This is a genomic window from Bradyrhizobium sp. SZCCHNR1053 (genome assembly GCF_032381235.1).
Lineage (GTDB): Bacteria > Pseudomonadota > Alphaproteobacteria > Rhizobiales > Xanthobacteraceae > Bradyrhizobium.
Window position 1 is genome coordinate 512,331 of sequence record NZ_JAUHJM010000002.1, and the last position, 57,671, is coordinate 570,001.

Annotated in this window: 48 protein-coding genes and 1 pseudogene (2 of these 49 cut by a window edge); 29 read left to right on the forward strand and 20 right to left on the reverse strand. The window is 66.6% G+C overall.

Going from position 1 to position 57,671, the window contains the following annotated elements:
* The 4 genes from QX051_RS07280 to QX051_RS07295 all read right to left on the reverse strand — a co-directional run.
* Nucleotides 1–34, reverse strand: partial view of a phosphomannomutase/phosphoglucomutase gene (locus QX051_RS07280; RefSeq protein WP_315775613.1) — the 5' end (the start) only. 1,466 nt of this gene lie to the left of the window's left edge; 34 of the gene's 1,500 nt are visible here — the first part of the coding sequence; the start codon lies at nucleotides 32–34; the stop codon falls past the left edge of the window.
* 224 nt (nucleotides 35–258) lie between these two features.
* Complete coding sequence (locus QX051_RS07285; protein ID WP_315775852.1) at nucleotides 259–759, reverse strand: TIGR02281 family clan AA aspartic protease; 501 nt, start codon at nucleotides 757–759, stop codon at nucleotides 259–261.
* Between the two features lie 161 nt (nucleotides 760–920).
* The gene (gene hrpB / locus QX051_RS07290; RefSeq protein WP_315775614.1) at nucleotides 921–3,395 is read right to left on the reverse strand and encodes an ATP-dependent helicase HrpB; all 2,475 of its coding nucleotides are present in this window, start codon (nucleotides 3,393–3,395) and stop codon (nucleotides 921–923) included.
* A 129-nt stretch (nucleotides 3,396–3,524) separates the two neighbouring features.
* A complete protein-coding gene (locus tag QX051_RS07295; RefSeq protein WP_315773616.1) occupies nucleotides 3,525–4,844 on the reverse strand; it encodes a UDP-glucose/GDP-mannose dehydrogenase family protein in 1,320 nt (439 codons plus the stop codon).
* Nucleotides 4,845–4,995: 151 nt separating this feature from the next.
* Here QX051_RS07295 and QX051_RS07300 point away from each other — a divergent pair, with 151 nt between their 5' ends.
* Nucleotides 4,996–6,048 (forward strand): acyltransferase family protein, encoded by a 1,053-nt coding sequence (locus QX051_RS07300; protein WP_315775615.1) that lies wholly within the window; start codon nucleotides 4,996–4,998, stop codon nucleotides 6,046–6,048.
* Between the two features lie 8 nt (nucleotides 6,049–6,056).
* Here the strand turns inward: QX051_RS07300 and QX051_RS07305 are convergent, their stop codons facing one another.
* Nucleotides 6,057–7,025: a quinone oxidoreductase gene (locus QX051_RS07305; RefSeq protein ID WP_315775616.1), complete on the reverse strand. Its 969-nt coding sequence runs from the start codon at nucleotides 7,023–7,025 to the stop codon at nucleotides 6,057–6,059.
* Nucleotides 7,026–7,124: 99 nt separating this feature from the next.
* On the opposite strand from QX051_RS07305, the gene QX051_RS07310 reads away from it, so the two are divergent.
* The 4 genes from QX051_RS07310 (at nucleotide 7,125) to QX051_RS07325 (ending at nucleotide 13,910) form a co-directional block, all read left to right on the forward strand.
* Complete coding sequence (locus QX051_RS07310) at nucleotides 7,125–7,976, forward strand: LysR family transcriptional regulator (RefSeq protein WP_315775617.1); 852 nt, start codon at nucleotides 7,125–7,127, stop codon at nucleotides 7,974–7,976.
* A gap of 72 nt (nucleotides 7,977–8,048) precedes the next feature.
* Nucleotides 8,049–11,114, forward strand: coding sequence for a DNA polymerase I (polA, locus tag QX051_RS07315; protein ID WP_315775618.1), 3,066 nt, complete (start codon nucleotides 8,049–8,051; stop codon nucleotides 11,112–11,114).
* Nucleotides 11,115–11,990: 876 nt separating this feature from the next.
* On the forward strand, nucleotides 11,991–13,190 hold the full coding sequence (locus QX051_RS07320; RefSeq protein WP_315775619.1) for a glycosyltransferase family 87 protein: 1,200 nt from the start codon (nucleotides 11,991–11,993) through the stop codon (nucleotides 13,188–13,190).
* 84 nt (nucleotides 13,191–13,274) lie between these two features.
* On the forward strand, nucleotides 13,275–13,910 hold the full coding sequence (locus QX051_RS07325; RefSeq protein WP_315775620.1) for a LysE family translocator: 636 nt from the start codon (nucleotides 13,275–13,277) through the stop codon (nucleotides 13,908–13,910).
* 129 nt (nucleotides 13,911–14,039) lie between these two features.
* On the opposite strand, the gene QX051_RS07330 is transcribed toward QX051_RS07325, so the two are convergent.
* Nucleotides 14,040–14,666, reverse strand: coding sequence for a glutathione S-transferase family protein (locus QX051_RS07330; RefSeq protein WP_315775621.1), 627 nt, complete (start codon nucleotides 14,664–14,666; stop codon nucleotides 14,040–14,042).
* 169 nt (nucleotides 14,667–14,835) lie between these two features.
* Between QX051_RS07330 and pyrE the strand changes: the two genes are divergently transcribed.
* The gene (pyrE, locus tag QX051_RS07335) at nucleotides 14,836–15,393 is read left to right on the forward strand and encodes an orotate phosphoribosyltransferase (RefSeq protein WP_315734978.1); all 558 of its coding nucleotides are present in this window, start codon (nucleotides 14,836–14,838) and stop codon (nucleotides 15,391–15,393) included.
* Between the two features lie 188 nt (nucleotides 15,394–15,581).
* The gene (locus QX051_RS07340; RefSeq protein WP_315773612.1) at nucleotides 15,582–16,400 is read left to right on the forward strand and encodes a DUF2865 domain-containing protein; all 819 of its coding nucleotides are present in this window, start codon (nucleotides 15,582–15,584) and stop codon (nucleotides 16,398–16,400) included.
* Between the two features lie 105 nt (nucleotides 16,401–16,505).
* On the opposite strand, the gene QX051_RS07345 is transcribed toward QX051_RS07340, so the two are convergent.
* Entirely contained in the window at nucleotides 16,506–16,937 is a 432-nt protein-coding gene (locus QX051_RS07345) for a hypothetical protein (protein ID WP_315753838.1), read from the reverse strand.
* 190 nt (nucleotides 16,938–17,127) lie between these two features.
* On the opposite strand from QX051_RS07345, the pseudogene QX051_RS07350 reads away from it, so the two are divergent.
* From QX051_RS07350 to QX051_RS07360, 3 genes and pseudogenes are all read left to right on the forward strand, one after another.
* Nucleotides 17,128–17,431 (forward strand): annotated as a pseudogene (locus tag QX051_RS07350) (GIY-YIG nuclease family protein).
* 221 nt (nucleotides 17,432–17,652) lie between these two features.
* Nucleotides 17,653–20,160: a glycogen/starch/alpha-glucan phosphorylase gene (locus tag QX051_RS07355; RefSeq protein ID WP_315753840.1), complete on the forward strand. Its 2,508-nt coding sequence runs from the start codon at nucleotides 17,653–17,655 to the stop codon at nucleotides 20,158–20,160.
* A 106-nt stretch (nucleotides 20,161–20,266) separates the two neighbouring features.
* Complete coding sequence (locus tag QX051_RS07360) at nucleotides 20,267–21,085, forward strand: thioesterase family protein (RefSeq protein ID WP_315775622.1); 819 nt, start codon at nucleotides 20,267–20,269, stop codon at nucleotides 21,083–21,085.
* Between the two features lie 161 nt (nucleotides 21,086–21,246).
* Here the strand turns inward: QX051_RS07360 and QX051_RS07365 are convergent, their stop codons facing one another.
* Together QX051_RS07365 and QX051_RS07370 are read right to left on the reverse strand one after the other, a co-directional pair.
* Complete coding sequence (locus tag QX051_RS07365) at nucleotides 21,247–22,860, reverse strand: phosphoenolpyruvate carboxykinase (RefSeq protein WP_315734988.1); 1,614 nt, start codon at nucleotides 22,858–22,860, stop codon at nucleotides 21,247–21,249.
* 728 nt (nucleotides 22,861–23,588) lie between these two features.
* The gene (locus QX051_RS07370; protein WP_315775853.1) at nucleotides 23,589–24,314 is read right to left on the reverse strand and encodes a HugZ family protein; all 726 of its coding nucleotides are present in this window, start codon (nucleotides 24,312–24,314) and stop codon (nucleotides 23,589–23,591) included.
* 214 nt (nucleotides 24,315–24,528) lie between these two features.
* Here QX051_RS07370 and QX051_RS07375 point away from each other — a divergent pair, with 214 nt between their 5' ends.
* The 6 genes from QX051_RS07375 to QX051_RS29465 all read left to right on the forward strand — a co-directional run bounded on the left by QX051_RS07375 (nucleotide 24,529) and on the right by QX051_RS29465 (nucleotide 29,280).
* The gene (locus tag QX051_RS07375; protein WP_006611449.1) at nucleotides 24,529–25,230 is read left to right on the forward strand and encodes a response regulator transcription factor; all 702 of its coding nucleotides are present in this window, start codon (nucleotides 24,529–24,531) and stop codon (nucleotides 25,228–25,230) included.
* Between the two features lie 242 nt (nucleotides 25,231–25,472).
* Nucleotides 25,473–27,278 carry a sensor histidine kinase gene (locus tag QX051_RS07380; RefSeq protein WP_315734990.1) on the forward strand — a complete coding sequence of 602 codons (1,806 nt, stop codon included), beginning with the start codon at nucleotides 25,473–25,475 and terminating at the stop codon, nucleotides 27,276–27,278.
* A complete protein-coding gene (locus QX051_RS07385; protein ID WP_315734992.1) occupies nucleotides 27,275–27,736 on the forward strand; it encodes an HPr kinase/phosphatase C-terminal domain-containing protein in 462 nt (153 codons plus the stop codon). Before QX051_RS07380 ends, QX051_RS07385 begins: the two co-directional genes overlap by 4 nt.
* A gap of 195 nt (nucleotides 27,737–27,931) precedes the next feature.
* Nucleotides 27,932–28,333 (forward strand): PTS sugar transporter subunit IIA, encoded by a 402-nt coding sequence (locus QX051_RS07390; RefSeq protein WP_315734995.1) that lies wholly within the window; start codon nucleotides 27,932–27,934, stop codon nucleotides 28,331–28,333.
* Nucleotides 28,330–28,659 (forward strand): HPr family phosphocarrier protein, encoded by a 330-nt coding sequence (locus tag QX051_RS07395; RefSeq protein WP_315734997.1) that lies wholly within the window; start codon nucleotides 28,330–28,332, stop codon nucleotides 28,657–28,659. Before QX051_RS07390 ends, QX051_RS07395 begins: the two co-directional genes overlap by 4 nt.
* An 87-nt stretch (nucleotides 28,660–28,746) precedes the next feature.
* Nucleotides 28,747–29,280, forward strand: coding sequence for a putative immunity protein (locus QX051_RS29465; protein ID WP_409998072.1), 534 nt, complete (start codon nucleotides 28,747–28,749; stop codon nucleotides 29,278–29,280).
* Nucleotides 29,281–29,327: 47 nt separating this feature from the next.
* On the opposite strand, the gene QX051_RS07400 is transcribed toward QX051_RS29465, so the two are convergent.
* Complete coding sequence (locus QX051_RS07400; protein ID WP_315775623.1) at nucleotides 29,328–30,932, reverse strand: glycosyltransferase family 39 protein; 1,605 nt, start codon at nucleotides 30,930–30,932, stop codon at nucleotides 29,328–29,330.
* A gap of 116 nt (nucleotides 30,933–31,048) precedes the next feature.
* Here QX051_RS07400 and lepA point away from each other — a divergent pair, with 116 nt between their 5' ends.
* Together lepA and QX051_RS07410 are read left to right on the forward strand one after the other, a co-directional pair.
* Entirely contained in the window at nucleotides 31,049–32,860 is a 1,812-nt protein-coding gene (gene lepA, locus QX051_RS07405) for a translation elongation factor 4 (protein ID WP_315775624.1), read from the forward strand.
* A 149-nt stretch (nucleotides 32,861–33,009) separates the two neighbouring features.
* Nucleotides 33,010–34,977, forward strand: a complete 1,968-nt coding sequence (locus QX051_RS07410; RefSeq protein WP_315775625.1) for a methyl-accepting chemotaxis protein — start codon at nucleotides 33,010–33,012, stop codon at nucleotides 34,975–34,977.
* A gap of 18 nt (nucleotides 34,978–34,995) precedes the next feature.
* Here QX051_RS07410 and QX051_RS07415 read toward each other — a convergent pair whose 3' ends face one another.
* A complete protein-coding gene (locus QX051_RS07415; RefSeq protein WP_315775626.1) occupies nucleotides 34,996–35,394 on the reverse strand; it encodes a rhodanese-like domain-containing protein in 399 nt (132 codons plus the stop codon).
* Nucleotides 35,395–35,491: 97 nt separating this feature from the next.
* On the opposite strand from QX051_RS07415, the gene ftrA reads away from it, so the two are divergent.
* On the forward strand, nucleotides 35,492–36,523 hold the full coding sequence (ftrA, locus tag QX051_RS07420) for a transcriptional regulator FtrA (protein WP_315735007.1): 1,032 nt from the start codon (nucleotides 35,492–35,494) through the stop codon (nucleotides 36,521–36,523).
* Here the strand turns inward: ftrA and QX051_RS07425 are convergent.
* Nucleotides 36,497–38,716 (reverse strand): putative bifunctional diguanylate cyclase/phosphodiesterase, encoded by a 2,220-nt coding sequence (locus QX051_RS07425; RefSeq protein WP_315775627.1) that lies wholly within the window; start codon nucleotides 38,714–38,716, stop codon nucleotides 36,497–36,499. The two genes, ftrA and QX051_RS07425, sit on opposite strands and share 27 nt — an antisense overlap.
* A gap of 393 nt (nucleotides 38,717–39,109) precedes the next feature.
* Between QX051_RS07425 and mepA the strand changes: the two genes are divergently transcribed.
* Both mepA and QX051_RS07435 read left to right on the forward strand, forming a co-directional pair.
* Complete coding sequence (gene mepA / locus QX051_RS07430) at nucleotides 39,110–40,051, forward strand: penicillin-insensitive murein endopeptidase (protein WP_315775628.1); 942 nt, start codon at nucleotides 39,110–39,112, stop codon at nucleotides 40,049–40,051.
* Between the two features lie 175 nt (nucleotides 40,052–40,226).
* Entirely contained in the window at nucleotides 40,227–40,745 is a 519-nt protein-coding gene (locus QX051_RS07435) for a hypothetical protein (RefSeq protein ID WP_315775629.1), read from the forward strand.
* A gap of 3 nt (nucleotides 40,746–40,748) precedes the next feature.
* On the opposite strand, the gene QX051_RS07440 is transcribed toward QX051_RS07435, so the two are convergent.
* Nucleotides 40,749–42,542, reverse strand: a complete 1,794-nt coding sequence (locus tag QX051_RS07440) for a potassium/proton antiporter (RefSeq protein ID WP_315775630.1) — start codon at nucleotides 42,540–42,542, stop codon at nucleotides 40,749–40,751.
* A 209-nt stretch (nucleotides 42,543–42,751) separates the two neighbouring features.
* Here QX051_RS07440 and QX051_RS07445 point away from each other — a divergent pair, with 209 nt between their 5' ends.
* The 3 genes from QX051_RS07445 to QX051_RS07455 all read left to right on the forward strand — a co-directional run bounded on the left by QX051_RS07445 (nucleotide 42,752) and on the right by QX051_RS07455 (nucleotide 45,894).
* The gene (locus tag QX051_RS07445) at nucleotides 42,752–44,071 is read left to right on the forward strand and encodes a mechanosensitive ion channel family protein (RefSeq protein WP_315735015.1); all 1,320 of its coding nucleotides are present in this window, start codon (nucleotides 42,752–42,754) and stop codon (nucleotides 44,069–44,071) included.
* Between the two features lie 97 nt (nucleotides 44,072–44,168).
* Nucleotides 44,169–44,993 carry a type I methionyl aminopeptidase gene (map, locus tag QX051_RS07450; RefSeq protein ID WP_315773590.1) on the forward strand — a complete coding sequence of 275 codons (825 nt, stop codon included), beginning with the start codon at nucleotides 44,169–44,171 and terminating at the stop codon, nucleotides 44,991–44,993.
* A 97-nt stretch (nucleotides 44,994–45,090) separates the two neighbouring features.
* Nucleotides 45,091–45,894, forward strand: coding sequence for an intradiol ring-cleavage dioxygenase (locus tag QX051_RS07455; RefSeq protein WP_315775854.1), 804 nt, complete (start codon nucleotides 45,091–45,093; stop codon nucleotides 45,892–45,894).
* Here the strand turns inward: QX051_RS07455 and QX051_RS07460 are convergent, their stop codons facing one another.
* Both QX051_RS07460 and mddA read right to left on the reverse strand, forming a co-directional pair.
* Entirely contained in the window at nucleotides 45,895–47,085 is a 1,191-nt protein-coding gene (locus QX051_RS07460) for an MFS transporter (protein ID WP_315775631.1), read from the reverse strand. It abuts the gene before it with no gap.
* 185 nt (nucleotides 47,086–47,270) lie between these two features.
* Nucleotides 47,271–48,050: a methanethiol S-methyltransferase gene (gene mddA / locus QX051_RS07465; RefSeq protein ID WP_315775632.1), complete on the reverse strand. Its 780-nt coding sequence runs from the start codon at nucleotides 48,048–48,050 to the stop codon at nucleotides 47,271–47,273.
* A gap of 146 nt (nucleotides 48,051–48,196) precedes the next feature.
* Here mddA and QX051_RS07470 point away from each other — a divergent pair, with 146 nt between their 5' ends.
* From QX051_RS07470 to QX051_RS07485, 4 genes are all read left to right on the forward strand, one after another.
* Nucleotides 48,197–49,747 (forward strand): alpha/beta fold hydrolase, encoded by a 1,551-nt coding sequence (locus QX051_RS07470; protein WP_315775633.1) that lies wholly within the window; start codon nucleotides 48,197–48,199, stop codon nucleotides 49,745–49,747.
* A 36-nt stretch (nucleotides 49,748–49,783) separates the two neighbouring features.
* The gene (locus QX051_RS07475; RefSeq protein ID WP_315775634.1) at nucleotides 49,784–49,951 is read left to right on the forward strand and encodes a hypothetical protein; all 168 of its coding nucleotides are present in this window, start codon (nucleotides 49,784–49,786) and stop codon (nucleotides 49,949–49,951) included.
* 70 nt (nucleotides 49,952–50,021) lie between these two features.
* A complete protein-coding gene (gene radC / locus QX051_RS07480; RefSeq protein WP_315775855.1) occupies nucleotides 50,022–50,735 on the forward strand; it encodes a RadC family protein in 714 nt (237 codons plus the stop codon).
* A 149-nt stretch (nucleotides 50,736–50,884) separates the two neighbouring features.
* On the forward strand, nucleotides 50,885–51,598 hold the full coding sequence (locus tag QX051_RS07485) for a hypothetical protein (RefSeq protein WP_315735028.1): 714 nt from the start codon (nucleotides 50,885–50,887) through the stop codon (nucleotides 51,596–51,598).
* Nucleotides 51,599–51,609: 11 nt separating this feature from the next.
* Here QX051_RS07485 and QX051_RS07490 read toward each other — a convergent pair whose 3' ends face one another.
* Nucleotides 51,610–52,470, reverse strand: coding sequence for a DMT family transporter (locus QX051_RS07490; RefSeq protein WP_315775635.1), 861 nt, complete (start codon nucleotides 52,468–52,470; stop codon nucleotides 51,610–51,612).
* A gap of 155 nt (nucleotides 52,471–52,625) precedes the next feature.
* Here QX051_RS07490 and QX051_RS07495 point away from each other — a divergent pair, with 155 nt between their 5' ends.
* Entirely contained in the window at nucleotides 52,626–54,032 is a 1,407-nt protein-coding gene (locus QX051_RS07495; protein WP_315775636.1) for a PLP-dependent aminotransferase family protein, read from the forward strand.
* A 3-nt stretch (nucleotides 54,033–54,035) separates the two neighbouring features.
* Here QX051_RS07495 and QX051_RS07500 read toward each other — a convergent pair whose 3' ends face one another.
* The 4 genes from QX051_RS07500 to QX051_RS07515 form a co-directional block, all read right to left on the reverse strand.
* On the reverse strand, nucleotides 54,036–54,365 hold the full coding sequence (locus QX051_RS07500) for a hypothetical protein (protein ID WP_315715302.1): 330 nt from the start codon (nucleotides 54,363–54,365) through the stop codon (nucleotides 54,036–54,038).
* A 107-nt stretch (nucleotides 54,366–54,472) separates the two neighbouring features.
* The gene (locus QX051_RS07505) at nucleotides 54,473–56,125 is read right to left on the reverse strand and encodes a PAS-domain containing protein (protein ID WP_315774061.1); all 1,653 of its coding nucleotides are present in this window, start codon (nucleotides 56,123–56,125) and stop codon (nucleotides 54,473–54,475) included.
* A 159-nt stretch (nucleotides 56,126–56,284) separates the two neighbouring features.
* Nucleotides 56,285–56,881 (reverse strand): AprI/Inh family metalloprotease inhibitor, encoded by a 597-nt coding sequence (locus QX051_RS07510; RefSeq protein WP_315735724.1) that lies wholly within the window; start codon nucleotides 56,879–56,881, stop codon nucleotides 56,285–56,287.
* Nucleotides 56,882–56,973: 92 nt separating this feature from the next.
* Nucleotides 56,974–57,671, reverse strand: the 3' portion of a protein-coding gene (locus QX051_RS07515) for a 2-hydroxyacid dehydrogenase (RefSeq protein WP_315775637.1). 286 nt of this gene lie beyond the right edge of the window; only the last 698 of its 984 coding nucleotides appear in the window; its start codon lies beyond the right edge, outside the window — the gene reads right to left on this strand; its stop codon occupies nucleotides 56,974–56,976.

A 57,671-nucleotide genomic window follows, 5' to 3' on the forward strand; every position in this document is an offset into this window, starting at 1 on the left:
TGGGAACCAGGACGGGCTTGGGTTTCGGAAACATCAGGAGACGGCCTCGGCAATATCACATCAATGGAAGAAGGCGTTCATGCTTAGCACGACGTCAGACAACAGTGTCAGAAGGCAGAGGAATGCAGGCAACAATCGGGCAGGACCGCTCGAGCAGGCCACCCGACGAACTATTCAATGACTGCGACTCGGGATCGGCCTGCCTGCCGGTATATGGGGGCCGGTGACGCGCGAAACAACATTCCGCTTCGGTGCAGCCTACTGCTCCAGCACCATCTGGCCGTTGGCGTAGGCGAAACGCTTCAGCTTGGACAGGAACGACAGGCCAAGCAGATTCTCCGACAGCGCCGTATCGGGCAGCACCAGGGCATCGACGTCACGCACGGTGAGCTCGCCGAGCTCGACCATCGCAAGCTTGGCCCGGGCGGCCTTCACGGTGCCGTTGGCCGTGGTCACGGTGGCGGTGTAGTCGCCGCGCGCCGGACGCAGGCCGAAACGGGCGGCCGAGCTCTCGTTCAGCGCGACCATCGAGGCGCCGGTATCGACCATGAAGCTGATGCGCTGGCCGTCGATGCGGCCGTCGGCGCGGAAGTGACCGCGGCGGTCGGTCGGAATGCTCAGGCTGCGCTGGCCCGCGGCAGACGGTTCCACCGCGGCAACCCGCGCGGACGGCGTCGCGGATGCCGACGCGGGGGTCAGGCGATCGGCCAGTTGCGCCATGAAGGTGCCGAGACCGACGAGAACGGCCGCAAAGATCATTATGTTACGCATGACGCAAACGCCCGACTTTACCCCGCAACCGATTTGACCATCAAAGCCGCTGACGGGCGACTGCGAGCGACCGGCTGCCGCCGCCATTTTGGCGAAAACGATGAGTGAAGCGTTAACGACAACGATAGCGGCGGTACAATTTGCATGAGCTACGTCCCCCGCGGCTTGGCCCGCCGGGTCGGCTCGGCATGGGCCGGATCATCAGGCCAGGGATGGCGCGGATAGCGGCCGCGCAGATCGGTGCGGACGGCCGCATAGGAGCCGCGCCAGAAGCCGGGCAGATCGCGCGTCACCTGCACCGGCCGCTGCGCCGGCGACAGCAGCTCCAGCACCAGCGGCACCGCGCCTCTGGCAATCGAGGGGTGGACGTTGAGCCCAAACAGCTCTTGTAGCCGGACGGCGATGGTGGGCCCCTGCTCGGCCTCGTAGTCGATCGCCAGCATGGTGCCGGTCGGCGCCTCGAAATGCGTCGGCGCCTCCCGGTCGAGCCGGGCCCGCAGATCCCAGGGGAGCAGTGCCATGACGGCATCCGAGACGTCGCCGGGCGAGACATCCTTGAGCGAGGTCTTGTCGGCCAGCAGCGGCACCAGCCAGTCCTCGCGCCGCTCGGCGAGGCCCGCATCCGACAGGTCCGGCCAACTGTCGCCTTCCGCCTTGCGCAGGAAGGTGACGCGGTCACGCCACTGCTTGGCGGCCTTCGACCACGGCAGCCGGTCGAGCCCGGCCGCGCAGATCCCTTCCGCGAAGATGCGCGCGGTCTCCTCCGACGGCGTCAGCGCGACCGGCGCATCGGCCATGGTGATCGCATGCAGCTTGCGCCGGCGGCGCGCCCGCAACGCCATCGCGTCTTGATCGAAGCTGACCTCGTCTCTCGCTTCGATATGCGCAGCAAAATGCCGCTCGATATCCTCGATCGCCAGCGGCGCCGCCAGCAGGATGCGGCCGCTGGCCGCCGTTCCCGTCAGCTCACCGACCGCGATATAGGGTACGCGCGCCAGCGACGAGGTCGGCTCGACGGCGGCGCCACGGCCATTGGCGAGCACGAAGCTGGCATTGCCGCGGTTGCGCGCGACCCGGTCCGGAAAGGCAAAGGCGAGCATCAAGCCGGTGCTGAGCTGCCCTTGCACTTGCGGGGAGGAAGCCGCCCCGACCTGCTGCGCCCAGCGCCGTGCCATGTCACGCGCACTCTGCGCCCGTTGCGAGCGGTCGCGACGGAACTGATCGAGCCTAACCTCGAGATCAACGCTGTCGCCGCCGAGCCCGCGCTCGGTCAGGATGGCGGCGATGTCGGCGGCCTGCGCGGCGGCGCCATAATCAGCGGCGTCGACGATCATGCGGGCCAGCCGCGGCGGCAGCGCCAGCGCCCGCAGGCGGCGGCCCTCGTCGGTGAGGCGACCTTCTTCGTCGAGAGCGTCGATCTCGCGCAGCAAATCACGCGCCTCCTTCCAGGCCGGTTGCGGCGGCGGATCGAGGAAGCTCAGCGCGGAGGGGTCACTGACACCCCATTGCGCCAGATCGAGCACCAGCGAGGACAGGTCGGCGCTGAGAATTTCCGGCTGCGTATAGGCCGCCAGCGAGGCCGTCTGCGGCTCGTCCCATAGCCGGTAGCAGACGCCAGGCTCGGTGCGGCCGGCGCGGCCACGGCGCTGATCGACAGCGGCGCGCGAAGCCCGCACCGTCTCTAGCCGGGTCAGGCCGATGTCCGGCTCGTAGCGCGGCACCCGGGCGAGCCCGGAATCGACCACGATGCGGACGCCTTCGATGGTCAGCGAAGTCTCGGCAATCGAGGTCGCCAGCACCACCTTGCGCTGCCCTTTTGGGGCGGGCGAGATGGCGCGGTCCTGGACCGCGGCATCGAGCGCACCGAACAGCGGCACGATCTCAACGCTGGCATCGTGGACGCGCTCGGCGAGCATGGTCTGGGTGCGCCGGATTTCGGCGGCGCCCGGCAGGAAGGCGAGCACGGAGCCGGCATCGGCGCGCAAAGCGGTCGCGATGGTCTCGGCCATCTGGCGCTCGACCGGCGCATCCGGCTTGCGGCCGACATAGCGCGTCTCCACGGGATAGGCCCGCCCCTCGCTTTCGACCACCGGTGCATTGCCAAGCAGTTTGGCGACTCTGGCGCCGTCGAGCGTCGCCGACATCACGAGAATGCGGAGATCCTCGCGCAGCCCCTGCTGCGCGTCGCGCGCCAAAGCGAGGCCGAGATCAGCATCGAGCGAGCGCTCGTGGAATTCGTCGAACAGCACGGCGGCGACGCCGGTCAGCTCGGAATCATCCAGGATCTGCCGGGTGAAGATGCCCTCGGTGACGACCTCGATGCGGGTCGCGCGCGAGATCTTCGAGCCGAACCGCACGCGGTAGCCGACGGTGTCTCCTACGCGCTCGCCGAGCGACTTCGCCATCCGCTCGGCGCTGGCGCGGGCCGCGATCCGGCGGGGCTCCAGCACGATGATCTTCTTAGTTCCGACCCACGGCGCATCACGCAAGGCCAGCGGCACCCGCGTGGTCTTGCCGGCGCCGGGCGGCGCCACCAGAACGGCGGTGTTGCTGCGTTCGAGCGTGCCGGACAGTTCGTCCAGCACGGCATCGATGGGCAGCGGCGTGTCGAAGCGAAGAGGCAATCGTTGAACCCGTCATTGCCCGCGAAGGCGGGCAATCCAGTAGACGCAGATCTCGCGGATGACGAAGATCGAGGCTACTAGATACCCCGCCTGCGCGGGGTATGACAACGCCATGTCACGCTCCTCGCATCACGCGCCCTTCACCGACGGCCTGCCCACGCTCTCGTAGACGAAGCCGTGAGCGGCCATCTCGTCGGGGCGGTAGACGTTGCGCAGGTCGACGACGACCGGATGGGCCATCACCTCCTTGAGGCGATCGAGATCCATGGCGCGGTACTGCACCCATTCGGTCACCAGCACGATCGCATCGGCGCCCGTCGCGCACTCATAGGGATCGTCGAAATAGGCGATCTCCGGCAGCTCCTTCTTGGCCTGCTCGATGCCGACCGGATCATGCGCGCGCACCTTGGCGCCCATGTCGAGCAGCCCGGTCACCAGCGGGATCGACGGCGCCTCGCGCATGTCGTCGGTCTCCGGCTTGAAGGTGAGGCCGAGCACCGCCACCGTCTTGCCGCGCAGATTGCCGCCGACCGCATGCGCCACCTTGCGCGCCATCGCGCGCTTGCGGTTGTCGTTGACGGCCAGCACCGATTCGACGATGCGCAGCTGCGTGTCGTAGTCCTGCGCGATCTTGATCAGCGCGCGCGTATCCTTCGGAAAGCACGAGCCGCCGAAGCCCGGACCGGCATGCAGGAACTTGGAGCCGATGCGGTTGTCGAGACCGATGCCGCGCGCCACCTCCTGCACGTCGGCGCCGACCTTCTCGGCGAGATCGGCGACCTCGTTGATGAAGGTGATCTTGGTGGCGAGGAACGCGTTGGCGGCGTACTTGATCAGCTCGGCGGTGCGGCGCTCGGTGTACATCATCGGCGCCTGGTTCAACGACAGCGGACGATAGATGTCGCCGAGCACCTTGCGGCCGCGCTCGTCCGCGGTGCCGACGACGATGCGATCCGGCCATTTGAAATCGCGGATCGCGGCACCTTCGCGCAGGAATTCCGGGTTGGAGGCAACGACGACATCGGCCGCCGGATTGGTCTCGCGGATGATGCGCTCGACCTCGTCGCCGGTGCCGACCGGCACCGTCGACTTCGTCACGACCACGGTGAAGCCGGTGAGGGAGGCTGCGATCTCGCGCGCTGCGGCATAGACGTAGGTGAGGTCGGCGTGACCGTCGCCGCGCCGCGACGGCGTACCAACCGCGATGAACACGGCATCGGCCTCCGCGACCGGCTGCTTGAGGTCCGTGGTGAAATCGAGCCGCTTGGCCTTTACGTTGGCCGCGACCAGCGCATCCAGGCCGGGCTCGAAGATCGGGATTTCTCCGCGATGCAGCGCGGCGATCTTGCTCTCGTCCTTGTCCACGCAGGTCACCTGGTGGCCGAAATCGGCGAAGCAGGCACCGGACACCAGCCCCACATAGCCCGTGCCGATCATCGCAATTCGCATCGAAACCCATCCTTCAAGGTTAATACTTTCGCGTCTTAAACCATTTGCGGTTCAAGGGGAATTTAGAAAACGGCATGACGTTTGGATGACAAGGAGGAGTATTAACGGCTCTGCCCGACAATGCGGCAGCTCCGCGCCAAAGAGGGACAGCATGACCGCAAATGGTACGCCGAAATCGGCCGGAACCGAGGCGCGCATCGACTGGGTCGACTACGCCAAGGGTATCTGCATCATCATGGTCGTGATGATGCACTCGGTGCTCGGCGTCGAGCTGGCCGCCGGCGAGACCGGCTTCATGCACGCCGTCGTCGCATTCGCCAAGCCGTTCCGGATGCCCGACTTCTTCCTGATTTCCGGCCTGTTCCTGCCGCTGGTGATCGACCGGGATTGGCGCACCTATATCGACCGCAAGGTCGTGCATTTCGCCTATTTCTACGTGCTGTGGGTGACCATCCAGTTCGGCTTCAAGGCGCCCGGCTTCGCCGCCGCGTCTGGCTGGCAGCATGCCGGCTATCTGTATCTCGAATCCTTCGTCGAGCCGTTCGGCACGCTGTGGTTCATCTATCTGCTGCCGATCTTCTTCGTCGTCATCAAACTGACACGAAAGCTGCCGGCGCCGGTGATCTGGGGCATCGCGGCCGGCCTGGAAATGTCGCATATCGTCACTGGCTGGACCGTGATCGACGAATTCTGCGCCCGCTTCGTCTACATCTATTCCGGCTATCTGTTCGCGACCACCATCTTCGCGCTGTCGGACCGCGCGCGGGCGCAGCCGATGCTCGCCATCGTCGGCCTGCTCGCCTGGGCTGTCATCAACCAGTCGCTGGTGAACCTCGGCGTCGGCGAATGGCCGGCGGTGTCGCTCATCCTCGGCTATGCCGGCGCGGTCGCCATCATCATCGCCGGCACGCTGCTGGCGCGCGCGCAACTCCTCAATGCGCTGCGCTTCTGTGGCGAGCATTCGATCGTGATCTACCTCGCCTTCTTCCTGCCCATGGCAGCCACACGCACAGTCCTGCTGAAGACCGGGGTGATCGGGGACATCGGAACGATCTCGCTGCTGGTCACGATCGCCGGCGTGCTCGGCGCGCTCCTGATCTGGCGCCTCGCGCTCCGCGTCGGCGCCCGCTTCCTGTTCGAACGCCCGATCGCGTTCTGGATCGCGCCGCCGAAGCCGAAAGCCGTGTTGCAGCCGGCGGAGTAGCCTCACCGTCAGGGCACCAGAAGCAGCGCGCCACGGCTGCGGCCGCTCTCCAGATCGATATGGGCCTCGACGACCCGCGCCAGCGGATACGCGGTGCCGTGGCCGACGAGATCGCCATCGGCGAGCGCGGCGAGAACCGTCGCTGCATCCCTGCGATAGTCGGCGACATCGTTGACATGGGCCATCACGCTCGGCCGTGCCAGCGACAGGCTGCGGCGCGGCCCCAGCTCCTCGACGGCAAGGCTTGGAATTGGACCGCCGGACTGACCGATGCTGGCGACCGTCCCGAACGGCCTGACGCAGGCGAGCGTCCGCGCAAGCGTCTTGCCGCCGACGCCATCATAGGCGACGTCGACGCCGCGCCCGTCGGTCAATCGCTTCACGGCATCGACAAAGTCAGCATCCCGGCCGACGATCAGATGGCGCGCGCCAGCGGCACGCGCGAGCTCCGCCTTGGCCTCCGAGCTCACCGTGCCGATGACGGTCGCGCCGCGCAGCCGAGCCAGTCGCGTCAGCACCTGGCCGAGCCCGCCGGCGGCACTGTGCACCAACAACGTCGTTCCGGCTCCGACGGCATAGGTACGATTGAGCAGCATCGCCGCGGTGATGCCTTTCAGCAGGGTCGACGCAGCGCTCGCTTCAGACACGGCGTCGGGCAGCGGCACCGCGCGCCAGGCGGGCAGATTTCGCTCCGAGGCATAGGCGCCGACCGGGGCGCCGGCATAGGCGACGCGGTCGCCGACGGACAACCCTGTCACGTCCGCGCCTTTCGCCGTCACGATCCCCGCCCCTTCGACGCCAGGAACTCCATCGGGCAGCGGATAGAGGCCGCTGCGCTGATAGATATCGATGAAGTTCACGCCGATCGCGGTGTGGCGCAGCCGGATCTCGTTGGCGCCCGGCGCCGGCAGCTCAACATTCTCCAGCACCAGATTCTCCGCGCCACCCGGTGCCTTCAGTCGAACGATAGCAACCATGCCCGTCTCCGCACATCTTGCCTTGATCCGGACAGTGTGGTCAGCGTTGGCATTCTGCGGAATTGCCCAATTTGGCTCCCCTATTGTGAATATTCGAACATGCGGATCGACTGGACCGACCTTCACCACTTCGTGACCCTGGCCCGCGAGGGCACGCTGTCGGCCGCCGCACGTGGTCTCGGCGTCGATCATGTCACGGTGGCCCGCCGGATCGCGGCCCTGGAACGGGCCACCGGGCTGAAGCTGGTCGACCGCCGAGCGCGGGCCTATGAGCTGACCGAGGACGGCCGCCGCCTCGCTGCGGCCGCCGGCCCGATGGAGCAGGCCGCGTTCGCGATCGAGCGCGCCGTGGTCGCATCGCGTCCCGGTCTGGCCGGTGAGGTCTCGGTCAGCGCGCCGCCGACGCTCGCCAACAGGCTGATCGCGCCACGGCTGGTCGAGCTGCACCGACGGCATCCCGCCATCATCATCAAGCTGATCGGCGAGAAGCGCAGCGCCTCGCTCAACCGACGGGAAGCCGACATCGCTCTGCGACTGTCGCGTCCCGACGAGCCCGGCCTGATCGCACGCAAGATCGGCAGCTTCGGCTTCAACCTCTACGGCGCGCCGCACTATCTCAAGGAGACGCCGCAGCATGCGCTCGGATTCATCGCCTATGATGCCAGCATGGACTCGGCACCCCAGCAGCAATGGCTGAACGCGGTCGCCGGGCAGCGCACGATCGTGTTTCGGAGCAGCGATCTCGAGAGCCAGGCCGCAGCGGCGCGCGCAGGGCTGGGGCTCGCCGCCCTGCCGCATTTTCTCGGCGATCATGATCCCGACCTCACCCGCTTCGAAGCCGGCGCGGCCATCAGCAGGGACATCTGGCTCATCGTTCATCGCGACCTCAGGCGCACGCCCCTCATTCGCGCCGTCATGGAGTTCCTGACCCGCTGCGTCCGACCGGACTGAGGGGCGGAAAAATCCGGTGCGCATGGCGTCGTCACGGCTGTCAATGCGAGCGAAAATCCCTACATTGCGGCCATGCCCAAAGCTCCCCAGAAAGCCGCCGCCACGCCCGCCGCTCCCGCGCCTGCCGCCGCCAAGGGCGCGGCCAAAGGCGACCATGTGTTCCTGGTCGACGGCTCGTCCTACATCTTCCGCGCCTATCACGCGCTGCCGCCACTCAACCGCAAGTCCGACGGGCTGCAGGTCAATGCCGTGCTCGGCTTCTGCAACATGCTGTGGAAGCTCTTGCGCGACATGCCCGAGACCGACCGTCCCACGCATCTGGCCATCGTGTTCGACAAGTCCGAGGTCACGTTCCGCAACAAGATCTATGCCGACTACAAGGCGCACCGGCCGCCGGCGCCCGACGATCTGATCCCCCAATTCGCGCTGATCCGCGAGGCGGTCCGCGCCTTCGAGCTGCCCTGCCTGGAGCAGGCCGGCTACGAGGCCGACGATTTGATCGCGACCTATGCGCGGCTTGCCTGCGAGCGCGGCGCCACCACCACCATCGTGTCCTCCGACAAGGATTTGATGCAGCTCGTCAACGACTGCGTCACGATGTACGACACGATGAAAGACCGCCGCATCGGCATCGCCGAGGTCATCGAGAAGTTCGGCGTGCCGCCGGAGAAGGTGGTCGAGGTGCAGGCGCTGGCCGGCGATTCCACCGACAACGTACCGGGCGTGCCCGGCATCGGCATCAAGACCGCCGCGCAGCTGATCACCGACTATGGCGATCTCGAACGGCTGCTGACGCGCGCGGGCGAGATCAAGCAGCCGAAGCGGCGCGAGGCTCTGATCGAGAACGCCGAGAAGGCGCGGATCTCGCGCCAACTGGTGCTGCTCGACGACAAGGTCGCGCTCGAGGTGCCGCTCGACGACCTCGCGGTGCACGAGCCGGATCCGCGCAAGCTGATCGCGTTCCTGAAGGCGATGGAGTTCACGACGCTGACGCGCCGCGTCGCAGAGTATTCGCACATCGATCCCGCCGACGTGTCGGCGGATGAGCAGTTGAAGAGTGGTGCGGGCACTGCTGCCTCCGTTCCCTCCCCCCTTGTGGGGGAGGGTCAGGGAGGGGGGCACCCCACCAACGGTGCCTCCGCAGCACCCCTCTCCCCAGCCCTCCCCCACAAGGGGGGAGGGAGCCCTCGCACCGGTGATCCGCGTACCGACAAGTCGGCGATGAGCAAGGGCACGCCGGCGAGCCTCGCGGAATCCAGGGCGGAGGCGGCGAAGAGCGGGCGGATCGATCGCGACAAGTACCAGACGCTGCGTAGCCTCCCAGAGTTGAACACCTGGCTCGCGCGCATCCATGACTTCGGCCGCGTCACTCTCGAGGTCAAGGCCAGCTCGATCGATCCGATGCAGGCTAGCTTGTGCGGCATCGCCCTGGCACTTGCGCCGAATGAGGCCTGCTACATCCCGCTGGCGCATCGCCAGGCCGGCGATGGCGGCGGCCTGTTCGATGCCGGGCTCGCGCCGGACCAAATCAAGGAGAGCGATGCGCTCGCCGCGCTGAAGCCGGTCCTCGAATCCACAGGGCTGCTCAAGATCGGCTACAACATCAAGTTCATCGCCGTGCTGCTGGCGCAGCACGGCATCACGCTGGCGAATGTCGACGACATCCAGCTGATGAGCTACGCGCTCGATGCCGGGCGCGGCTCGCACAAGCTCGAGTCTCTGGCCGAGCACGTGCTCGGCCACGCCGTGCTCGGCGAAAGCGAGCTGATCGGCAGCGGCAAGAACAAGCTGACGTTCGAGCAGGTCGCGATCGACCGGGCCGCGGCGCATTCGGCCGAAGCGGCCGATGTCATTCATCGCGTCTGGCGCGTGCTGAAGCCGCGCCTCACGGCCGAGCGCATGACCGCCGTCTACGAGACCTTGGAGCGGCCGCTGGTGCCGGTGCTCGCGCGCATGGAGCGGCGCGGCATCTCGATCGACCGCCAGGTGCTGTCGCGTCTGTCCGGCGATTTCGCCCAGACTGCCGCTAGGGTCGAGGCCGAGCTGCAGGAGCTGGCCGGCGAGCCGATCAATGTCGGCAGCCCCAAGCAGATCGGCGACATCCTGTTCGGCAAGATGGGCCTTTCGGGTGGCACCAAGACCAAGACCGGCGCCTGGTCGACGTCCGCATCGATTCTCGACGACCTCGCCGAGCAAGGCAACGAGTTCGCGCGCAAGATCCTGGAATGGCGCCAGGTCTCGAAGCTGAAATCGACCTATACCGATGCGCTGCCGACCTATGTCAACCCGCAGACGCATCGCGTGCACACCACCTACGCGCTGGCGGCGACCACGACGGGGCGGCTGTCGTCGAACGAGCCGAACCTGCAGAACATCCCAGTCCGGACCGAAGATGGCCGCAAGATCCGCCGCGCCTTCATCGCGACGCCGGGCCATAAGCTGGTGTCGGCCGACTACTCGCAGATCGAGTTGCGGCTGTTGGCGGAGATCGCGGACATCCCGGTGCTGAAGCAGGCGTTCAAGGACGGGCTCGACATTCACGCGATGACGGCGTCCGAAATGTTCGGCGTGCCGATCAAGGACATGCCGAGCGAAGTCCGCCGCCGCGCCAAGGCGATCAATTTCGGCATCATCTACGGCATCTCCGCGTTCGGCCTCGCCAACCAGCTCGGCATCGCCCGCGAGGAGGCCTCGGCCTACATCAAGCGCTATTTCGAGCGCTTCCCCGGCATTCGCGACTACATGGACGCGACCAAGGAGTTCTGCCGCAAGCACGGCTATGTCGTCACGCTGTTCGGCCGCAAGTGCCATTACCCGGAGATCAAGGCATCGAACGCCTCGGTGCGCGCCTTCAACGAGCGCGCCGCGATCAACGCGCGGCTGCAGGGCACCGCAGCCGACATCATCCGGCGCGCCATGACCCGCGTCGAGGAGGCCCTGGCGCAAAAGAAGCTGTCGGCTCAGATGCTGCTGCAGGTGCATGACGAACTGATCTTCGAGGTGCCGGACGACGAGGTCGCCGCGACCTTGCCGGTGGTGCAGCACGTCATGCAGGACGCCCCCTTCCCCGCCGTGCTGCTCTCGGTGCCGCTGCACGTCGATGCGCGGGCCGCCGACAATTGGGACGAGGCGCATTGAGCTGATCGCGGTGATCTCTGCTTCGTCATCGCGAGCGCCGAAATCCGTCCACGAGCGAGATGCCACCCTCCCCTGGAGGGGGAGGGTGGGCAGTGTGCCTCGCAACGCAGCCCTCATACGCATCCGTTTGATGCTCCCCGATACGATGATCATTGGCTACAACGCGAGGCGTAGACATGCCTCAGCCTTCTCGCAGCATGATTTGCTCGAGGGATGCATGTCGTTCGCCCTCTGAATTTTGCAAAGGGCGCAGGGAAGGCCGGGCCTCGGCTGAGGCCCGTGGCCCGCCTGCTCAAAAGAATGCAGGCGGCAGGTACCACAGGTCCAGCCGGACAGACCCGGCCCTCCCTGCGCGATGGGCTTAACGTCTGCTCCGAGCTCTCCCCGGGGACCGGCTTGTTTGCCCCCGTCACCAGCGCGACACGTGATGTCACGCAGGCTTGGCGCCAGCTTCGGGGCGCCAGGACCACACGGCTTGAACGTCCGCGAGCTGCCAATCGTCCAGTGCATCAGCACCTGACAGGCCCGCGGCCACCGCTCCCCGCCTCAACGTATCGTGACGACGCGTACGCCCCTCTGCATGAAGACGGGATGCGCTGAATAGAGCACAACTTCGGAAAAATAGCAATATAAATCTTGACGAGCGCGTTGCCCGATGCGGAGCGATGACCCGGTCCCCTGTCCACGGTCACTCGGAAGGCGGCGATTTTACCCCTCGTTAGGCACGATGAGATCGCGCCCGGCCGGATGGACGGACGGTAACACGGCGTGCAGCGCACCCTGGCAAGGTTGGAGAGGCACCGCACGCGAGCGATCGCTGACAGCTCCGATCATCCCCATGCCACGACTGCGCCGAGGGCGCGAACGAAGAGCTCCATGACCGCGACCTCATCCGCAGCTCACCCCAAGACGCGCGACCGGCGCGCGGTGCTGATCCTGCTGGTCGCGATGGCGCTCTACAACGGCGCCTATCTCGTCGGCTGGGCGCTGTCGTCGCCGCAGCCGGCGTTTGGCGACTTCTTCGGGCTATGGTCGTTCGGCAGATTTGCCGCGCTGTCCGGCGCCAGCATCTACGATCCGGTTGCGCTCGCGCGCTATCAGCAGGCGCTGGATCCGACGCTGGGTGGCGGCGGCTTTCCCTATCCCTATCCGCCGACCTTCCTGCTGGTGCTGATACCCCTGGGCATGCTGGCGCTGCCGGTGGCCTATGCCTGCTGGATCTCGGTCACCTTCGCGCTTTATGGCCTGGCGACGCTGGGGCGCGATTGGCGCTCGTTAACCTCTCTGGCGCTGCTCGCGGCGCCGACGACGCTGATCAACGCGATCACCGGCCAGAACGGCTTTCTCTCGGCGGCCTTGCTGATCGGCGGACTGCGGCTGCTCGCGAGCCATCCCATCATTGCCGGCGCCCTGCTCGGCCTGCTCGGCTACAAGCCGCAATTCGTGCTGCTGATGCCGGTCGTGCTGCTGGCGTCACGCAACTGGCGCGCCATCCTCTCGGCCATCGCCACGACCGTGATCGTCGCGGTCGTCACCAGCGCTGCACTCGATCCGTGGATCTGGCTCGAATGGATCGTGAAGTTTCCGAGCTATCAGGCGCAATTGCAGGCCAACCAGGCCAGCCTCGATCACATGATGCCGACGGTCATCGCTGGCTTGCACGCGCTCGGCGCGCCGCCGCCGATCGGCTATCTGGTTCAGCTCCTGTTGTCCTGCTCCATCGTCGTGATGGTCTGGGACGCCTGGCGGCGCGGCATGACGGAGCAGGCGATCGCGCTGATCGCGGTCGGCAGCGTCATCGCCACGCCCTACGCGATGATCTACGACATGCCGATGGTGGCGGCGGGGATCGCGATCCACTGGAAGGCGCGGAGCGACGCCGGCGAGCCGATCGCGCCGCTGGAGATCGGCCTCGTGATCGCGCTCGGAGCCTGCCTGCTCGCCATGATCGGGCACTCCGTGCCGCTCGCGGCGGCCATTCTGCTGGTCCTGCTGGCGTTGAGCATCGCCGGTGTGTTCGACCGCTCCGGCAGACCGCTGCCTGCGCTGGACGTCGCGCCGCCGGCGGCGGGCTGATTGCTCTCGGTGCAATTGACCGGATGACGATGCGTGATCGTCCGCGCTAAAGCAGCGGCAGAGATCCCGATCATCGAACCAGTCATGCCGCACACATCCTCCCTGCTCGCTTTCGCCCTCGTCTCGCTCGGCATGGTGCTGACACCAGGGCCGAACATGATCTATCTGATCTCGCGCTCGATCACGCAGGGCCACGCCGCCGGCCTGGTCTCGCTCGGCGGCGTTGCCGTCGGCTTTCTGGTCTACATGCTGGCGGCGGCGTTCGGCATCACGGCGCTGCTGTTTGCCGTGCCGTTCGCCTATGACGCGCTGCGCCTCGCCGGCGCGGCCTACCTGCTCTATCTGGCGTGGCAGGCGGTGAAGCCGGGCGGACGCTCGCCCTTCCAGGTGAGGAAGCTCGCCATCGACAGCCCGCGCCGGCTGTTCCTGATGGGGCTCGCCACCAACCTGCTGAACCCGAAGATCGCGATGCTGTATCTGGCGCTGCTGCCGCAGTTCATCGATCCCGCTGTTGGCGGCGTGCTGACGCAGTCGGTGGTGCTCGGCGCGATCCAGATCGTGATCAGCGTCAGCGTCAACGCCATGATCGCCATGGCGGCGGGATCGATTGCCCTGTTCCTGGCGACACGGCCGAGTTGGGCGCTGGTGCAGCGCTATCTGATGGGCACGGTGCTCGCGGGACTTGCGGTGCGCATGGCGCTGGAGGCGCGGCGGGGGTGATTTCCATCGGCTCCCCCACCTTGTCCGCCGAAGCCTCCCGGCAAAGGCGGACGAGAGCGGGAGAGGGGGCACCGCGCGTGCGGCAAGATCTCGGAAATCATCGTCGGCAAAGAACGGCCGATGAGCTTCTCAGTCCAGCTTCGCCTCCATGCCGCGCTCCACGGCGGGGCGGGCCATCAGGGTATCGTACCAGCGCTCGACGTGGGGAAAGTCGGCCAGATCGACCTTGTGGCGCGGGTGGCGCCAGGCCCAGCCGAGGATGGCGAAGTCGGCGATCGAGAGCGCGCCGGCGACGAACTCTTGCTGCGCCAGCCGGCGGTCGAGCACGCCATAGAGCCGGACCGTCTCGGCCATGTAGCGCTTGAGGCCGTAGGCGCGGTCCTGCTCGTTGGTCAGCGCGATGAAATGGTGCACCTGGCCGGGCATCGGGCCGAAGCCGCCCATCTGCCACATCAGCCATTCATAGACCGGAATCCGCTCGGCGAGGGATCTCGGCAGGAACTGCCCGGTCTTCTCAGCCAGATAGAGCAGGATGGCGCCGGATTCGAATACGCTGACCGGCTTGCCGTCGGGGCCGTCCGGATCCACGATGGCGGGAATCTTGTTGTTGGGGCTGATCGCCAGGAACTCCGGCGCCATCTGGGCGCCCTTGGTGATGTCGACCGGAACGACGCGGTATGGCAGCCCCATCTCCTCCAGCGCGACCGAGATTTTGCGCCCGTTTGGGGTGTTCCAGGTGTACAGCTCGATCGTCATGCGGGGCATCCTTCCCAATCGTCCGTGCTTGGTCGCGGGCTCCCATTAGCTCGAAACTGCATCCGGCTTCAAACGTACCGTTGTTGATGGGACATCGTGGCGGCTGGTCTCCGCCGCCCGCCCCCGATAGATTGCGCCACCCAAGAATCCACCCTCAGGGGAAAACGCCGTGTCCAAATCCGCCTCCCGCGCCCGCCTCCTCGAGATCATCCGCAGGCGCTCGTTCGGCCGTGGCGAGGTCACGCTGGCCTCCGGCCGCAAGAGCGATTTCTATTTCAACCTGAAGCCGACCATGATGGACCCGGAGGGCGCCACCTTGCTCGCCGAGCTCACCTATGAGGCGCTGAAGGACGAGGGCTTCGATTATATCGGCGGCCTGGAGATGGGCGCGGTGCCGCTCGCCGGCGCGATCGCCCAGATCTCCTGGATCAAGGGCCATCCGATCGCGGCCTTCTTCGTCCGCAAGAAGCCGAAGGAGCATGGCGCCAGGCTCGCGATCGAGGGCCTGACCCGCGACGAGACCCTGGCCGGCAAGCGCATCGTCGTAGTCGAGGACGTCACCACCACCGGCGGCTCGGCGATGAAGGCCGTGGAAACCCTGCGCGAGGCCGGCGCCGAGGTGACGCTGGTGTTCACGATGGTCGACCGCGAGGAAGGCGCCGCCGAGACCTTCGCCCAGGCCGGCCTGCCGTTCCAGGCGCTCTTCAAGGCGCACGAATTCCTCTGAGGCGCTTGGCGCGCGGCGCAATTCGCCGCCCGCGCATACCGCTCATTTACCAACGCCCGTTAAGGTTACCGCAAAGCTGATGGCGCCATGCCTTGGGCAAGGCGCGTTCGATCGCACATGATCGAGCGACGCGGGTTGCCGCGTCACGGCGTGGCTTTGCGGTGAAGATCCTGGCGATGGAGCGGGCGTTGCGTAGCGTGTTGTCGTTTCGGCGGAGGTCCCGCCACGTCGCTGTCGCGGCGACGGTCGGCCTCGTCGCGGCCGGCGCGCTGGCGCCGCGGATGGCGTCGGCCCAGGGCCTGTTCGACTTCCTGTTCGGCGGCTTCAACAAGCCGCAATCACAGCGGCCGGCGGCGCAAGGCGGCCTCTTCGCCGATCCGTTCGGCACCAACCCGCAGGCCCCCGCCCAGCCGCGCGCCGCGAGCGGCGGATCGGGGGCAGCGTTCTGCGTGCGCACCTGCGACGGCCGCTATTTTCCGCTGGCGCGCGGCCTCGCCTCGCCGGCGCAGATGTGCCAGGCGTTCTGCCCGGCCAGTGCGACCAAGATCTATTTCGGCTCCAACATCGACTACGCCACGGCGGCGAACGGGGAACGCTATGCCGACAGCGAGAACGCATTCGCCTATCGCCAGGCGCTGCGCGCCGACTGCACCTGCAACGGCCGCGATCCGGCCGGGCTGGCGCCGGTCGATCTGTCGCTCGACACCTCGCTGCGCCAGGGGGACGTCGTCGCCACGGCCGACGGGCTGGTGGCCTATTCCGGCGCGCGCGGCAGCGGCGGCCAGCCGGCCGACTTCAAGCCGGTCGCGTCCTATCCCGGGCTCAACTCGGACATGCGGGCCAAGCTGAGCGAGATGAAGGTCGCGCCGGTGCGCGCCGACATGGTCGGCGCAGACGCGCAGGCCATGGCTCTGCCGGCGGACGTCAATGTCAGCGCCGCACCGCCGCCCCTGAGCATCGCGCCAAAGCCCGCCGCAAGCCGGCTGAAGCAGGCGGATGTGAATTGAACACGCGCTGCGCCAAGGCGCAGCGCCGGCGTCGGTGCAGGCCGGCTCGGCACAGCGACCTCTGGAGCTTGAGCGCGCACTGTCCGCCGGGACTGACGGCCAGGGCTAGCGCGCGACGATCACGCCGATGACGTTCGGCGCTTCCAGATATTTCTCCTCGATCGCCGCGCGGGCGGCGGCGCGGTTGTCCGGCGTCAGCAGGCCGCGCTTCTCGGCCAGGATCATCCAGCAGAAGCCCCACCAATCGGTCAGCATGCCCTCGTCGTCGACCAGGTCATAGCCCTGCTCCGCGGCGAAGATGCGCGCTCGCGCCTCGTCGAGGCCATCGAGGAAGGTGTGGTCGGTGGCCGAGAACAGGTCGTCGGAAATGTCGTCGGTGGTGTAGCCCCAGACCGACATGCACACCGCGTTGAAAGCGCGGTCGATCTGGTCGTCGTCGACGGCCCGCCGCCGCGCCGTCTTGTGCAGCCGCGTCAGGCTGCGCGCGAAATCGGCAATGCGGGTCAGGGCCAGGGGATCGAAGGCGATATGGGACATGGGTGTCCTCGCGGGATGCACTGATGCCGGTTTGTCTGGGGCGGATCGAATCGCAATCAGGATAATCGATCGCCTGCTGAATTGTTCTTAATTTGTTCTTGCGAAAAAAGGAAGTGCTGATTTATCGTCGTCCCGGCCCCCGAGCCGGGACCCAGAGCCACCGCAGCAGCCCTTTGGTTTGCACGGACCGATGAGCACCCAGGCCGCATGGACGGTCTACATTCTTGCCAGCGGGCATCATGGCACGCTGTACATCGGCATCACCAATGATGTCAGAAGGCGCCTCGAAGACCACCGTGCCGAGCGAGGGCTCCAAGTTCGTCAGCAGGTACAAGGTTTTTCGCCTGGTTCACGTCGAGAGCTTTCCAACTCCGATCGAGGCGATCGCTCGCGAGAAGCAGCTCAAGAACTGGCACCGCGACTGGAAGGTCGAGCTGATTGAAAGGGACAACCCCGATTGGAGTGACTTGTCGGGCCTCATCTTCGGCCGGTGAGTCTGGATCCCGGCTTTCGCCGGGATGACGATGTGGAGAGTCCTTTCAACATCACCGCATATGCAACCAGCCGCCAGCGTGTTCCGCCCCCGGAACTCCGGCCCCGTTTTTGCATCATTTTCCATCACCTAGCTGTGCGGACCAGCCTTTCCCCGGGTTTCGGACCGCGCGCAACCATCGTATGCTTTTACCGGTTCCTCGTAGCATCACAGGTTTCCAAGGTGACAGATCAGCCGTCCCAGCGCAGCTTCGTAAGCATCGGCCAGCCCGTCGACGAATTGGCGGTCGCGGAGATCAAGAGCGACATCCTGGCCAAGCTTCGCCTCGCCATCGGCAAGGAAGCGAGCCAGGCGACGCAGCAGGACTGGTACCACGCCGCGGCGCTGACCTTGCGCGACCGCATCGTGCATCGCTGGCTGACCGCGGACAAGGAGAGCTACGACGCCGGGCGCAAGCGCGTCTACTATCTCAGCCTCGAATTCCTGATCGGCCGCCTGTTCACCGACGCGCTCAACAACATGGGCCTGATGAAGGTGTTCGAGACCGCGCTCGGCGATCTCGGCGTCGGCCTGATGGACCTGCGCAAATGCGAGCCGGACGCCGCGCTCGGCAATGGCGGCCTCGGCCGCCTCGCGGCCTGCTTCATGGAGAGCATGGCGACCTTGCAGATCCCGGCGATCGGCTACGGCATCCGCTATGATTTCGGCCTGTTCCGCCAGGTGATCGTCGACGGCTGGCAGCACGAATATCCCGACGTCTGGCTGTCGTTCGGCAATCCCTGGGAATTCCAGCGCCCAGAGGTGGTCTATCACGTCCATTTCGGCGGCGGCGTCGAGCATGTCGACGACAAGGGCCGCGACCGCGCGATCTGGCACCCCGGCGAGACCGTGCAGGCGGTCGCCTATGACACCCCGATCGTCGGCTGGCGCGGCCAGCATGTGAATGCGCTCAGGCTGTGGTCGGCTCGCTCGCCAGACCCGCTGAAGCTCGACGTCTTCAACTCCGGCGACTATCTCGGCGCCTCAGCAGAAGAAGCGCGCGCCGAGGCGATCTGCAAGTTCCTCTATCCGAACGACGAGAGCCCGGCAGGACGCGAGCTGCGGCTGCGCCAGGAATATTTCTTCGTCTCGGCCTCGCTGCAGGATCTCGTCAAGCGCCATCTCGGCTCCGACGGCCAGCTGCGCAGCCTGGCGCAGAAGGCCGCGGTGCAGCTCAACGACACGCATCCTTCGCTCGCCGTGGCCGAGCTGATGCGGATCCTGGTCGACCTGCACAATTTCCGCTGGGACGAGGCCTGGAAGATCACCATCGCGACCTTGTCCTACACCAACCACACGCTGCTGCCGGAGGCGCTCGAGACCTGGCCGGTCGAGCTGTTCGAGCGGCTGCTGCCGCGGCATCTCGAGATCATCTACCACATCAATGCGCAGCATCTCGCGCTCGCCGAGCAGCGCGCACCGGGTGACATCGACTACCGCGCCTCGGTGTCCCTGATCGACGAGAAGAGCGGCCGTCGCGTGCGCATGGGCCAGCTCGCCTTCGTCGGCTCGCACCGCATCAACGGCGTCTCGGCGATGCATTCCGACCTGATGAAGGAGACCGTGTTCCACGATCTCAACCATCTCTATCCCGGCCGCATCACCAACAAGACCAACGGCATCACCTTCCGCCGCTGGCTGACCCTGGCCAATCCCAAGCTGACGAACCTCTTGCGCGAGGCCTGCGGCGACGCCGTCGTCGACGATCCGACGCTGCTGTCGAGCCTCGAGAGCTACGTTGCCGACGCCAGCTTCCACCAGAAGTTCCGCGCGGTGAAGCATCACAACAAGGTGCTGCTGACGCGTCTGATCGTCGAGCGCATGAACGTGCGTCTCGATCCGGGCGCGCTGTTCGACGTGCAGATCAAGCGCATTCACGAATACAAGCGCCAGCTCTTGAACATCCTCGAAGCCGTCGCGCTATATCAGGACATGAAGGACGACCCGCAACGCGACTGGGTGCCGCGGGTGAAAATCTTTGCCGGCAAGGCGGCGGCGAGCTACCGCTACGCCAAGCTGATCATCAAGCTGATCAACGACGTCGCCGACACCGTCAACAACGATCCCGCGATCGGCGGCAAGCTGAAGGTCGTGTTCATGGCCGACTACAATGTCAGCCTGGCGGAAACGATCATTCCCGCGGCCGACCTGTCCGAGCAGATCTCGACCGCCGGCATGGAGGCCTCCGGCACCGGCAACATGAAGCTGGCGCTGAACGGCGCCCTTACCATCGGCACGCTGGACGGCGCCAATATCGAGATCCGCGACAATGTCGGCGCCGACAACATCGCGATCTTCGGCATGGAGGCCGACGAGGTCATGCTCCGCCGCAAGCAGGGGCTGGACGCGTCCGACGTGATCCACCGGTCACCGCGGCTGGCGCGCGCGATCGATGCGATCGCGACCGGCGCGTTCTCGCCGGACGAGCCCGGCCGGTTCGAGCCGATCGCGCATGCGCTGCGCCATCTCGACCACTACATGGTCTCGGCCGATTTCGATTCCTACTACGAGGCCCAGCGCGGCATCGATGCACGCTGGCAGACCGTGCCGGCCTGGACCCGCGCCTCGATCCTGAACGTCGCGCGCATGGCGTGGTTCTCCTCCGACCGCACCATCCGCGAATATGCCGACGACATCTGGAACGTGCCGGTCGGCCCGGTGATGGCGCCGGTGCAAGCGCAGCGGGCGTGAAGGGCCCTTCCCTCCCGCCTTCAGCAATGACCCATGACGTCATTGCAAAGGCCTTCGATTGCTTTTCACCTGACGGCCATCATACGATGACCGTCGGGAGGAATGCATGACCGAACCGCCAGTTCACTTGTTCGACGAGGCGACCCGCGTCACCGCCGGCGACAGCCGCTGGCAGGGCCGGACCAGCCCGGACTACTGGGCCTTCGTCGGGCCGTTCGGCGGCGTCACCGCGGCGACCGTGTTGCACGCGTTGATCCAACATCCGCAAATCCAGGGCGATCCGCTGGCGGTGACGGTGAACTATTGCGCGCCGATCGCGGAAGGGCCGTTCGATCTCGACGTGCGGTTGGTGAAAGCGAACCGCTCCTCGCAACATTGGTGCGTCGAGCTGAGTCAGGGCGACTCTGACGCGGCGACGCTCGCCACCGTCGTGTTCGCCGAGCGCCGGCCGTCCTGGTCGCACCAGCCGGCCACAAAGCCCGAGGCGCCGCCGTTCGACCAGGTCAAGCGTCATCCCGACACGAACATGTCCTGGACCAAGCAGTACGATTTCCGCTTCATCGAGGGCCGTCCGGCATTTGGCGCATCGTCGTCGGGTGAGCCGCACAGCAGCTATTCCCGGCTCTGGATCTCCGACCGCAAGCCGCGCAAGCTCGACTGCCTGTCGCTGCTGTCGATGTCGGACGCCTTCTTCGGCCGCGTCTTCCACGCCCGCGGCGAGCTGGTGCCGTTCGGCACGGTGTCGCTGACGACCTATTTCCACGTCAGCCGGGACGAGCTCGCGGCCGAGGACATCACGCACGTGCTCGCAACGGCCGATGCCAAGATCTTCAACCGCAGCTATCAGGACCAGCATGGCGAGCTGTGGTCACCCTCCGGCCGCCTGCTCGCGACGACGACGCAGATCGCGTATTTCAAGGCGTGAAAGCCGGGACGCAAGCCAAGAAAACGGCGTCGTCCCGGCCTTGAGCCGGGACGACAGCTGTGGGTATGGCTTGAGCCCGCGCCTCTCGTGCATTGAACGGGGCGGAGCGGGAAGATGTGGGGTCAGCCGCAACGCGACCGCCCCCTTTGACGTTTGCAGCCCTACTCCGCCGCCAGCTTCAGATCCGGCGCGGCGTTACGGACCTCGGCGTCGACCTGGGCTTCGAACTTGGCGAAGTTCTTCTGGAACATGCCGACCAGGGCGCGCGCAGTCTTGTCGAACTCGGCCTTGTCCTTCCAGGTGTTGACCGGGTCGAGGATCTCGGTCGGCACGCCCGGTAGCGCGGTCGGCACCGCGAAGCCGAAATATTTGTCGGTGCGGAACTCGACGTTGCGCAAGCTGCCGTCGAGCGCCGCCGTCAGCAGCGCACGCGTCACCTTGATCGGCATGCGCGAGCCCGTGCCGTACTTGCCGCCGGTCCAGCCGGTGTTGACCAGCCAGCAGTCGACATTGTGGTCGGCGATCAGTTGCCGCAGCATGTTGCCGTAGACGGACGGATCGAGCGGCAGGAACGGCGAGCCGAAGCAGGTCGAGAATTCCGGCTGCGGCTCGGAGCCCAAGCCGCGCTCGGTGCCCGCGACCTTGGCGGTGTAGCCGGACAGGAAGTGGTACATCGCCTGCGCCGGCGAGAGCTTTGCGATCGGCGGCAGCACGCCGAAGGCGTCGGCGGCGAGCATCACGACGTTCTTCGGATGCGGCGCGCGGCCGGTGCGCGAGGCGTTCGGGATGTAGTCGAGCGGATAGGCCGAGCGGGTGTTCTCGGTCTTGGAGCCGTCGTCGAAATCGGGAACGCGCGTATCCTCATCGAGCACGACGTTCTCGAGCACGGCGCCGAAGCGGGTCGACGCCGCGAAGATCTGCGGCTCGGCTTCCTTCGACAGCTTGATGCACTTCGCATAGCAGCCGCCCTCGAAGTTGAACACGCCGGACGGGCCCCAACCATGCTCGTCGTCGCCGATCAGGGTGCGGTTCGGATCGGCCGACAGCGTGGTCTTGCCGGTGCCGGACAGGCCGAAGAAGACCGCGGTGTCGCCCTTCGGCCCGACATTGGCCGAGCAGTGCATCGGCATCACGCCGCGCTCGGGCAGATAGTAGTTGAGCGTCGTGAACACGCTCTTCTTCATCTCGCCGGCATAATAAGACCCGCCGATCAGGACGATCTTGCGGGTGAAATCGATCGCGACGACGTTCTGCGAGCGCACGCCATGACGTTTCGGATCGGCACGGAAGCTCGGCATGTCGATGATGGTGAGCTCCGGCACGAAGGTGTCGAGCTCGATGGTCTCGGGGCGGATCAGAAGGGTGCGGATGAACAGCGAGTGCCAGGCGAGCTCGGTGAAGACGCGCGTCTTGATGCGGAACGTGGGATCGGCGCCACCATAGAGGTCCTGCGCGTACAGGGTCTTGCCTTCGGCGTGCTTGATGAAGTCCTGATGTAGCGCCTCGAACTGCTCGGGCGTGATCGCCTGGTTGCCCGCCCACCACATCTTTTCGGTGGAGGCGTCGCGCACCGTGAACTTGTCCTTCGGGCTGCGACCGGTGAACTCGCCAGTATCCGCGCACAGCGCCCCATCGGCCGACAGCACAGCCTCGCCCGCCGCCAGCGAATACTGATAGAGCTGAGGAGCGCCGAGATTCCAGTGCACCTGCTTGAGGTTCTTTAAGCCGAACTTGTCGGCACCGAAGGCGCCGTTGCGAATACCCGTCTCTTGCACGAAGATCCCTCCTGAGAGCCCGCATCTGTTGCGCGCAGTCGCGCGCGTTGCGCGGTGACCGTTGCCGTTACATCGCCTTATCGAAGCGCGGTCGCCGACCTAATACTGATCAACGCTGGTCTTGCCAAGACGATCCGGCCCAATTGGTTATTGGCAAGCCGTGATGCACGTAGCTCATGTTTTGCCGCGTCATGCACATTCCAGCGGCAGCCGCCTGCGCTCCGCCGAGATGCTGCAACGCAACAGATATATCAGCGCGGTTGGATTTCACGAGAGGGACGGACGATACTCGAATCGATAGATTCGCGCCGGCAAGCGAAGACCAAGCATCCAGCAACGCCTGTCGCAGCGCCTCGCTGCAACCAATCACGGGACGCCGCCAGAGCCGACGGAACGTGTCGGTGATCAGCCGTGTCGTCGCCACGCGCGATCAGCCGGCTTCCACTCACGATTTTCTCGCGCTTGCAGGATCACGTGATTCGATTCTCCCAGCCGGGACGATGGTCCCAGCGTTGGTCCATGGCACTCAACGCCGCACGCGTTCACCCCAGCCGCGACGTCAACGAGCTGACTAGCGCCCACGCCGTGGAGTTCGCGCGGCGCTCACCCTCCGCTGGACAGGCAGCGTGCACATCGAGCATCACTACAAACTGCGCTCATGGGTGAACTTCACGGTCTTTCATCACGAGACGATGAGCGCAGCCATCAAAGGGCGCTCGAACTACACCTCACTTCGCGCGTGCCTCGTCAGCAAGCCTCACCAGCATCTTGCGCAATGCCCCGGGCGTGGTCACGCGCTCGGGAAACTCCAGCCGCAGCGTCCTGCCGTCGGCCATCAGATCCAATCCCTCCGGGTCACAGCCGCTACACCGCCACTCCGCGGCTTCGGCGCCGAGCAGCGTCGTCGCGTAGAGGGCGAGCGCCTCGCGATGATCTTCGTTCATGTGATCGACGGCGCCCTGCTCTGCCAGAATCAGTTCGTCAGCATCGGATATATCCGTGAGAAACTGCTCGGGCTTGAGATCGACGATGCGGCCGAATCCGGCGACGAGATGTGTGCCTGACGGGCGAATCACGAAGAACGAGAAGTCGGCGAAATCCGCGTAGTCCGCAGCAGACGGATGCGCATTGAGATACCGACGGCGCAGCATCTCGCGATTGTCGTCGCTGGCCTGCTCGGCTTTTCCCGACAGCATGATGCGCGAACCTTCGAGCGGATCGCCGGGCGCGCGTTCGTCGAGCATCAGCGACACGCGCGAATCGGCAAGTACATTCCTGGTGTGCACGGCTAATCGCGAGATCAGGATGATCGGAGCACCATCGGACGCAGTGGCGACATTGACCAGCGAGCAGTAGGGATCGCCCGAGCCAACCATCAAGGTTGCAAGTGCGCCCTGCCGGCTCCGGCGCAGCAGGGAATCCGTCACGCGGTTAGGGTTAAAGCTCGCAGACATCATCTTTCCCTCGTCCAAGCAGTTGCACTGAAGGCCTTTTTTCGGCTAAACGGACCACAAACTTGGGCGGGGCACAAACTTTGCCATGCTATTTGTGGAACTCGGTCACACTTCAGCCCAGCTTGCATTGCTCGTTGACCATGTTCGAAGCCCAGTTATGCGGCCCTTAGCTCGATTCTCGTGTCTCGGCTAACCAGACTCTGAAAGCAGGCTCATGCCCACAATCGCCTTGGTCGATGACGACCGCAACATTCTGACATCCGTCTCGATCGCGCTCGAGGCCGAAGGCTATCGCATCATGACCTATACCGATGGTGCATCGGCGCTCGACGGATTCCGGACCAGCCAACCCGACCTTGCCATCCTCGACATCAAGATGCCGCGCATGGACGGCATGGAGACGTTGCGGCGGCTGCGGCAGAAGTCCGACCTGCCCGTGATCTTCCTCACCTCCAAGGACGAGGAGATCGACGAGCTGTTCGGCCTGAAGATGGGTGCGGATGACTTCATCCGCAAACCGTTCTCGCAGCGCCTGCTGGTCGAGCGCGTCAAGGCCGTGCTGCGTCGCTCGCAGCCGAAGGATCCGACGGCGCTGCCGAAGGAGAACGACGCCAAGGCGCTCGATCGCGGCCTGCTGCGCATGGATCCGGAGCGTCACACCTGCACCTGGAAGAACGAGCCGGTCACGCTGACCGTCACCGAGTTCCTGATCCTGCAGGCGCTGGCGCAGCGTCCGGGCGTGGTCAAGAGCCGCAATGCGCTCATGGACGCGGCCTATGACGACCAGGTCTATGTCGACGACCGCACCATCGACAGCCACATCAAGCGGCTGCGCAAGAAGTTCAAGATGGTCGATGAGGAGTTCGAGATGATCGAGACCCTCTACGGCGTCGGCTATCGCTTCAAGGAAACCTGAAACGATAGCTCTGAAGCCCTGGCCCTGAAGCAAGGGACCTGAAGCATTGCCTTGCGCGACGTCATGCGAAATTGCGCGCTGACGTCGCGGTCTCGATTGGATAGGCTACGCCTCCTGCGCGTTTGTCCGAGCGCAGATGCCGGAACGGGGCCATTGTTGCGGCGAATTCGGGTGCGGCAAGTCGATTTCTCACGGGAATTCGCCGCACGACCCCTACGAAATTCGGAATCGGAGCACTCACATTGCTCGATCGCACGCAGCTTGACCCAGCCGTGAATGCCCACGACGCCGCGGCGACGATCGCGTCCGAGGCGGCGGACGAGACCCCGCAGGTCTCCGGCTGGCAGCGTCCGCTGAGCTGGCTGCGCCGCGCCGGACAGTTCCTGTTCGCGCTGTCGTTCTCGAGCCTCACCCGCCGCATCGTTTCGCTGAACATCGCCGGCCTGCTCGCACTGGTTGCAAGCATTCTGTACCTGTCGCAGTTCCGCGCCGGACTGATCGATGCGCGCGCGCAGAGCCTTCTGGTGCAGGCCGAGATCATCGCCGGCGCCATCGCCGCCTCGGCCACGGTGCAGACCAACACCATCACCATCGATCCCGAGCGCCTGCTCGATCTCAAGCCCGGCGAGAGCTACGGCGCGCCGGACGAATATTCGCCGCTCGACTTCCCGATCAATCCGGAACGCGTCGCGCCGGTGCTGCGCACGCTGATCTCGCCGACCAAGACCCGCGCACGCATCTATGACCCGAATGGCGGCCTGTTGCTCGATAGCCGCAATCTCGAGAACGTGCTGCGCTTCGACCTGCCACCGCCGTCGAGCGAGAAGCCCGGCTTCGTCGAGCGCGCGCTGATCTCGGTACGCACCTGGCTCAATCGCGGCGACCTGCCGCTGTACCGCGAATATGGCCCCGAGAACGGCAACGGCTACGAGGAAGTCGCCGACGCGCTGAAGGGCCAGAAGCGCAGCATGGTCCGGGTCAATTCGCGCGGCGAGGTCATCGTCTCGGTCGCGGTGTCGGTGCAGCGCTCGCGCACCATCCACGGCGCCTTGATGCTGTCGACGCAGGGCGACGACATCGATCAGATGGTCACCGCCGAGCGTCTCGCCATTCTGAAGGTCGGCGGCGTTGCCTCCGCGGTCATGATCGTGCTGTCGCTCTTGCTCGCCAGCACCATCGCCGGGCCGGTGCGCCGGCTCGCCGACAGTGCCGAGCGGGTCCGCCGCCGCATCAAGACCCGCGTCGAGATTCCCGATTTCACCCGCCGCCGCGACGAGATCGGCCATCTCTCCGGCGCGCTGCGCGACATGACGGACGCGCTCTACAACCGCATCGAGGCGATCGAGATGTTCGCCGCCGACGTCGCCCACGAACTCAAGAACCCGCTGACCTCGCTGCGCTCGGCGGTCGAGACCCTGCCGCTGGCGCGCAACGACAACAGCCGCGCCCGCCTGCTCGCCGTGATCGAGCACGACGTGAAGCGGCTCGACCGGCTGATCTCCGACATTTCCGACGCCAGCCGGCTCGATGCCGAGCTGCAGCGCCAGGACATGACCCTGGTCGATCTGCGCCGCCTCCTGAACACGCTGACCTCGGTCGCCAACGAGACCAAGCTCGGCACCGACGTCGCCGTCGAGGTCCGGTTCGAGGGCCGCGGCGCCAACGACACGTTCTCGGTGCCCGGTCATGATTCGCGGCTCGGCCAGGTGATCTCCAACCTGCTGTCGAATGCGCAGTCGTTCTCCGCCGCCGGCGGCAAGGTACGCATCACCTGCCGGCGCGTGCGCTCGGAGATCGAGATCACGGTCGATGATGACGGTCCCGGCATTCGCGAGGACGCCCTGCAGCGCATCTTCGAGCGGTTCTATACCGACCGGCCGCACCAAGGCTTTGGCCAGAATTCCGGCCTGGGCCTATCGATCTCCAAGCAGATCATCGACGCCCATGGCGGGCGGATCTGGGCCGAGAACCGGCCCGGCCCTGTCGACGCCGACGGACATCCGACCTCGGCCGGGGCCCGCTTCATCGTCCGGCTGCCGGCGTCGTGACGAACGAAGCGGCGAGCATCCATGCGTCTGCCGTCCAGGTGGGGGAACTGGCCGTCCTGATCCGGGGTCCCTCCGGGTCCGGCAAATCCCGTCTCGCCTTCGATCTGATGCTCGCCGGACGCGCGGGACAGCTGCCGCCGACGGTTCTGGTGGGCGACGACCGTGTTCATCTCGCCACACGCGGCGGGGAAATGTGGGTAAGTCCCGCACCCGCTCTGGCCGGACTGATCGAGATCCGCGGCCTTGGAATCCGCGCCTGCGACCATGTGTCGGAGGCGAAACTGGGGCTGGTGGTCGACCTGATGGCCGAGGATGCCGCCCGCCTGCCGAACGCCGAATCGCTTCGCATTCATCTCAACGGTATCAAATTGCCACGCATACCGGTTGGGCCGGGTTTTCCACCCCTCCCTTTGGTTGTAGCGGAGCTTATTACCACTCCGACTTTCATGTTCCGGTAATCTTTCGGCCGATTGTGTGGAGCAAATTGGTAACCATATCAGCCCCACTATCGCGACCGATTAGACCGCCGCCAGCTCCCATTCTGTATGCCAGAATCCGGGAGGCTCGCGAATATGCCCTCTTGCGCGGGGGCTCCGGATGGTCAAAGTGGCGCGTTCGTGCGGTGCACCCAAGGCGCCCGCGAGGAGTATCCGATGATTGGCCTGGTACTGGTGACCCATGGGCGCCTCGCCGACGAGTTCAAGGCGGCGCTGGAACACGTCATGGGCCCTCAAAAACAAATCGAAGCGGTCACGATTGGCGCCGACGATGATTCCGATCTCTGTCGCAGCGACATCATCGAAGCCGTGAACCGCGTCGACACCGGCGACGGTGTCGCCATTCTCACCGACATGTTCGGCGGCACGCCTTCGAACCTCGCCATCTCCTGCATGAGCCGGCCCAAGGTCGAGGTGCTCGCGGGCATCAACCTGCCCATGCTGGTCAAGCTCGCCAAGGTGCGCGAGGAGCGCTCGCTGCCCGACGCCATCGCCATGGCGCAGGAGGCGGGACGCAAATACGTCACCATCGCCAGCCGCGTGCTCGCCGGCAAATGAGCGACGAGGACGCCCCGCAGGACAACGTCGCCGGCCCGGCGGTCCCTGCCGGAGCCCTCTCGCGAGAGCTGCTGATCACCAACAAGCGCGGCCTGCACGCGCGGGCCTCGGCGAAATTCGTGCAGATGGTCGAAAAGTTCCAGGCCGAGGTCTGGGTGACGCGCGGCGGCGAGACCGTCGGCGGCCGCTCGATCATGGGCCTGATGATGCTGGCGGCGGCGCCGGGAACCAAGATCCTGGTGTCCGCCACCGGGCCCGAGGCGGAGGCCGCGCTGCAGGCGATCACCGACCTGGTGAACGACAAGTTCCACGAAGAAGGCGTGTGAGGGACTCCCGAACCTCGCTTTGCCTGCCGCAATGGGCATTCTACCCGATGTGCGCCTATCCTCGCATAGCGACGCGGTAAGGATGGCATGTCCAATAGCGCTATTCGGCTGAGCGAGGCAGACCTGCGAGCCGTGGCTGAATACGCAGCCCTCTCTGCACTTCCGGCGCTGGCGATCTTCGAACGCGACCGACCGGATGATCTTCGCGCACGAGCCGCAATACAGGCCGCCCGAAGCTTTGCGAGCGGTGGGAATCGGAGCAAATCCCTACGGGATAGCGCGTGGGCGGCGCAGCGGGCGGCAATCGAGGCCCGCGATGAGGGGTTGCGCGCGGCCTATGAGGCCGCTCGCGCTGCCCTCGCCGCGGCGGGCGCGGGCTTTCTTCATCCCCTCCCGAACCCTTCCCAGGTCAAGCACATCCTCGGAGCTGCCGGCCACGCGGCGCGAGCTTTCGAAATCTCAGCCGGAGACGTTCCCGCCGTCGGCGCTGACTACCTCGCGCGATCACGGCTTCTCGCTTCTCAAGAGGTCGTGGACGTCCTCAGACGTTATCCTTGTCCACCGCCCGGGGGAGGCCGGGTCGGAGAGCTGATCCGCCAGCTCGATACCCTGCTCCGGTGATCGGGAGGCCTCGCGCGCAGGAGCGCTTGGCCGGTACGGCAGCGGAGCTATCTCCCCGGTCCCTGAATATACACCTTCCAAACGATTGCAGGGCCCGCCTGGCCGTGGAAGAAGCGCTGGGTGGTCATCACCAGCGGCTCGGCTTTCGGCGCCTCCTTGGCCATCCAGGCCTCGCAGGCCGCGATGCGGTTGTCGGTGGTGTCGCAGATGCCGATGAATCCCTCGCGCTTGAGGTCCTCCAGCGTGCTCAGGCCGGAACTCCAGGTCTCCTCCGCCGTGGTGGGCACCGTGAACGGCCGCGGGTGGTCCGGGCTATAGAAGGTCATCGGCGTGTTCATCTCGGAAAAGCCGGCCACGAGGGGCCAGGGCGAGCCGAACCGGGCGTGCCAGGCCTTGGTCAGCTCCCGCGCCAGCTCCGAACGGGCGCCATAGCCGGTCGCGCCATTCGGATTGGCGGCCATCTCGCGCCGGGCAATCCAGGGCGAGGCGACCAGCGTCAGCAGCGACAGCACCAGCCAGACGGCGGCCAGCCGCGGCACCATGACCCGCCGCAGCCGCAGCGCGGGGATCGCGACCAGCGCCAGCGGCACCAGGAAGAACAGCGAGATGCCCCAATCGGTCTTCATGTAGATCGTGAAAGCGAGCCCGCCGAGCGGCGGCCCGACGGCGACGATCGCCTGCACCAGCCAGACATTGATCGCCTGGCTCACATTCACGCCGGGATTGGGACCGCCGCGCCAGTTGTGAAACGCAAAGCGCGGCGGCCAGGCCAACACGAGTGCCGCCAACACGACCGGCAAAGCGAGCAGTGCGAGATTGTGGCCGACATAGCCGAGCACGAGCTCGGCGGCCCGGCCGCGATCCGACAGCGTATAGACGTCCCCGGCATAGGTGATGGCGACGAAATCGACCCGCCACAGCCAGACCAGATGCGGGATCATCGCCACCAGCATCGTGACGATGGCGACCCAGGGCGCGGGCGACGCCAGGAAGCGCAGCCGCTCCGGGTGCAGCAGTGCCGCAAGGCCGATGGCGCCGATCATGGTCAGCACCCAGTATTTGGTCATCAGCGCCGCCGCGCCGGCGAGGCCGAGCCACAGGCCGGAGGCGGCGCTGCGCTTTTCGAACGCGTTGAGATAGGCCAGCACCAACAGCGGCAGGGTCAGCAGCTGGACCAGGTCGGCGTTGTACTTGAAGCCCTTGAAATTGAAGATCGGGTACAGCGCGACCATCACCACGACGAAGAAGGCGCGGCGGCGGTCGACCACCTTGAGGCTCGCGAGCCAGACGATCACGAGGCCGCTGCCATTCACGGCCATCGCCAGCGCATAGGTCGCCCAGTCCTTGACCGGAAACACTGCGAACCACAGCCCGGCGATCCAGCCCGACAGCGGCGGATGCTTGCCGTAGCCGAGCAGGAAGCGACTGCCCCAGGCATAGGCCTCGGCGACGTCCATGTGGACGTCCTGCGCTGCCTTCAGATTGGTCAGGATCGCCGTCCACAGCACGGCATGGACGATCGCGAAGGCGACGACGACCCAGAGCGACGTTGCCGGCGCCGTGGCGCACGCCACCAGCCAGGCGGAGATTCGCCGCGGTCCGAAACGGCCGCGCATGCGCGCCGCGAGAGGCGGGAGAGAGGTACTCGACATCCGCCCTCGGTAGCCTGTTTTCAGCGCCCGGGGAATCAGCTTGCCGTGAAGAAAGGCCCTGGAAATTCAGCAATATGGTTGCTGGTTGGGGGCTCGGGGTGCTATCTGCGCGACCCATGACGACCGTCCCCATTCCCAACATCCGCAACTTCTCCATCGTCGCCCATATCGACCATGGAAAGTCCACGCTCGCCGACCGCCTGATCCAGATGACGGGCGGGCTGTCGGACCGCGAGATGGCGGGCAAGGAGCAGGTGCTCGATTCGATGGACATCGAGCGCGAGCGCGGCATCACCATCAAGGCGCAGACCGTGCGCCTGCGCTATCGCGCCAAGGACGGCAAGGACTACATCTTCAACCTGATGGACACGCCCGGCCACGTCGACTTCGCCTACGAAGTCTCCCGGTCGCTGGCGGCGTGCGAGGGCTCGCTGCTGGTGGTCGACGCCAGCCAGGGCGTCGAGGCGCAGACGCTCGCCAACGTCTACCAGGCGCTCGACAACAACCACGAGATCGTCCCGGTCCTCAACAAGATCGACCTGCCGGCGGCGGAGCCCGAGAAGATCAAGCAGCAGATCGAGGACGTCATCGGCATCGATGCCTCCGATGCCGTGATGATCTCGGCCAAGACTGGCCTCGGCATTCCCGACGTGCTGGAGGCGATCGTCACCCGGCTGCCGCCGCCGAAGGGCGATCGCGACGCCACCCTGAAGGCGCTGCTGGTCGACAGCTGGTACGACGTCTATCTCGGCGTCGTCGTGCTGGTGCGCATCGTCGACGGCGTGATGAAGAAAGGCCAGCGCATCCGCATGATGGGCACGGGTGCGGCCTATGACGTCGAGCGCGTCGGCTTCTTCACGCCGAAGATGACCCAGGTCGACGAACTCGGCCCCGGCGAGGTCGGCTTCATCACCGCCGCGATCAAGGAAGTGGCGGACACCCGCGTCGGCGACACCATCACCGACGACCGCAAGCCGGTGACGGAGATGTTGCCGGGCTTCAAGCCGGCAATCCCCGTGGTGTTCTGCGGACTGTTCCCGGTCGATGCCGATGATTTCGAGACCCTGCGCGCCGCGATGGGCAAGCTCCGCCTCAACGACGCCAGCTTCTCCTTCGAGATGGAAACGTCGGCCGCGCTCGGCTTCGGCTTCCGCTGCGGCTTCCTCGGCCTGTTGCACCTCGAGATCATCCAGGAGCGCCTCTCCCGCGAGTTCGATCTCAACCTGATCGCGACCGCGCCAAGCGTCATCTACAAGATGAAGCTGACCGACGGCGAGGAGATCGAGATCCACAACCCGGTCGACATGCCCGACGTGGTCAAGATCGCCGAGATCCAGGAGCCGTGGATCGAGGCCACCATCCTGACGCCTGACGAATATCTCGGCAGCGTGCTCAAGCTCTGCCAGGACCGCCGCGGCAATCAGAAGGAGCTCACTTACGTGGGCAGCCGCGCCATGGTCAAATACGACCTGCCGCTCAACGAGGTGGTGTTCGACTTCTACGACCGGCTGAAATCGGTCTCCAAGGGCTACGCCTCGTTCGACTATCACCTGACCGACTACAAGCCGGCCGACCTCGTCAAGATGCAGATCCTCGTCAACAACGAGCCGGTCGATGCGCTGTCGATGCTGGTGCACCGGACCCGCGCCGAAGGCCGGGGACGCGCCATGGTCGAGAAGATGAAGGACCTGATCCCGCCGCACATGTTCCAGATCCCGATCCAGGCGGCGATCGGCGGCAAGGTGATCGCGCGCGAGACCGTGCGCGCGCTGCGCAAGGACGTCACCGCCAAGTGCTATGGCGGCGACATCACGCGCAAGCGCAAGCTTCTGGAGAAGCAGAAGGAAGGCAAGAAGAAGATGCGGCAGTTCGGCAAGGTCGACATCCCGCAGGAAGCCTTCATCGCCGCCCTCAAGGTGGATAGCTGAGGCGCGGGTCTGCCCCTCTCCGGTTTCATCAGCACGATAGGCTGAAGAGAATCCGGATTCCAAAGCGGAACCAGCGCTCCCGTGCAACTACGGTATCCGTTCCTTAATGGTATTCTGGGACCATTGCTGCAAAGCAAGGAATGCCCCGAATGTCCCGCCTCCGGTCCATCTCCGCCCGCCTCATCGTCGCGCTCTCGCTCACCGTCGCCATCGCCTGTGCCGTGCTCGGCACCTTCTCCGTCATCCAGCAGCGCACCCTGACCCGGCTGGCGCTGGAGCAGCAACTCAAGCTGCAGTTCGACAGCGTGTCGGCCGGCATCGACTATGAAGGCCGCGCCGCGCTGGCGGTCAGCTCCACCCTGGCGGCGCTGCCGCCGATCGCCGATGCCTACCTCAAGGGCGACCGCGACGCGCTGGGCGCCCTGCTCGGCGGCGCCATGACATCGCTGAAGGCGCAAGGCATTCCGCTGGTGAACGTATGGGCGCCGCCGGCCACCAATTTCTATCGCGTGCACGAGCCCAAGGTGTTCGGCGACGACACCTCCAAGCGCCGCATCACGGTGGTGCAGGCCAACCAGACCGGCCGCCTGATCGCCGGCGTCGAGCAGAGCCGGCTGTCGCTCGGCATCTTCGGGATGACGCCGATCGTGCGCGACGGCAAGGTGATCGCGACCGTCGACGTCGGCGCCGCCTTCGGCAAAGAATTCGTCGAGCGCGCCAAGCAGCGCTTCGGCATCGATCTCGCGGTCTACTGGATCGACAACGGGCAGCCGAAGCGGCTGTCGTCGACGTTCGGCGACGATGTCGTCGCCACGCCGGATGAGGTGCTCGCGGTGTTCAAGGGCACGGCGCTGCTGCGCGATGCCACCCTGGCCGGCAAGCCCGCCGCGGTCTATGCCGGCCAGATCAGGAACTACGCCGGCGACCCGATCGCCGTGCTCGAGCTGATCAAGGACACCACGGCCTATGAGGCCGCAGCCAGCAGCGCGCAGCAGCAGCTGATCATCGGCACGGTCGTGATCCTGCTGCTCGCCGTCATCGTCGCGCTGTTCGTCGCCCGCGGCATCTCGCGGCCGCTGGTCGCGATCACCGCCGTCATGCACCGGCTGTCGAGCGGCGACACCGAGGTCGCGATCCCCGGCGGCCAGCGCAAGGACGAGCTCGGCACGATGGCGCAGGCGGTCGACGTGTTCCGCCGCAACATGATCGAGACGGCCAGCCTGCGCGAGGCGCAGGAGGCGACGCAGCAGCGCGCCGAGCAGGAGAAGCAGGCGCTGCAGCGGCAGATGGCCGACCGGTTCGAGGCCGACGTCAAGGGCGTGGTGTCCTCGGTTGCCAAGGCCACGGCGGACATGGAGCGCGTCGTCCACGAGATCACCGTCAGCGTCAACGGCACCTCGCAGCGTGCAGCGGCCGCCGCTGCCGCGTCCGAGGAAGCCTCGAGCGGCGTGTCGACCGTCGCCGCGGCCTCCGAAGAACTCGCCTCCTCGGTGACCGAGATCGGCCGCCAGGTCGCGCATTCCAGCAAGGTCGCCGATGCCGCGGTCGTCAAGGCGCGCCAGACCACCGAGATGGTCGGCAGCCTCGCCGCAGCCGCCGAGAGGATCGGCGACGTGCTGCGCCTGATCGACGCGATCGCGAGCCAGACCAACCTGCTGGCGCTCAACGCGACCATCGAGGCGGCGCGTGCCGGCGAGGCGGGCCGCGGTTTCGCGGTCGTGGCCGCCGAGGTCAAGGAGCTGGCCGGCCAGACCGCCAAGGCGACGGAAGAGATCGCCGGCCAGGTCAGCTCGATCCAGGCCGCGACGTCCGACTGCGTGACTGCCATCGGCGGCATCAGCACAACGATCCAGGAGATCAGCGGCATTGCCGCGACCATCGCCGCCGCCGTCGAGCAGCAAGACTCGGCGACGCGCGAGATCGCGCGCAGCGTCCAGCAGGCGGCGTCCGGCACCAACGAGGTGTCGCAGAACGTCGTCGGCGCCAGTGACGCCGCCGAGCAGTCACGCCAGCTCGCCGACCACGTCATGGTCGCCACGCGCGACCTCGGCAAGCGTGCGAACGACCTGTTCAAGAGCGTCGACACCTTCCTCGCCGGCCTGCGCAAGGCCGCGTAGCTGGCGGGCCGCTTGCGCTCAGCCGCCCGGCGTGAGCGCAAAGCCCTCGTCGAGCCAGCCGGCAATGCCGCCGATCATCATCTTGACCGGCAGCCCGAGCTGCGCGAGGCGGATGGCCGCCCGGTTGGCGCCGTTGCAATGCGGACCGGCGCAGTAGACGACGAAAAGCCCGGTCTTCGGATACTCTGCCATCCGCTCCGCGGTCATGGTCCGGTGCGGAATGTTGATGGCGCCCGCGATGTGGCCCTTCGCGAACGAGGCCGGGCCGCGGACGTCGACCAGGATGAAGTCCGGAGCGGCCGCGCGGAGGCTCTCGTGAACGTCCCAGCAATCGGTCTCGAATCCGAGCATCGCCTCGAAATGCTGGAGCGCCAGCGCTGAGGGAGCGGCGGGTACTTCGGTGACATGCGTGGTCATTGGGTCTCCATGCGGTGATGTAAACAGACCCGAATCTCGCCCGAGATGCCCGGCGCCCCAAGTGACGGATCCGACAAAGTCCGGTAAGTTTCCGCCAATGCCGCCAGCCGCAGCCAGCAGCCATCGTCAGGATCCCGGCCTCGTCGCCGTCATTGCCTATGACGGGCTGTGCACGTTCGAGTTCGGCATCGCGGTCGAAGTGTTCGGACTGCCGCGGCCGGAGTTCGATTTCTCCTGGTATCGGTTCAAGGTGGTCTCGGCCGAGGGACGGCGGTCACGCGCGATCGGCGGCATCGTCGTTGAGGCCGGCGCGCCGCTCGCGCGCCTGAAGGACGCCCGCACGATCATCGTGCCGGGGTGGCGCGATCGCACCGAGCGGCCGCCCGAGCGCCTGCTGCGCGCCATCTCGCAGGCGGCTGCGCGCGGCGCGCGATGCCTGTCGATCTGCTCCGGCGTGTTCGTGCTCGCAGCCGCAGGCCTGCTGGACGGCAAACGCGCCACGACGCATTGGCGGCACATCCCCGACCTGAAGCGGCTCTACCCCCGCATTCAGGTCGAGGAGGACACGCTCTATGTCGACGAGGGCAACGTCATCACCTCGGCCGGCAGCGCGGCGGGCATCGACGCCTGCCTGCATCTGGTCCGGCGTGATTTCGGCAGCAAGGTTGCGAACACCGTTGCGCGGCGGTTGGTGATGCCGCCGCACCGGGACGGCGGGCAGGCGCAGTACGTCGTCGCACCGGTCCAGGCGCGCCCGGGACGGACGATCGGCGAGGTCATGGACTGGGCGCGGGCGCGACTGGCGCAGCCGATTGCGATCAGCGCGATGGCAAAACGCGCCGGGATGAGCGAGCGCACCTTGCTGCGGTCGTTCAAGGACAGCACTGGCGCGAGCCCTGCGGCCTGGCTGCAGCAGGAGCGCATGGCGCGGGCGCGGGAGCTGCTGGAGACTGCGACGCTCTCCCTGGCGGACATCTCGGCGCAGTGCGGCTACCGGTCACTCGAAACGTTTCGCGTCGCTTTCCGTCGCATCGTCGGAACATCGCCCGCGGCGTATCGCCGGCGCTTCGAGGCGCGCCCGACATCAGCCAGCGTCGCTCGCTCAAGCCACCAGCGCGTTGCCAGATGAGGCACCGTCCATGGCATCTCGCTGCGCCTGCAACAGCCGGACGATGTCGACATTGGGCCGGGGCCGGCTGAACAGATAACCCTGCCCTTCATGGCAGCCCTCGGCGCGCAGACAGCGGAGCTCCGCCTCGGTCTCGACGCCCTCGGCCGTGATGATGACGCCGAGCCCCTTGCCGAGGCTGACGATCGAGCGGACGATCGCCTGCGCCTCGCGATTGGCGGCGAGATCGCGGATGAAGGATTGGTCGACCTTGATCTTGTCGAACGGAAAGCTGCGCAGATAGCTCAAGCTGGAATAGCCGGTGCCGAAATCATCCATCGAGATGCGGACGCCGAGCGCGCGTAGCGCATGCAGGGTCGCCAGCACCTGGCCGCTCTTTTCAAGCACCAGGGTCTCGGTGATCTCGAGCTCGAGCCGGCTCGGCGGCAAGCCCGACTGCTTCAGCACGTCCATGACCAGCGACAGCACGTTGCCGACGCGAAACTGCAGCGGCGACATGTTCACGGCGACGCGGACGTCGTCCGGCCATTTTGCAGCGTCGCTGCAGGCCTGGCGCAGCATCGCGCGGCCAAGCGCCGAGATCAGGCCGGTGTCCTCGGCGACCGGGATGAACTCCGACGGCGGGATCATGCCGCGCTCGGGATGCGGCCAGCGCACCAGCGCCTCGAACCCGGTGATGCGTCCGGTCGAGAGGTCGATCAGCGGCTGATAATGCGGCTGCAGCACGTCGCGCTGGATGGCCTCGCGCAGCTCGGATTCGATCTTGCGCCGGCTCTGCGCGCGGGCATCCATGCCGGGTTCGAAATAGCTGAAGGTGCCGCGCGTCTCGTTCTTGGCGCGCGACAGCGCCATGTCGGCGTTCTTGAGCAGCTTCTCGGCATCGTCGCCGTCGTTCGGCGCCATGGCGATGCCGATCGTGGCGCCGATCGTCACCGAGCTGCCGTCGATGAGATAAGGATCGGCGATCGCCTGCAACAGCCGGCGGCAGAGCTGGGCCGCATCCTCCGGCCGTGCCTGCCCGCCTTGCACCACCGCGAACTCGTCGGAGTTGAGACGGGCGACGATGTCCTCCTGGCGCAGGATCGAGCGCAGCCGCTTGCCGACCCCGCGCAGCAGCCGGTCGCCGACGGCGTGGCCCAGCGTGTCGTTGATCGACTTGAAATGGTCGAGGCCGAGCACCAGCACGGCGATTTTCTCGGAGCCGCGCCGCATCTGGGCGAGCTTGTCATCGATCTTCTGGCGCAGCAGGTTGCGGCTCGGCAGGCCGGTCAGTGCATCGTGCTGGGCCAGGAAGGCGAGCCGCGCCTCGGCGCGCTTGCGTTCGGTGATGTCCATCAGCGCCAGCAGCACGGCGGGCTGGCTGTTGTGGACGAGATGGCGTGAATAGATCGCGAGATCGATCAGGGCGCCATCGGCGCGGACATGCTTCCAGGTGCGCGCCGCCTGCTCCTCGCCGGACTGCTCGCCGGCCCAGGGCGGCTCGCTCTCATAGGCCTGCAGGTTGCGGATGCCGAGCCGCTCGAAGGCGGCGCGGCTATAGCCGTAATGCTGGGCCGCCGCTTCGTTGACGCCGAGCACGCGCCCATCATCGGTCGCGCAGACGATCATCGGCACCGGATTGCCGTCGAACAGCAGGCGGAATGATTCCTCGCGCTGCTTCAATTCGGTGATGTCGACGCGCAGGCCGACGATCCCGCCATCGCCGGTCAGGCGCTCCTCGATCAGGATGGTGCGGCCGTCGGACAATTTCTGCTCGTGGCGGCCGCTCGGCTGGAACAGCCTCTCCAGCCGCTCGGCGATCCATTCCTCCTCGCGCCCGGCGGCTTCCGGATAATCGCCCCGCGCCACGCCGACCCGGATGGTGTCCTGCAGCCGCGCGCCGGCTTCGAACAGGTCCGAGCTGCGGTTGTAGATTTCGGCGTATTTCTTGTTCCAGAGAATGTAGCGGCCGTCGGCGTCGAGGAACACGATCCCCTCGGGAAGAATGTCGATCGCTTCGATGAGACGATCATGCGCCTTCTTCGCCTCCGCCATCGCCACTTCGGCGCACTTGCCCGCGCTCTCATCGACGGGGCCGAGGTTACGCAGGTTGTGCCGCCGCAATTTCGGGCTCGGCTTGACCGGGTGAATTGCATCGCGGGCGCTTGGCACGCGATTGCGCTTTTTTGCCGTGGGTGGCCGAACGGGCCGCATTGCGTGCCTCACTCTCCTTCTCGACGAGCAGTTTTCGGCCACGTTTCTGAAAAAATGGTATCTTGATGCGGGACACGACAGCCACTGGTTACGGGAATAGGCAGATGCACTCGCGTATTTGGAGAGCTGAGACTTGCGCGGAGGATCAACCAAGGGCTGCGGTACAACTAGCGATAAGTGACGTCGGTTGCCGCAGACCAAAAAAGACCCGCATACCGTGCAATGGCCCCGCACATGGTGTTCATTTACCGAACGAACTCACGCAATTGAGCCGTGTTCAGCCGGTTCCGCCAATCCGGCAGCAGGGTTAAAGTCAGGTTAACGTGGCTCGAATGCCTGACGTTGACGCAGAATTGGGCATCTCGACCGGTCGGCAGCCGCTACACTCGCTCCATGCATGTCCGCCTGATTCTGGTCGCCATCATCAGTTCGGCCGTCATTGCCGCGACGGCTCCGGCCCATGCCCAGGACAAGGGCAGCGTCGAGCCGAAGGCCCTGCCGCCCTTGGCGCATCCGGACGATCCGAATACACCGGCCAAGGAGCTGTTCGCCCGCAGGATCCTGCCGTCGGCGCAACCGACCAAGGTGATTGGAACCTATAATCGCGGCTGCATCGCCGGCGCCGAGCGAATGCCGATCAATGGCGAGGGCTGGCAGGTGATGCGGCTGTCGCGCAACCGCAATTTCGGTCATCCCAACCTGATCGCGCTGCTGAAACGGCTGGCGACCCGCGCGCACAAGGATGCCGGCTGGCCCGGCATCCTGGTCGGCGACATCAGCCAGCCGCGCGGCGGGCCGGCGCTGAGCGGCCATGCCAGCCATCAGATCGGGCTCGACGCCGACATCTGGCTGACGCCCATGCCCGACCATCGGCTGTCGCGCAACGAGCGCGAGGAGATGTCGGCGGTCATGATGGTGCGGCCCGATCGCCTCGACGTCGATCCGCGCGTGTTCACGAAGGGTCACCTCGCCGTGATCCGCACCGCCGCGCAGGAGCGGTCGGTGCAACGCATCTTCGTCAACGCCGCGATCAAGAAGGCACTGTGCCGTGACGCGAGGGGGGACCGCAGCTGGCTCACCAAGGTGCGGCCGTGGTGGGGCCACGACTATCATTTCCACATCCGCATGGTGTGCCCGCCGGGCAACCCGGACTGTCATGGCCAGACCGACCAGGAGGGCGGCGACGGCTGCGGTGACCTCGACTATTGGTTCTCGGACGCGGTGCTGCATCCGCCGCCGCCGAAAGAGCCGCCCAAACCGCCGCAACCGATCACGATGGCGCAACTGCCGCCTGGCTGCCGGGCGGTGCTGCATGCGCCGGACGCCAAGAATTGATGCGGCCGAAAGCCGACGCGACGAAGGAGTCGCAGGAGCGCCTGGATCACTCTCGGATGACGGCGCTCGCGCCGTGAGCACGACGATCGAAGGGGATGACGGTCCCTCCACCTCCTGTTATCGCGGTATCGAAATGCCGCGGGCCGCTGCGCGGCGTAACGGTAGCGAGTCCGTCATGATCCTGATCCGTCCCGCCGCGACTGCCCTCCTCCTCACGCTGGCCGCCAGCACGGTCGCGCTCGCCACCGAGCCGAGCGGCTGCGACAAGTTCAAATGGGACATCGCGCGCGAGCGCGCCGCGCTGACCTCGGCTGACCGCCAGAAGCTCGCATCGGGTGTGGAGGTCGCCACCATCCCTGCGACCGGCATCGTGCTGGAGCTGCGTCCGACGGCTGAGGCCAAGCTGGCGGTGCCGCCGGAACGCGCGCCCAAGGACGGCACCTTCGCCGGCCTCACGCGGATCACCGCGGCGCCAAAGGCCGGCGTCTACACGATCAGCCTGTCGGCCGCGGCCTGGATCGACGTCGTGCAGGACGGCAAGATCCTCAAGCCGGCCGGCTTCAGCGGCGCCACCGATTGCGACGGCATCCGCAAGACCATGAAGTACGAGCTGGGATCGCAGCCCTTCGTGCTGCAGGTCAGCGGCGCGCCGGAGAATACGATCTCGATCGCCGTCCTGCCGGCGGCAGAATGACGCTCACACCCCCGCGACCGACGACCAGACACTGGCCAGCCTGCGCTTCATCCGCTCCTTGCGCGTCAGCACCGGCACATCCTCCTCGTCCTCCGGCAGGCGCAGGCCGACCACGTTGACGCGGCCGCCGGAGATCGAGCGAGCGACCAGCACGATGGTATCGAGCGCCACGGTCGCGCCTTCCCTCGGCGCGTTGTCGAGGTGAATGTCGAAATAGTCGGCGAGCGTCAGCTTGTCCTCGCCCTCGTCGAGCTTGATGCCATAGATGCCGGCGACCTCGTCGAGCGTATGCTCGGCCGAGACCATGAAGTCGCCGAGCAGATGCGGGTCGGGCGCCGCCGACGGCGGCATGTCGACGAAGAAGCGGTCGAGCGACTCGGCCTTTTCCGGCGGTGCCAGCAGATAGAGATAGTCGCCCGGAGCGATCGGCTCGGCCTCGGGCGGCGACAGAATCTGCTCGTTGCGGATCACCAGCGTCGGCTTCGACCAGGACGGGATCAGGCCGCGGCGGAAGTACAGGCTCTTGGAGCGGATCGAATAGCCGACCAGCTGCTGCTCGAGCTGGCCGGGCAGATCGAGCTCGATGCGGCGCGGGCCCCGATCGGTGCGCGGCAGCGCCACGTGCAGCTTGCGCGCGGCCACGCCGAGCGTCCAGCCCTGCGCGAGCAGCGAGATGATCACGACCACGAACGCGACGTCGAAATAGAGATAGGCCTTGGACAGCCCGACCAGCAGCGGGATCGAGGCGAGGAAGATCGCGACCGCGCCGCGCAGGCCGGTCCAGGCGATGAACGCCTTCTCCCGCCAGTTGAAGCGGAACGGATAGAGGCAGAGAAACACCGCGACAGGTCGCGCCACCAGCATCAGCATCAGCGCAACAGCGATCGCCGGCAGCAGGCTGTCGAGCAGCCGCTGCGGCGACACCAGCAGCCCGAGCAGCACGAACATCACGATCTGGGCGAGCCAGGTCGCGGCATCGAGGAAGGTGACGACGGAGTTGTGCGCGCGGGTCGGCCGGTTGCCGACGATGAGGCCGGCGAGATAGACGGCGAGGAAGCCGGAGCCGTGCGCGATCTGCGCCATGCCGAAGATGACCAGCGCGGCCGTGGTCACGAACGGCGCGTGCAGGCCCTGCGGCAGCGCCACCCGGTTGAGGCCGATGACGACGAGGCGCCCGCCGACGATGCCGAACAGCGTGCCGAGCACCGCTTCGCGGACCAGCTCGAACGCGAAATGTCCGAACGAGCCGTGACCGACCGAGATCAGCTCGACCAGCATCAGCGTGAGGAACACCGCGAACGGATCGTTGCTGCCGGACTCCGCCTCCAGCGTGGCGCCGACGCGCGGGCGCAGCCGCAAGCCTTGGGCGTGCACCAGCAGGAACACGGCCGCCGCATCGGTCGAGGCGATGACGGCGCCGACCAGCATCGCCTCGGTCCAGCCGAGGTCGAGGGCATATTTCGCCACCGGCGCGGTGATGAACGCGGTCATCAGCACGCCCACGGTGGCCAGCACCATCGAGGGCGCCAGCACGGTACGGATGCTCTGGAAGCGCGTGCGCAGGCCGCCGTCGAACAGGATCAGCGCCAGCGCGACGGAGCCGACCAGATAGGTGGTACGGACGTCCTGAAATTCGATATGACCAGGGCCGGAATCGCCCGCCAGCATGCCGATGACCAGGAACACCAGCAGCAGCGGTGCGCCGAAGCGCAGCGCCAGCAGGCTCGACAGAATGCCGGCCATGACGAGGACCGCACCGAGGAGGATGGCAATGCTGACGGCGTCGAGGGATGTCATGAAAAAACGCTGATGAATCCGAGTTTTACATCCTTATCGTCGCCACACTTGCACGCCAACCGGATTTGCTCCTATCGCGGCGATATGCCCATTTTTCCATCCTTGGCCGTGTTCGGGGTATATTTCGCGGCAATCGCCCGTGACGAACACGAACTAAATCCCGCTGATCCCGCCACCCCGCGCCACTGTTCCCCTCCGAGACCCCGCTGATGGACCTCGACCTGAAAGACGTTCTCGAATTCCTGCAGACCGTTGGCCGCTCGATCGGCGCCGAGGTCACCTCGCCGTGGTTCTACCTTCAACTCGGGCTGGTGCTGAGCGGCGCCGGCATTGCCTTTGCGGCACGCGCCGCCGTGCGCGCGCGCATCGACATGACCTCGCTGGCGATGGGCTGGCCGGGCCCGCTGCGGCAGCTGCTACGGGTGCTGCTGGAGAGCGTCGCCACGGTCGTGTTCGTGATCCTGATGCGGATCGCCCGCACCGGCATGTTGCTGTGGACCTGGCCGAGCCGCAGCTACCTGCTCGCCGTCGCGCTCAAGCTGGCGCTGGCCTGGCTCGTGATCCGGCTGATCACCTCGGTGATCCGCAGCACCTTCATCGTGCAGATCGTGTCGATCTCGGCCTGGCTGGTCGCCGCGCTCAGCATCATCGGCCAGCTCGACAACGTGGTCGACGCGCTCGATTCCATCTCGGTCGTGCTCGGCGGCCTCAGGCTGACGCCGCTGCTGGTGATCAAGCTCGGCGTGCTGCTGCTCGCGGTGCTGTGGCTGACCAACATCGCCAGCAATTTCGTCGAGAGCCGCATCACCCGCTCGACCGACCTGACACCGTCGATCCAGGTGCTCTTGATCAAGATGGTCCGCATGGGCCTGATGATCCTCGGCGTCGCGATTGCGATCAGCGCGGTCGGCATCAACCTGTCGGCGCTCGCGATCTTCTCCGGCGCCGCCGGTGTCGGTATCGGCCTCGGCCTGCAGCGCATCGTCGCCAATTTCGTCGCCGGCATCATCCTCCTGGCCGACAAATCGGTGAAGCCGGGCGATCTCGTCACCATCGGCGACAGCTCGGGGCGCATCAGCGCGATGAACACGCGCTACATCTCGGTCGCCGCCGGCGACGGCCGCGAGTTCCTGATCCCGAACGAGGACCTTGTCACCCAGAAGGTGACCAACTGGACCTACACCGACAAGAACACGCTGGTGAAGGTCAATTTCGGCACCAACTACGACGCCGATCCCCGGGTCGTCTGCAAGCTCGCCACCGAGATCGCGGCCGAGACGCCGCGCACCTTGAAATCGAAGGCGCCGAACTGCCTGCTGACCGAGTTCACCGAGGCCGGCATGAAGTTCTCGCTGACCACATGGATCGCCGACCCCAGCTACATGGACAGCGTCAAGAGCGAGGTGATGCTGGCGCTGTGGGAGGCATTCAAGCGCGAGGGCATCAGGGTGCCGTATCCGGTGCGAGAGCTTCGCGTTCGCGGCGGTGCGCTGCCGGTGGAGACCACGCTGGAGGTGCCGACCGGCTAGGCGGCAGATCCGGCCGTGCACACCCGGCTTGCACCGGCCGGCACGATCATTAAATTAGGTGATCACCCCGCGACACCCCTGAGAACGAAACAGGCCCATGAACTATATCGAAGCGACCGACACCACTGCGCGCAAGAACGGCCAGATCAAGCTGCACGGCCCAAGCGGCTTTGCCGGCATGCGCAAGGCCGGCGCGCTGGTGTCGAGGTGCCTCGATGCGCTCACCGACATCGTCAAGCCGGGCGTGCCGACCTCGCGGATCGACGATTTCGTCCGCGACTTCGCCTTCAGCCACGGCGCCTATCCGGCGACGCTGATGTATCGCGGCTATCGCTATTCGACCTGCACGTCGATCAACCACGTGGTCTGCCACGGCATGCCGAACGACCGGCCGCTGAAGGAAGGCGACATCATCAATGTCGACGTCACCTTCATCGTCGACGGCTGGTACGGCGATTCCAGCCGCATGTACGGGATCGGCCCGATCGCGCGCAAGGCCGAGCGGCTGATCGAGGTCACCTACGAATCGATGATGCGCGGCATCGCCGCGGTGAAGCCCGGCGCCACCACCGGCGACATCGGCCATGCGATCCAGAGCTTCGTCGAGCCGCAGAGCATGAGCGTGGTGCGCGACTTCTGCGGCCATGGCCTCGGCCGGCTGTTCCACGACGAGCCGAACATCATCCATGTCGGCCGGCCCGGAGAGGGCGTGCTGCTCAAGCCCGGCATGTTCTTCACCATCGAGCCGATGATCAATCTCGGCAAGCCGCATGTGAAGATCCTGTCCGACGGCTGGACCGCGGTGACGCGGGACCGCTCGTTGTCGGCGCAGTTCGAGCATTCGGTCGGCGTCACCGCCGACGGCGTCGAGATCTTCACGCTGTCGGAGCGCCATGGCGAGAAGCCGCTGACGCAGGTGTGAGCGGGCTCCCTGGACGAATGGTCGCAGGGCGTCCGATTGTTGCCATGTCCGGCTGATCGACTGCCGCCTCCATCGCATGCGATTGCGGGAGGCAGCTCTGACCATCGCAACACGCCGTGGCGTTCTCGGCCTTCTCTCCGCGGGCGCAGCGCTGCTGACGCCGCCGGCGCGCGCCGCGTCGGAGACAGTTCCTGCATCGGCGAATGCCGACGATGCCTGCATCCTGACGCCGCAGTCGGAGTCGGGACCCTATTATCTCGATCCCAAGCTGGTGCGCGCCGAGATCGCCGAGGACCGGCCGGGCGTCCCGCTCAGGCTGCGCCTTCGCGTCATCGAGGCCGGCTCCTGCGCACCGATCCCGAGCGCACGGGTCGACGTCTGGCACTGCGACGCCCGTGGCATCTATTCGGGCTATCCCGGCCAGAGCGACAATCACAAGCTCGACCAGAGCGGCAAGACGTTCCTGCGCGGCACCCAGATGGCCGATGCCGCCGGCTGGGCCGGCTTCAGGACGATCTATCCCGGCTGGTATGCCGGCCGCGCCACCCACATCCACTTCAGGGTGTTTGTCGACGAGGCCACGGTGTTGACGGGACAGACCTTCTTTCCCGAGGCGCTGAACGAGTTCATCTACACCAACGTGCCCGACTACACTGGACGGCCGAAGCAGCGGCTCGTCATCAATGCCAACGACCGCGTCGCGACCGAGGCCGATCCCGATCACCGCGCGCATTGCGCGGTGAAGGAGGAGCGCGACCATTATCTCGCAACATTGACGCTGGCTGTGAGGCGCAACCCGGCCGCCGCGGTCGAGATGCCCACCGGCAAGCTGCCGCCAGCGCCGTGGATCAAGGACCGGCTGGCGGCGCTGGTGCCCGGGCTGAGGCGCAGCCCGTTCTGATCAATTCGGCTCGGTGAACTGATAGGCCAGCGCGGCGAGCGGCAGCGCCATGCCGAATGCGGCGGCGGCCGTCCAGCCGCCATGCGCATAGGCCCACGCGCCGAGGCCCGACCCTGCTGCGCCCGCGACGAAGAAGGTGGTCATGTAGAGCCCGTTGAGTCGGCTGCGCTGGTCAGCGCCGAGCACGAACAGCACGCGATAGCCGAGGATGAGGCTGAGCTGCGCGCCGCAGTCGATCGCGATGGCGGCGATCACCAGCGCGGCCAGCGACCCAGTCGTTCCGAGTGGAACCGTCAGCGTCAGCGCGAAGCCGACCGCGCACAGCAGCATCGACGCGACCGTCGCCGGTCGCGTCCAGCCGCGGTCGGCGATGCGACCCGCCACCGGCGCCATGATCGCCCCGGCGACGCCGGCCAGCGCGAACAGGGCGATGCCGGTCTGCGACATCCGGAAATCAGGTCCCGCCAGCAGCAGCGGCGACGTGGTCCAGAACACGCTGAAGCCGCCGAACAGCGCAGCCTGGTACAGCGCCCGGCGGCGCAGCGCCGGCGTATCGCGATAGAGCTCCACCATCGAGCCGAGCAGCCGGCCGTAGCTTAGCCGCGCCTGCGGCTCGCGCGGCGGCAGGGTCAGGCGCAACACCCCGGCCAGAATCACCATGGCGAAGGCCGAGGCCGCATAGATAACGTGCCAGGAGGCATGCGCCGCGACGAAGCTCGCGAGCGGCCGTGCCAGCATGATGCCGAGCATCAGACCGGTGGTGACATTGCCGACGGCGCGGCCGCGGATCGCCTCCGGCGCCATATGGCCGGCATAGGGGATCAGGATCTGCACCGCGACCGAGCCGAAGCCGATCAGCAGCGCCGAGAGCAGGAATGTCGATGGGCTCGTCGCCAGGGCCGCACAGCCGAGTGCTGCGGCGCCGACGATGATGGTCGTGATGACGAGCTTGCGGTTCTCGATGAGATCGCCGAGCGGCACCACGAACAAGAGACCTGCGCCGTAGCCGATCTGGCTCATCGTCACCAGCAGTCCCGCGAGCTGCGGCCGCAGCCCGAGGTCGGCGCTGATCGGCCCGATCAACGGCTGCGCGTAATAGATGTTGGCGACGATCAGCCCGCAGGAAAAGGCCAATAACAGCGTGATCCAGGCCGACAGCGAGTCGCCGGAATCGGACGTGATGGTGGTCAACGCGGATCTCTCTCGGGCGGAAACGGCAGGCCATAGGGCCTTATGAGAACAGAGGCTGTCGAGCTGTGATTTTGCATCGCAGCATTCAAGCCCGACATAGGTGCTGAGGTCCCCCGCACCAATTCACGTCTACGTGGGCGCTGCATCGCCCAAGCCGGAGCAGAGGGAGCAGGCAATCGAGGCCGCTAGCGCATGCCACGCGCTGACGTTTCGGTCTCTTCGGTGCGCCGGCCGCCGATCAGCCGCGGCAGCAGCATCGGCACCCGCTGGCGGTAGCGCCGATAGCTCTCGCCGAACTCGGCAACCAGGTCCCGTTCCTCGAGCTGCAGCCCGATCAGGATGTAGGCCGTGCTGAGGACCGCGAACAGCAAATGACCGACCGACATCTCCGGCGTGGCCCAGAACGCGAGCAGGAAGCCCAGCATCAGCGGGTGGCGCACCAGGCGATACAGCAGCGGGGTCTTGAACGGCTGCGCCGTCGCATCGGTGCCGCGGAGGGCGAGGACGGCCTGCCGCAGGCCGAACAGATCGAAATGATCGATCATGTAGGTCGAGCTGAGCGCGATGAGCCAGCCGAGCCAGTGGACGCCGGTCAGCACGGCCGCGGCGACGCCCTCGACGCGCCAGACCGGAATCGGGATCGGACGCCATTGCCAGAACAGCAGCAGCAGGATCACGCTGGACAGCAGCACATAGGTGCTACGCTCGGCCGCCGCCGGAATGATGCGCGTGAACCACCGTTTGAAGGCCGGACGCGCCATCACGCTGTGCTGGGCCGCAAACAGCGCCAGCAGCAGCACGTCGACGACGACGGCCTCGGTCACGGTGCTGGACTCGCCCACGTCGATCGACTTGGCCGTGAGATAGTTGTAATTGCCGACGAAACCGACCGCCCAGACGAACGACCCAAGAAAGACGGCATAGCTCGTGATGGCGTAGAGCATGATGAGGAGACGTCCGGACATGAATGTTTCCTTGTTGCATCGAGGACGGCATGGCCGTGATCGAGACGCCCGATCCTGGGATCGTTCACGTCCCGCGCGAGCCTGAGCCTTACCAATCGACCGTCCCCCGAGCGTCCCCCGGACGCAGCCATGCAGGTCGCACGACAATGGTTCAGTTCCGCGTCCGGACATTCGGCTTTCCCGAGCTGCATCGCGACGGCCAGCCATGCCCGCTGTCGCTGCGCAAGGGCCTCGCTCTGCTGGTCTATCTGGCGGAGGCCAAGGGCCGCGTCGCGCGGGACGTTCTGGCGACGATGCTCTGGCCCGAGAGTTCCGAGGAGGTGGCGCGGGCGCGGCTGCGCCGCCTGCTGCACCGGCTCCAGCTCACGCTCGGCGATGGCTGCCTCACCATCGATCGCGCGGCGATTCGGTGGGCGGCCGCGGTCGAGCTGGAGGTCGAATCCGGGCTGTTCGAAACGGCCTGCGACCGCGGCGAATTCGAGCTGGCCTGCCGCCTCTATGCAGGCGACTTCCTCGACGGCTTCACGCCCGGCGATTGTCCGCAGTTCGAGGAATGGGCCTTCTTCCGGCGCGAAGCCTTGCGCGGCCGGGCGGTCCAGGCGCTGGAGCGCGTGGTGCAGGATCGCAGCGCGGCCGGTGACCATGCCGCGGCGGCGGCCCACGCCCGGCGCCTCGTCGCGTTCGATCCGCTCAGCGAGGTCTATGGCCGCGGCCTGATCCGCAGCCTGCTGCTGGCCGGCGACCGCGCCGCCGCCGAGCGTCATCTCGACGCCCTGACACAGCGCCTGCGCGACGAGCTCGGCGTCTCCCCCGAACCGGATACGCTGGCGCTGCTGACGCAGGGCGTCGCGGCGCAAGGCGAGAGCGCGCCGCCGACGCGCTATGTCCTGGGCGACGGCGTTCATCTGGCCTATCAGACCTACGGCACCGGTCCGCTGGACATTCTGCTGCTGCCCGGCTTCGTCTCGCATGTCGAGCGTATCTGGGAGGAGCCGCGCTGTCGGGCCTTGCTGTCCGCGCTCGCCAGAATCGGCCGTCTGATCCTGTTCGATCGCCGCGGCATCGGGCTCTCCGACCGGGTCGGTTTCAGCCCGAGCGTGGAGGCGACGGCGCGCGACATCGCGACCGTGCTCGACGCCGCCGGCAGCCGGCGCACGGTGCTGCTCGGCGCCTCCGAGGGCGGGCCGGCCTGCATCACCTTCGCGGCCGACCATCCCGAGCGCGTCGCCGGGCTGATCCTGTTCGCCTCGCTCGCCAAGGGCAGCGCGACATCAGACTATCCGCATGCGTTGCAGGCCGGCCAGTACGGCATCTGGCTGCGACAGCTCGTGGCCGAATGGGGCGGACCGGCGGGCATCGAGACGTTCGCACCGAGCCTGGCCGGCGATCCCCAGGCGCGGGCCTGGTGGGCCGGACTGCTTCGCGCGGCATCCAGCCCCGGCGCCATCAAGGGCCTGCTCGAAGCCTTCAGGGATATGGACGTCCGCCACCTGCTCGCCCGGGTCTCTGCGCCGACCCTGGTGCTGCACCGTCGCCATGATCACGCCGTGCTCGTCGGGGCCGGGCGGCATCTCGCCAGCCATATCCGCCGCGCGCGCTTCGTCGAGTTCGACGGCGTCGACCATTGGATGTTCGCCGGCGACCAGAGGCCGGTCCTCGCCAGCATCGAAGCCTTCATCGGCAGTCTGCAGCCATAAGCAGGATCGCCCGACGGACGAGAAGGACGTCGTCCGGTGCTGCTCACGCTCGTGATCCTGTTCGGCCTCGGGCGGCTGCTGTTCTGGCTCGGCTATGCCAGGGGCGCGGCGGGCCGCGCCTTCGGCTTTGCTCTCACCTTCCACCCCACAGCGTTTCCGCTCATCGTCGGCCTCGTCCTCGTGCTGACCGGGCGCGCGGCCTAGCAAGGCGCGCCCTGCGGCGCGCGAGCACTTCGAGGTTGCAAAAATGCGGCATCACGGCATGCTGACGCCGATGCCCGAGAAAGCCCCTCCCCCCGACGATACGCCGCCGGACACGCCGCACTATCACGGCCACCGGCAGCGGCTGCGCGAGCGCTTTCACAGCGCCGGTCCCGACGCCCTCAACGACTACGAGCTGCTGGAGATGGTGCTGTTCGCCGCGCTGCCGCGGCGCGACGTCAAGCCGCTGGCGAAGGCGCTGCTGAAGACGTTCGGATCGTTCGCCGAGGTGATCCACGCGCCGGAGCCGCGGCTGCGCGAGATCGACGGCGTCGGCGACGCCTCGATCACCCAGCTCAAGCTGATCGCCGCCGCCGCGCACCGCATCGCCAAGGGCGAGGTGCGGCAGAAGCACGCGCTGGCGTCATGGCAGGACGTCATCACCTATTGCCGCACCAGCATGGCGTTCGCCGACAAGGAGCAGTTCAGGCTGTTGTTTCTCGACAAGCGCAACCAGCTGATCGCCGACGAGGTGCAGCAGACCGGCACCGTCGATCACACGCCGGTCTATCCGCGCGAGGTGATCAAGCGCGCGCTCGAATTGTCGGCCACTGCGATCATCCTGGTGCACAATCACCCTTCGGGCGATCCGACGCCGTCGCAGGCCGACATCCGGATGACCAAGACGATCGTGGAGATCGCCAAGCCGCTCGGCATCACGGTTCACGATCACATCATCGTCGGCAAGAACGGCCACACCAGCCTGAAGAGCATCGGGGTGATGTGAAGGCGCGACGCCGACGAGACGACGCATGCAGCGTGCCGCGGTCGGAGCCGCCAAAAGATCGCCGCGGGATAGACGAAACGTCGGGCCGCGTTGAACCGGCCGTCTTCCCACGTCGGCTAATGCTGGCGAAGCGTGGAGAGGAATGACGGATGCGCGCGGCCTTCATCGGACTGATCCTTGGCGTCCTGACCGTCACGGCGGCGGCTGCCTACGACGCCAACGATCCCGCCAATTGCAATGGCATCGGCTGGGACGATGCGCGGCCGCTCGTCGTCGCCAAAGTGAGCGGCCAGCCGCGCGTGAATTTCGTCAAGAGCCCCTATGACGATGATTTCAAGGCCGCAGGCTGTCCCGCTGCGACCGACGCCTGCCGGAAGAAGGCGTACCTCGTCGGCGACGACCTCGTGCTGGTCGGCAGGACCCACGGCGATTTCGTCTGCGTCAGCTACCAGGCGCCGCGTGCGAAGGCCCAGATCTGGACCACCGGCTGGCTGCCGCGCGCAACCCTCACCACCGTCCCGCCAATGGCCGCGCCGGCAATGTCCGACTGGGCCGGAAGCTGGGAGCATCCGGGAGGGGGACTGACGATCAGGAAAGAGGCCGGCAACCGGTTCAGGATCGAAGGCGATCAGGTGCTGCCGGCCGGTCGCGAGTTGCGCAACGGATCGCTCGGCGCGACGGCAGAGCCCAAGGGCGGCCTCATCGCCTTTGTCGACGACGGCAGCACGCCGTTCGATCGGCCGAATGCCGGCGACGAGTGCCGCGTGCGTCTGCAGCGCATCGGCGCGCTTTTGCTGGTCGAGGACAACAATGATTGCGGCGGTGCCGGCGTCAGCTTCACCGGACTCTATCACCGCAAATAGCCGCTGACGGCTTACGCCCAGCGACGCGCCATCGCCACACAGACGACGACGATTCCGGCTGCGGCGATCATCGTGGCCGACACCGGCTCATGCAGCAGCAGGCTCGCGAAACCGAGGCCGAGGAAGGGCTGCAGCAATTGCAGTTGACCCACCGTCGCAGTGCCGCCGCGCGCGAGCCCGCGGTACCAGAAGGCGAAGCCGATGAACATGCTGAAGACGGAGACATAGGCGAGGCCGAGCCACGCCGCCGCCGTGATGTCATGTGACGCGCCGGGCAGCGTCAGCACCGCCATCGACAGCATCAGCGGCGCGGACAACAGCAGCGCCCACGAGATCACCTGCCAGCCGCCGAGCCGGCGCGTCAGCATGGCGCCCTCGGCATAGCCCAGGCCGCAGACGATGATCGCGGCGATCATCGCGAGATCGCCGATCGGCGCCGCGACGTCGTCCTGCGACAGGGCGAAGCCCGAGACCGCCGCAGCGCCAAGGGCTGCGAACAGCCAGAACAACGGCCGCGGCCGCTCGCCGCCGCGCAGCACGCCGAACAAGGCGGTCGACAGCGGCAGCAGACCGACGAACACAATCGCATGGGCCGAGGTGATGTGCTGGAGCGCGAGCGCCGTGAGCAGCGGAAAGCCGATGACCACACCGAGCGATACGATCCCGAGCGACACCAGTTCACGCCGGCCGGGCAGCGGCTGCCGCAACAGCAAAAGACAAAGCGCAGCCAGCACGGCCGCGAGCGTCGCGCGTGCGCCCGTCAGGAACAGCGGCGCAAAGCCCTCCAGCGCCGCCCGCGTGGCCGGCAGCGAGCCACTGAAGATCGTCATGCCGACGATGCCGCTCCCCCAACCTTCGATCGATCCCTTCATGCACCGCTCCTCCTCGCAGATCCCATAGCCGGATCGGGCTTGTTGCGGCAGTCACAGACCGATACAATTTCGACATTCTGTATTGATGCAGGAGGCAATACACTTTGGAATCAAGGGCGCTCGAGTCCCGCCGAGACGGCACGCGGACCACCGCCGTGGTCGATGCGATCCGGCAGCGTCTGGCGACGCGCGCGCTCGACGTCGGCCAGCGCCTGCCGTCGATCCGCGCCTTCGCCGCGGCGATGGGCGTCTCGCCGGCCACCGTCGTCGAGGCCTATGACCGGCTCGCCGCCGAGGGGGTCATCCGGGCCCGGCGCGGCTCCGGCTTCTATGTCGCCGACACCGCGCTGCCGCCGTTGGCCCTCGCCGATCGCGAGCCGCACCGTCCGCGGGCGGTCGATCCGTTCTGGGTGTCGCGGCAGTCGCTCGACGCCGGGCCGGGAACGCTGATGCCCGGCTGCGGCTGGCTGCCGGCCGAGTGGATGCCGCAGGACGCGCTGCGGCGCGCGGTCCGCACGCTGGCGCGCGGCGGCGGCCCAGTGCTGAGCGACTACGGCGCGGCGCGAGGATCGGCGGCGCTACGACGGCTGCTGCAGGGCCGCCTTGCCGGCCTCGGCATCGACGCGTTCAGCGAGCAGCTGGTGCTGACCTCGTCCGGCACGCAGGCGATCGACCTGATCTGCCGCATGCTGCTGCGTCCCGGCGACGCCGTGCTCGTCGACGATCCCTGCTACTTCAATTTCCTGGCGTTGCTGCGCGCGCATCAGGCGCGGATCGTCAGCGTGCCGATGACGCCGGGCGGACCCGACGTCGCGCGGTTCGAGGCGATGCTCGCAGCCGAGCACCCGCGGCTCTACATCACCAATTCGGGCCTGCACAATCCGACCGGCGCGACGCTGTCGCTGCAGACGGCGCACCGGCTGCTCAACGCCGCCGCCGCGCACGACACGATCATCATCGAGGACGACATCTACGGCGATTTCGAGCCGGAGCCGTCGCCGCGGCTCGCGGCGCTCGACGGGCTGACGCGGGTGATCCTGGTCGGCAGCTTCTCCAAGACGCTGTCGGCCTCGGTGCGCTGCGGCTACATCGCCGCGCGCGCCGACTGGATCGAGCCGCTGATCGACCTGCAGATCGCGACCGGCTTCGGCGGCCCCGGACAGTTCGCCGCGGAGACACTGACCCAGGTGCTGACCAGCGGCAGCTACCGCAAGCACATCGAGGAGCTGCGCGCTCGGCTTGCGCGGGCGCGGCCGCGCGTGGCAGCACGGCTGCAGCGCATCGGCATCGCGCCCTGGCTGATGCCACGCGGCGGCTTTCATCTGTGGTGCAGGTTGCCGGACGGCTGTACGGCGATCGAGGTGGCCCAGGCCGCGCTCGAGGAACATGTGGTGCTCGCGCCCGGCGACGTCTTCAGCGCGGCGCAATCCGCCGCGACGATGATGCGCTTCAACGTCGCGCATTGCGAGGATCCGCGCGTCATCCACGTGCTGGAGCGCGCGACCAAGCCACCGGCCGCGCGTTCATCGCGCCGCCAGGCGGCCAATTCGGCCGACCGGTAAGACTTAGTAGCAGTAGCGCGGGTGTGCGCGGACCCATGACCCGTCGCCGCGCTGCAAATAGCAGCCATTGCGATAGGAATAATAACCGCCACGACGGCGCTCGCCGTCGGCCGCGATTGCAGCTCCGGTGCCGGCCCCGATCACGGCGCCGATCGCAGCGCCCCGGCCGCCGCCGATCGCGCCGCCCAGGATCGCTCCGCCGGCGCCGCCGAGGATCGCTCCGCCGAGCACGTCCTGCGCAGCAGCCTGATGCACCGGCGCGACGACGGCGAGCGTGAGCAGCGCCGCAGCGCCAAGGCGGGTAGCAAAGGGAATCCCCAGACGTCGGATCATGAACAGGCCTCCGTTCCGGGTACGCTAGTCCGCCCGGCGTGGCCGTTCTTGATGCAGATCAAGGCGACCTCAAGGCAGGGCAATCCCCGGCCTTGCCACGTGGCGCATCATGCCGCCACGCGCTGATCCTGCGTGCGGTCCTCGATGATGCTGAGCAGATATTTCGGCTCGCCCTCGCCGATCGAGACCGGCAGCCGGCGCACGACGATGTCGCGCGGACCATTTCCGGGTGTGAGGATGCTATGGGCTCGCGGCTCATCGTCGCCGCGCCCTGCGAGCTGTTCGCGGGCGGCTTCCTCGAGGATCGCGCCGGTCGGCGCGGAGAACAGTTCGCCCGGCGTGCGGCCGATGATGTCGGTGCGAGGAACGCCGAACAGACGCTCGGCGGCGCGATTGACGAACATGTAGCGCAGCGACTGCGCGTCCTTGGCCAGCACCGCCTGCGGGATGTTCTCCAGCAATGCGGCGAGGAAATATTCGGCGCGCGCGAGCTTGCGCTCGGCACGGCGCTGCGCGGTGAAATCCTCGTGCGTCGCGATCCAGCCGCCGCCGTCCATCGGCCGCTCCGAGATGCGGATGATGCGGCCGTCGGCGAGCTCGACCTCGACGATCTCGGCCCTTCGCTCCTTCATGCGCTCCCGTAGCGCGGCGAGGAACTCCGACGGCTTCTCACGCAGCAGGCCGAGCTTGGCGCGGTGCGCGAGGATCTCGCGCACATGTGCACCGGGCTTCGCAACCGAGGCAGGAACGCCGTAGAGCTTGCGGTACTGCTCGTTGACCATCAGTACGTAGCCGAAGCTGTCGAGCATGATCAGGCCCTGGGCCATGTTGGCGACCGCGGCATCCAGACGCTGCTGGTTGCTGAGCGCGCCCTGCTCCAGCCGCTCGTGCTCGCGCAGGATGTCGGCGTGCTGGCGCTCGATCTCGACCTCGTGCTGCTCGAGCTCCTGAATCCGGAAGGCGCCGTTCTGGAAAGTCTCCACCGCATGCGCGACCCGTCCGATCTCGTCATGGCGCCGCGCATGGGGAATCTTGAGCTTGATGCGGCCGGCGGCGATGCGGTCGGTGACGCGGGCGATGTCCAGCAGCGGCATCAGCACGCCCCAGCGCAGCGCCAGCGCCGCGGCCGCGATCAGCACGATGATCACCGCCCCGAGCGCGCCCAGATAGAACGCGGCCATGCCGCGCGCGTCGGCCGCCTCGCCGAGCTCGCGGGTGCGGTCGGCATAGAGCCGCGACAATTTCTCGAGGTCCTCGTTGAGCGCGGTGCGCACCGCGCGATTCTCGTCATTGTCGCCGAGCTCGCGCGCCGCCGACGATCCGACCGAGATCGTCTGCCGCGCCATCTCCGTGCGGAATGCGACGAACTGATCGATCCGCTTCCTGAACGGGGCGAACAGCGCGGCGTCGTCATCTGTGACCCGGCTTTCCCATTCGTCGACCACCTTGCTCAGCTGCGCAATCTTCGCAAGCTGCGAATCGGCGTAGCGCCGCGCGACGGTGCGGTCCAACGACATGTAGATGCCGCGCGATTCCATCACGACCGCGTAGATCAGCGCGTTGGTGCGCTCGATGTTGCGGGCTGCAATGGAAAGCGCTTCGAGCCGGTCGTAGAACAGGCGCTGCTCGCGCAGCGCCGACAGCGCGCCCAGTGTCGACAGCATCACCAGGACGGCGAACGCGGCCGCAGCCGCAGAGATCTTGTCGTTGAGGCTGAACGACGGCAGCGACCTGTTGAACCGGCGCAACAACTCACGCATGGCGGGCCCCCTCGATGGAATGCAACCATCAGACGCAAGATGCGTAAACAACAAGTTCCAATTAGTGGAACAGGCACGTAACCGACCGTTAACCAAATCCGATGCCGGAAGAGGCTTGCCCGACGCGCGGCAAGGGCGCTCAACGGCGCGCGTCTCGCCCTACTGCCTGAGCATGATCAGCGGATTGGCGCTGTCGGGCACCAGCCGCCACTGCGCATTGTCGTCCGCCTCGAACCGCCAGGTCTCGCCGCGATCCGACATCAGCATCATCTGGCCGTGCTCGAGCCGCCACTGGCTCGGCGCGAACGCTGCGATCATGGGGTCGCATTTCGGCTTCACGAACACCTGGAAATTGTCGTGGCCGGCGTCGTTGTTGGTCAGCACCAGGCTGCAGATCGTGGCGCCATTGCCGCGGACCATGGCCCAGTCGCCGATCATCTGGTCCATGGATTTCGCCAGCGACCGCGCCGCCGCCAGGTTCTGCAGGATGTAGACGCCTTCGCCCTGGCGCAGGCCCTCGAAGATGCCGGCCTCGACCTCGGTGAAGTCGATCACCGCCTCGCCATTGGCTGCCTGGAGACTGACGATGTCGAGGCCCTTCACGTTCCAGCCGGCGATGTCCTTGGTGAAGGGCAGCGCGGCGGCACAGCCCGGCTCCAGTTCGAGCTTCTGCCCACGCGGCGCCGCGTCCGGCTTCAAGGTCACGACGCAGGTCTTGCTGCGCTCGGTGGTCGCAAGCTCCCACTGCCCGATCATCGCTTTCTTCAGGCCGGCGGCGTCCTGCGCAACGGCAGGGACGCCCGCCACTGACGACAGCAGCGCGATCAGCATTGGGAGCGAACGTTTCATCAGCGGCCTTTCACCGGCGTTTCCGGAACGGGCGTCAGCGGCGGCTTGCCGGCAAACCAGACCTTGAGATTGTCGACCACCAGCTGATCCATCGCGTTGCGGGTTACGATGGCAGCCGAGCCGATGTGTGGCAGCAGCACGACATTGTCCATCGCCTTGAGCGCGTCGGGCACCACCGGCTCCTTCTCGAACACGTCGAGGCCGGCCGCGAGAATCGCGCCGGATTTCAGCGCCTCGACCAAAGCCTGCTCGTCGATCACCGAGCCGCGGGCGACGTTGACGACGACGCCGCGCGGTCCGAGCGCCTTCAGCACCTCGGCATTGACGATCCTGTTGGTGCCGGCGCCGCCGGGCACGATCACGATGAGCGTGTCGACGTCCTTCGCCATCGCGAGCAGGTCGGGATAGTGCTTGTTGGCGACACCGGCCGCCGGATTGCGCGAGTGATAGACGACGGGGACCAGCGAGGCTTCGAGTCGGCGCGCGATCGCCTGGCCGATGCGGCCCATGCCGACCATGCCGACGGTGCGGTCGCGCAGCGAGCCGACGCTGAGCGGATAGGGCTTCGACGTCCACTCGCCGGAGCGCACGAAGCGGTCGGCCTTGATGAACTCGCGGCAGGTGGCGATCAGCAGGCCCATCGCGACGTCGGCGACCTCCTCGGTCAGGACATCGGGCGTGTTGGTGACGATGATGC

Excerpts from the sequence above, each read along its gene's own strand:
- QX051_RS07510 (WP_315735724.1), bottom strand. The coding sequence starts at position 56,881 with ATGATCGGGCAGTGGGAGCTTGCGACCACCGAGCGCAGCAAGACCTGC.
- QX051_RS07370 (WP_315775853.1), bottom strand. The coding sequence starts at position 24,314 with ATGTCTGCGAGCTTTAACCCTAACCGCGTGACGGATTCCCTGCTGCGC.
- QX051_RS07440 (WP_315775630.1), bottom strand. The coding sequence starts at position 42,542 with ATGACATCCCTCGACGCCGTCAGCATTGCCATCCTCCTCGGTGCGGTC.
- QX051_RS07305 (WP_315775616.1), bottom strand. The coding sequence starts at position 7,025 with ATGGTTGCTATCGTTCGACTGAAGGCACCGGGTGGCGCGGAGAATCTG.
- QX051_RS07490 (WP_315775635.1), bottom strand. The coding sequence starts at position 52,470 with ATGAAGGGATCGATCGAAGGTTGGGGGAGCGGCATCGTCGGCATGACG.
- mepA (WP_315775628.1), top strand. The coding sequence starts at position 39,110 with ATGCATGTCCGCCTGATTCTGGTCGCCATCATCAGTTCGGCCGTCATT.
- QX051_RS07415 (WP_315775626.1), bottom strand. The coding sequence starts at position 35,394 with ATGACCACGCATGTCACCGAAGTACCCGCCGCTCCCTCAGCGCTGGCG.
- QX051_RS07295 (WP_315773616.1), bottom strand. The coding sequence starts at position 4,844 with ATGCGAATTGCGATGATCGGCACGGGCTATGTGGGGCTGGTGTCCGGT.
- QX051_RS07445 (WP_315735015.1), top strand. The coding sequence starts at position 42,752 with ATGGACCTCGACCTGAAAGACGTTCTCGAATTCCTGCAGACCGTTGGC.
- lepA (WP_315775624.1), top strand. The coding sequence starts at position 31,049 with ATGACGACCGTCCCCATTCCCAACATCCGCAACTTCTCCATCGTCGCC.
- QX051_RS07395 (WP_315734997.1), top strand. The coding sequence starts at position 28,330 with ATGAGCGACGAGGACGCCCCGCAGGACAACGTCGCCGGCCCGGCGGTC.
- mddA (WP_315775632.1), bottom strand. The coding sequence starts at position 48,050 with ATGTCCGGACGTCTCCTCATCATGCTCTACGCCATCACGAGCTATGCC.
- QX051_RS07425 (WP_315775627.1), bottom strand. The coding sequence starts at position 38,716 with ATGCGGCCCGTTCGGCCACCCACGGCAAAAAAGCGCAATCGCGTGCCA.
- radC (WP_315775855.1), top strand. The coding sequence starts at position 50,022 with ATGCCCGAGAAAGCCCCTCCCCCCGACGATACGCCGCCGGACACGCCG.
- QX051_RS07390 (WP_315734995.1), top strand. The coding sequence starts at position 27,932 with ATGATTGGCCTGGTACTGGTGACCCATGGGCGCCTCGCCGACGAGTTC.
- QX051_RS07400 (WP_315775623.1), bottom strand. The coding sequence starts at position 30,932 with ATGTCGAGTACCTCTCTCCCGCCTCTCGCGGCGCGCATGCGCGGCCGT.
- ftrA (WP_315735007.1), top strand. The coding sequence starts at position 35,492 with ATGCCGCCAGCCGCAGCCAGCAGCCATCGTCAGGATCCCGGCCTCGTC.
- QX051_RS07330 (WP_315775621.1), bottom strand. The coding sequence starts at position 14,666 with ATGACGATCGAGCTGTACACCTGGAACACCCCAAACGGGCGCAAAATC.
- QX051_RS07300 (WP_315775615.1), top strand. The coding sequence starts at position 4,996 with ATGACCGCAAATGGTACGCCGAAATCGGCCGGAACCGAGGCGCGCATC.
- QX051_RS07310 (WP_315775617.1), top strand. The coding sequence starts at position 7,125 with ATGCGGATCGACTGGACCGACCTTCACCACTTCGTGACCCTGGCCCGC.
- QX051_RS07320 (WP_315775619.1), top strand. The coding sequence starts at position 11,991 with ATGACCGCGACCTCATCCGCAGCTCACCCCAAGACGCGCGACCGGCGC.
- polA (WP_315775618.1), top strand. The coding sequence starts at position 8,049 with ATGCCCAAAGCTCCCCAGAAAGCCGCCGCCACGCCCGCCGCTCCCGCG.
- QX051_RS07505 (WP_315774061.1), bottom strand. The coding sequence starts at position 56,125 with ATGCGTGAGTTGTTGCGCCGGTTCAACAGGTCGCTGCCGTCGTTCAGC.
- QX051_RS07325 (WP_315775620.1), top strand. The coding sequence starts at position 13,275 with ATGCCGCACACATCCTCCCTGCTCGCTTTCGCCCTCGTCTCGCTCGGC.
- QX051_RS29465 (WP_409998072.1), top strand. The coding sequence starts at position 28,747 with ATGTCCAATAGCGCTATTCGGCTGAGCGAGGCAGACCTGCGAGCCGTG.
- QX051_RS07285 (WP_315775852.1), bottom strand. The coding sequence starts at position 759 with ATGATCTTTGCGGCCGTTCTCGTCGGTCTCGGCACCTTCATGGCGCAA.
- QX051_RS07360 (WP_315775622.1), top strand. The coding sequence starts at position 20,267 with ATGACCGAACCGCCAGTTCACTTGTTCGACGAGGCGACCCGCGTCACC.
- QX051_RS07410 (WP_315775625.1), top strand. The coding sequence starts at position 33,010 with ATGTCCCGCCTCCGGTCCATCTCCGCCCGCCTCATCGTCGCGCTCTCG.
- QX051_RS07485 (WP_315735028.1), top strand. The coding sequence starts at position 50,885 with ATGCGCGCGGCCTTCATCGGACTGATCCTTGGCGTCCTGACCGTCACG.
- map (WP_315773590.1), top strand. The coding sequence starts at position 44,169 with ATGAACTATATCGAAGCGACCGACACCACTGCGCGCAAGAACGGCCAG.
- QX051_RS07435 (WP_315775629.1), top strand. The coding sequence starts at position 40,227 with ATGATCCTGATCCGTCCCGCCGCGACTGCCCTCCTCCTCACGCTGGCC.
- QX051_RS07500 (WP_315715302.1), bottom strand. The coding sequence starts at position 54,365 with ATGATCCGACGTCTGGGGATTCCCTTTGCTACCCGCCTTGGCGCTGCG.
- QX051_RS07470 (WP_315775633.1), top strand. The coding sequence starts at position 48,197 with ATGGTTCAGTTCCGCGTCCGGACATTCGGCTTTCCCGAGCTGCATCGC.
- QX051_RS07375 (WP_006611449.1), top strand. The coding sequence starts at position 24,529 with ATGCCCACAATCGCCTTGGTCGATGACGACCGCAACATTCTGACATCC.
- QX051_RS07345 (WP_315753838.1), bottom strand. The coding sequence starts at position 16,937 with ATGTCCCATATCGCCTTCGATCCCCTGGCCCTGACCCGCATTGCCGAT.